Below are 47,532 nucleotides of genomic sequence, written 5' to 3' on the forward strand. Positions count from 1 at the left end.
CCCCGGCCTCGCGTCAGAAGCGCGCTACGCAACCCCACTGGAAGCCCCACACAACGCCGAAAGTCTGCTTACCAGCAAACTTGCCGAGGCCCTGCCGACCCGGTCGGGCGACCAGACCGCCCGCGCGAAGAACCGGTGCGCCTATCCACATCGTGAGTGGGGTGACATGTTCGACGGAAACGATCATGTCATCTCTCATCATGCGTGCGTCATGATGTGCGGCGAGGACCGCGCGGCACGCAATGTTTATATCAACTAACTGACACGTCGACAGCTGGCCGCGAGYAGCGGCGCGGGGCTATTCTTGCGGTCGAACAGGGGAAGGAAAGATGCCGGAGAAGCCACCTCATGGATCCCTCCGTGTCGGAGTCGTTGACCTCATGGCGGCCACCGGCCGAGGAACAGGAGGGCAGCAGTTCGACCGGCTGATAAGAAACGCGGCGAACAGCGCCAGAGTGGCAGTCCACGTCGATGTGGTGGACCTCGACCCGACGACCAGCCATCCCCATCTTCCGGGGTCACGAAGCGATTGGCAGCGAATAGCATCATTCGATGCTCTGGTGGTGACCGGCGCACAGCCACAGAATTCCCACCCAGAGAAGGACCCGGGCTATCCGGTGATCGAGCGGATTCTCGACCTCAGCCGGAGACGGAATTTCTTCACTGTGTTCTCCTGTCTGTCTGCGCATTTAGCCCTCCACCAGATGTGCGGCGTGCAGCGCCGCCGACTGGCACACAAGAGGGTCGGCGTGCTCGACCATCAGACCGTCGCACGACGCGGCCCGCTCACCGTCGGGCTGCCCGACGTCGTCACCATGCCGCATTCCCGATGGAACACTGTGGACCGTGACGAACTCGTCGCCTGCGGCGTGCGCCTGGAGCTGCTTACCGGTGGCTCTGACTGGGCGGTAGCGACCAGTCAGGACGGGGTCCGTCAGGTCTTCGTCCAAGGTCACCCGGAGTACCTGCCCGACATGCTGCTGCGGGAGTACCGCCGCGACGTCCGGGTCTTCCTCACGGACCCTGACGCGCCGTACCCGCCGATCCCGGAGGGCTACCTGGCCGATACCGCAAGCCGGCGGCTCGCCGCGTTCGCCCGGCGCGCCCGCAGCCAGCGCTCTCCCACGCTGGCCACACAGCTGCYCACTGTCGGGCCGCTGCCTGACGTCGCCCGGCGGTGGACCGCGGAGGYGACCGCCATGACCGCGAACTGGATCCGCAGGGTCGCCGACGGATCCACCGGGAGGATCAATGACCCACCTACCCGACCAGCCGCCGGACGGCACCAGGATGACCTGGTCCTGGCCAACGGATGTTCGTCCGTACAGTACGGACCTCGCCTCGATGCTGGCCGCGAGCGTGATCGATGACGGCATCCTCGGCTTCACCGAGCCGGTTACGCCGGCCCAGGGCGTGGGCTTCGCGGAGGACCTCGCCCGTCGGGTCGGCACAGGCGAAGCGCTCGTCCTGCTCGGCCAGGACGACGAGGGCGTCTGCGCGATGTGCGTCGTCGCCCTGAACTCGATGCCGAACTGCCGGCATCTCAGCGAGGTCAGCAAGGCATACCTGCGTCCCCGGATCCGTCGCACCGGTGCGGTGATCGAGCTCGTGTTCGCCGTCTGCGAGCGACTCGCCGACGTCGGGGTGGAGCGCGTTCTCATCGACGTCCGCGAAGGCTCCCCAGCCCACCGGGTCTGGAGCGGCTTCGGGTTCACCACCTACGGCGTGCTGGACGACTACAGCCGAGTGCGGGGCATCAGCCACCGCGGCCTTTACATGACTCACGCCGTGTCCGAGCTACAGGCCGTCACGGCCGACCGGCTGGCCCGTCGTGCCGATCCCACTCGCCGCCACACCACCCCACAAGCCGCCATCGCAGAGAGGACGAGCCGATGACGCTCCCGCRGGACAGGTTCAGGGCGTCCCTGGAGGAGACCCTGCACCAGCACCTCACCATCGCCCACCCGGTGTTCGGGCTTCTACTGGACGCGGACAACCCTCAGCCGCGTTTCCTCCAGCAGGTAGCGCTACAGGGCTACCAGCTCACCAAGCACTTCCTTACCTACGTCGAGCACCTGTTCTTCTACTGCCCGCTCCCCCGGCACAAGCGGCGCCTGCTGCACAACCTCTACGAGGAGGAGACCGGGCGGATCTCGAAGACGCGGAACCACGTCAAGCTGATGCAGGACTTCCTGCTAGCGATCGGGATCGACGACGAGACCCGGGATGCCGCCGTCGCGCTGCCGACGACCCAGGAGCTGATCGACTACCGGCTCGCGGCGGTGAAGGATCCGGATCGCTATCACGTCGGTGCCGCCGCGGTCACCATCGCGAGCGAGGGGCAGAACCTGGAGAAGCTAGGCAGCGAGAGCCGCGACATCCTGTTCGGTCGGGTGTACGGGCTCGAGCCGAGGGACCTGCTGTTCTTCTCGGTGCACCAGGTCGAGGACATCACCCACACTCAGCAGGGCCTCGACCTCGTCGCAGACCTGTGCACGACGGAGCAGATGCAGCAGGAGGCGCTCTACGCCGTAGCGCATACCTGCGAGCTGTTCTACGGCATGTACKAGGGCATCTACCAGGAATACCTGGCCGGACGGCTGCTGCCCGCATGACGCCTCCGTCCTCCAACCGTACGGCCTCCGGCACCCGCCGCGGACTGGCGACGGAGGCGGTGCGTGCCGGCCATCGCCAGTCCGTTGACGACCAGCACAGCGAGGCGCTGGTACTCACGTCGAGCTACCTGTTCGACGACTCGCACGACGCGGCGGAGAAGTTCGCGCAGCGGCGCCCCGGCAACGTMTACGTCCGGTTCACGAACCCGACGGTGCGCGCGTTCGAGGAGCGCGTCGCGCGGCTGGAGGGTGCCGAGTCCGCCGTAGCGACCGCGTCCGGGATGGCCGCGTTCTTGGCGGTGTCGCTCGGGCTGCTGCGCGGCGGGGACCATGTCCTGCTTGCGGAGGGTGTCTTCGGCACCACGACCCGGCTCTATGCTCACTATCTGGACCGGTTCGGCGTCATGACGACCGTCGTTCCGGTGACCGACCCGGCCGCCTGGGCGCGCGCAATGYGTGCGCAGACCAGGATGCTCGTCGTTGAGAGCCCCACGAACCCGGTAATGGCCGTGGCCGACATCARGTACCTCGCAGAGCTCGCACATGCCGCCGGCGCGCTGCTGCTGGTCGACAACACCCTGTGCACCCCGGTGTTCCAGCAACCGATCGTGTTTGGCGCAGACCTCGTTCTGCACTCCGCCGGCAAGTACATCGACGGTCAGGGCCGCTGCGGCGGCGGCGTTGTCGCCGGCCGCGCGGGCCTGATCTCCGAGCTGCACGGTGTGCTGCGCACCGCGGGCCCGAGCCTCAGCCCGTTCAACGCGTGGATCTTCCTGAAGAGCCTGGAGACGCTGCCGGTGCGGATGCGGGCGCACGACGCCAACACGGCGGTGGTGGCTGCCTGGCTAGCCGACCAACCGGACGTACGGGCGGTGCACTACACCGGCAGCGCGGATCACCCGCAGCGGGAGCTGGTAGCCGCCCAACAGTCCGGGCACGGCGGAGTGATCAGCTTCGAGCTGTACGGCGGCCAGCAGGCCAGCTGGTCGTTTGTCGACCGGCTTGAGCTCGTGTCGAACACGACAAACATCGGGGACACCAAGTCGATGATCACCCATCCGGCAAGCACCACCCACGGCCGGCTCACGCCGGCACAGCGCGACTCCGCCGGCGTCACCGACGGCCTGCTGCGCCTATCGGTCGGCCTGGAGGACGTCGAGGACATCGTCGCCGATCTGGCCCGGGCGTTCGCAGCGACCAGGCCTGCCGGGGCCCGCGCCCGATGAACCCGCAGCCGACAGCCCCGCAGGCGCCAGGCCAGCCGGTTTTTCCAGGGCTCGACAGGGTGCCACGCAGACCGCTCATTGCCGGGAAGCGCCGGCGGGGACGGCCGCCGGGCGTGGCGCGGGCAGCCGGGCGATCAGCAGGAACGACACCCCGACCAGCAGCGCCTCGCCCATCGCGACCTGCGTATAGGAGTTGTACGAGTCGGCGACCAGCGCGCCCAGCTGGCTGGAGAGAGCGGCGCCGATGCTGTGCAGCGTCCACAGCAGACCGAGGCCGGTGGCCCGGGCGCCCTCGGGCAGCACCCGGCCAATCCACAGCGTGGTCGCGACCACCGTCGCCAGATAGCTCGCCCCGAAGATGACCCCGAAGGCCAGCGAGGCGGTTACGGTCGCGTCGAAGGCGACGAGCACCATCGCCCCGCCGCGCAGCGCGTAACCGACAAGCAGGGTCTGCCGGACCCGGCCCCGGTCACACCTTCGGCCGGCGGCCAGTGAGCCAAGGATCTCGAAGACGCCCAGCATGGCGAGGGTGCCACTGACGACACCCGGGCTCATGCCATGTTCGTGCAGATCGGTGACCAGGTGAACGTCGACAAACGCCATCGTGATCCCACAGCCGGTGAACGCGACGGTCAGCGCCAGGAACACAGGGTTGGCGGCTGCCAGCCGCAACCGGTCCCCGAAGCCGAGCCGCGCGTCGTCCGCGGTCCCGGGTGTGCCCGGCGTCGCCGTAGGCGCCGGCTCGTCCTGGCCGGACAGCCGATACAGCAGCAGCGCAAGTGGGGTCAGCACGAGGAGCATCGACAGACCGGCGACGACGAAGACGGCCCGCCAGGACGCGAACGCGCCGAGCCACACCCACAGCGGCACCARCACGATGAACCCGACAGCCGGGCCGTTCGTCATGACCGCGTACGCCAGGCCCTCCCCGCGGGCGGTGAACAGCTCGCTGGCAAGCTTTCCCAATGGAACGTACGAGAGCATCGTGAAGGCGAAGGCGCCGAGCACGCCGTAGACGGACGCGAACAGCGACACCCCCGGCGCCGCCGCGCAGATCAGGAAGGCGGCACCGGCGAGCACCGTTCCGCTGACCAGCACGGCCGCGCCRCCGAACCGATCGGCCAGCACCCCGACGACCGGGCTCGCCACCGCGATGACCACAGCGAAGACCGTCGTCGACCAGGCGAACGTCCCGCGGCTGACACCAAGGTCCACTGCGATCGGCGAGAAGTCCACTTGAATCGTGTTCTTCAACGCCGACCCGGCCAGCGACAGCGTGAACGCGAGCGTCGCGGCGAAAATCAGCGCCGTGTTCCGCCGGCTACGACCAGCAGGGGACGCGACTTCAGGTGCGTCGGCGGCGTCTCGAGTCGTCATCGGGTCCGCATCCTTCGGGTCGGCCCGGCGGGGCAGCGGCTTGCTGGACACGAGGCCAGAGTGCCGGGCGCCGAGTGCGCAGCGGAATAGGCTGTTCTGCCGTGCTGCATAAGGAAACGGCCACTCGCCACGCCGTGGTGGCCCTCGCGGTCCCGGCCACCGTCGCGATGGACCTCGCGATCCCGGCCCAGGTGTTCGGCCACCTGGACCTGGCCGAGCATTACACGTTCACGCTGTGCACGGAGCAGCCTGGCTCGCTGCCCACCACCACCGGCTTCGCCTTGGAGGTGGCGCACGGGCTCGCCGCGCTGGATGCCGCTGACACCGTCGTCGTCCCCGGGTACGCCCCACTGGTCACACCCGCACCAGGGGTGCTCGACGCGCTGCGCGCGGCTGCCGACCGCGGCGTCAGACTGATGTCGGTGTGCACCGGAGCGTTCGCCCTCGCTGCCGCCGGGCTACTCGACGGTCAGCGGGCCACCACCCACTGGGAGGACGCGGGCGACCTCGCCGCCCGCCATCCGACGGTGCAGGTGGACCCGAACGTTCTCTACGTCGACGGGGAGCGGATCCTCACCAGCGCCGGAGTGTGCGCGGGGATCGACCTGTGTCTGCACATACTGCGGCGCGACCTCGGCAGTGCCGTCGCCACCCGCGTCGCCCGCCGGCTGGTGGTGGCGCCCCATCGCGCAGGCGGCCAAGCCCAGCTGTTACGCCGCCCGGTGCCCGGTCCAAAGCCCGGCTCTGGCGGTCCTGGCAGGCTGGCCGCGACCTGCGACTGGGCGCTGGAACGGCTCGCCGAGCCACTGTCCGTCGCTGATCTCGCCGGCCACGCTGGCTACGCGACGCGCACGTTCGCCCGGCGCTTCATCGCCGAGTACGGCGTCACGCCCAGGCAGTGGCTGCTCGCCCACCGGATCGCCGAGGCGCGGCTGCTGCTCGAGGTGACCGACCTGCCGGTGGATCGGATCGCCGCCCGTTGCGGACTGGGGACCGCCGCCAACCTGCGGATCCACCTCGCCCGCGACGCCGCCAACACGCCGTCCGCCTACCGCGCCTCCTACCAGGGCCGCCCGCGCCGAGCGAGTGGGCGTGCCGACGAACTCGCCCCGTAACAGCCGGGTCCAGACGAAGTACCGGCGTGGCGTGTTCGATGAGGCGATGCTCGACGCCTGCGAACGGACGATGCGCGGCGTGTGCGCCGACTTTGGCGCGACCCTTGCCGAGTTCACCGGCGAAGCGGWCAGCGACACCGTATCAACGGCGGCAGGCTCACCCCTCATTCACGGGTTGTTCACCCTGGCCCGCACCTGGCGGCAGCGCCAAGTCATATCTTGGCCGATTTCGCTGACTTCGCAATACGAAAGCGCTGGTTCCATCTACCCAACGAGCCGGGGACAGCCCATCACGAGCTGGACTTCCGCGTCGGCGGGCACGAGTATCGCCCGCGGCACGGGCCTGACCCGCACAGAACAGTACGCGTTCCTCGCCTTCACGGATGACGGGCGGTCAGGGGCCATACCCGCCTGTCAAACCACCGCGGAAGCCTCATTGACCAGCCGGCAGACAGCCGGACGCCAATGGTCAAGTTCCGGTACCGCGACGCCGGCTCGCTTGGCGYTGTCGTCCCATCGACGCAACGCGATGGCGAGGTCGGCATGTGGCAGGCAAAGGAAGGCATCGACTTCTCTGCCAGTCATCGGGCCGCCTTGGACGCGTAGGCTTCGGGTGGAGGCTACGGACAGGCTGTTGGCGTAGGCGGGGTCGGTGGCCACGAGATAGCGCTTGGCTTTGACGTGCAGCGCGACCGGAGTGCCGATATCGGGGCCGAACCATCGGGTCAGGTAGCGTGCTCCGACGATTTCGTGATGGAGGTCTTCGGCGAGGAAATTGTGGTGCGCGTCGTGTTCGTCGAGGAGGAGATGGCCGATATCGTGCAGCAGCGCGGCGACCTGCGCGGCCTGGTCATAGCCGTCGGCTTCGGCGAGGGCGGCGGTTTGCCGGGCGTGTTCGAGTTGGGTGACGGTTTCGTCGTATTGACTTTGGCCAACGGCGGTGAGGTAGGCGAACAGTTCATCGCAGAACTCGTCCGCGCCAGTGAAGGTGCCGTGGAGGAGCCGGTCGGTATTCATGCAGATTCCTCGGCGCCCCGGGCGCTGACGTGGCTGTCGCCGGTGAAGTGGCCGATGAGGCTGATTCGGTCGGTGCCGGCGGCTAGGCGGTGCTGCTTTTCCTGGTAGTAGTGGTGGYGGTGGTCACCGTCGGAGGCTGCGTTGTAGGTGAGGTAGATGGCCCGGCGACGATGTGGTGAGGTGTTGACTCCGGAGCGGTGCGGGACGTACCAGTTGAACCAGAGCAACGACCCAGCGCGGACGGGGACGGGTTTCCAGAGGAGGGTCTCGGCGAGACTGGCGGGGATGCAGCCGACATCGTCGGTGGGGAGCGGCTCGTGGTGCATGCCTTCGACGACGTCCAGGCAGCCATTGTCGGTGGTGGAATCGTCGATAGCGATCATGCAGGTGATGGTGGACCGGACAAAGGGGTAGGCGGGCGCGTCCTGGTGTGGGGCGAACCCGGCGCCGCCGGGTTCCTTATAGTTGATCTTTTCTTTGTAGAGGACGGCGGGCTCGCCGAGCAACATGCTGGCAATGTCGAGCAGCGTGCCCCGGGTGAGCAAGGCACGCATGCCGTCATGGAAGGGCACGATGTTCTCGGTGCGGCACCGCACCGAGAATCCGTCCCCGGTGGTCTCGTCGTACTGCAGCAGACCGTCCTCGCGGCCCGGCAGGGCCTCGATCTCATCGACCCAGCGTCGCACCTCCCGCAGGCGCTCCGGGCCAAGGAAGCCGTCCATGAGAAGAACGCCACTGGCCTGCCAGGTCGTGAGGTCAAGGGAATCGGTCAGCAACGTGAGCCTCCGAGGAGCCGGTCAACCAGAACGTCTGTGTAACTCTTGTATCAAGAAGAGACGCTGTGATGCAACTTTGTTACAGCGACCGAGTCAAGATACGAGAGGCTTACCGAGAGGAAGTCCACGGCCACCGGTCTCGCTCCACATAAGATCGACATACAGGTAGACGGCGACGGCAACGAAGGCGAAGACCACGTACCCGCCGAGATGGATGAAGGTGGTGTTGGCCTCCAGGGTGCCGACGAGCAGCAGGACGAGGGCGACGTCGACCAGGCCGAGGAGCAGGGTGAAGCTCCAAGGTAGCCGTATGGTGACCAGAGTGAGCATGGCAATGGTGACCAGCCAGCAGATCAGCCAGATGGCTTGCGTGTGCACGATCTGGGCATCGGGGATGCCGTACCAGTTGTGCCCGAGTCCGAGGGCGAGTGCGGCGTAGCTGGCGTAGAAGCCGAAAAAAACGGCGAACAGGCTAGCCGAGGCATTTTGCCCGAGCGCGGCGGCCCAGACGGTAGCCAGCAGCAGCCCGATCGAGGTTGCGGCGAGGATGGTCGGGATGCCGGCGGCGGCGGCCTCGGCGGGCACGTAGCCGGCGTCGACCAAGCCGAGTCCGAGCGCGCCAGCGATGGTAATCGGGATGCCGACGATGCCGGGGTTGCCTCGCAGCGGGTTCGTGACCGGTGGGTCGGGCGGGGTTTCGGCCTCGGTCAGTAGCGGTACATGCGTTGCCACCGATGCGGGCGGGGCATCAACGGTCATGGCGGATCGCCTTTCTGTTCAGGGGATGACTGGGCGCGCGTGGGAGCCGTGGGGCGCGGGGCGCGCGGGCCAGCACGAAGGCGGGTTGCGGTGTGCCGGTGGATCAGGTCAGCTCTCGGCGGCGAGCAAATCTGCGTGGTGGAGTTGCGCGACGTCGGCGTGGGCACGCAGCCGCACCTTGAGGATGTTCTCGCCGTAGGTAGCGAGGATGGGGYTGTCCGGGTCAGCGCTGTGTCCGCCCGTTGCCTGGGCGGCAAGTTCGGCGGGCAGGTCGATGGGAGTGAGGGTGGCGTCCAGGCGCGGGTTGAAGAAGTAGATAACCGAGAATCGCCGCACGCCAGCGGGTGGGCTGATGACGCGGTGGACGGTGGCCTTGAGGTAGCCGTGGGTGGCGAGCTGCAGCATTTCGCCGAGATTGACGACCAGGGCGCCGGGCAGATGCGGGACGTCGAAGAAGCATCCGTCGCGCTCCACCTGCAGTCCACCGACGGCGTCTTGCAGGACGAAGGTGAGCAGCSCGAAGTCCCGGTGGGTGCCAACGCCTTGATGATCGCAGCCAGGTCCGGACGGAGGGTAGTGGATGGCTTTGATGGTGGCCTCGCCGAGGTCGATCTCCTCGCGCCGGTCGGCCCGACCGTTCGTGAGTTCACCACCCAGTGGGGTGTAGCCACGGAAGTGTGGCGACCGGGTCATCGCGATCGCCATTCGATCGGCTTCGGGCAGAGCGAAGAACGCTCGGGTGACCTCCTCGACCTCCCGGAACAGGGTGTCACMGATGCCGTGCCCCACCAGGTAGAAGAAACCCACGTCATGGCAGGTCTCGCGCAGTCGCTCAAGGAACCGGCTGCGCACCGCGGGATCAGTGCCAGGGTCGAACTCGCGCAGGTCGAGCACCGGCAGCGCCGCGTCGTGCTCGGTCGTGCTGTGGGTCGGGGTGGTGCTGGTCATGACCACAGTCGATCGCTGGCCAGTCGAGCGCCGGCGGTGAGGGATTCGAGTTTCGCCCAGGCCAGGCTCTCGTCGACGGCGAGGAAGGTGGCGAAGGACGCGAAGCCGCAGTCGGTTCCGGGGRTGACGCGCTCGCGGCCGACGATGTCGGCGAAGCGGGTGATGCGCTGGGCGATGAGTTCGGGGTGTTCGACGTAGACGCTGGAGGTGTCGATGACACCCGGGATGAGGACCTTCTGCTCGGGAATCTTCGCGTCGGCCAGCACCTGCCATTCATGTGCGTGGCGGTGATTGGCGGCCTCGAATACCAGCCCATCGGCCTTGAGCTGAATGATCGTGTCCAGGATGACGTCCAGGCCGACGTCCTTGYGGTGCGGGCCCTGGTAGTTGCCCCAGCACAGGTGCACCCGCACCCTCGCCGGGTCGATATTGCGTAGCGCGTGGTTGATCGCCTCAACGTGCACGCGCAGCCGGTCCAGGAATCCCTGCTCGGACAGGTGCGCGTACTGGATGTGCCGACCCATCGCCAGATCCGGGGCGTCGATCTGCAGGACCAGCCCGGCTGCGGTGATCGCCTCGTACTCGGCCCTCATTCCTTCGGCCAACGCGAACAGGTACTCATCCAAACTGGCATAGAACTGGTTCGGAAGATAGAGCGCGATAACTCCAGGTGACGCGGCATTCATGAACCGCTCGGTCGGCTGACCCGATCCTGCCGAGATTGAGCTGACGCCGGCTGCGAAGTTGGCCAGATCGGTATCGAGCAAGGCGGTGCCGGTGTAGCTGATCGGACCGGTACAGGTCGGTGTCGCGGTCTCCAAGCCGGCCAGGGAACGTTCGGCCATGCCAGGGTAGTCGTCCAGATCAGCGATCGACAGGCCGCCGCCCTCGGGAACGGCAACGTCCACGTCGAAACCGGTGAGGCGTTCTTTGACGTAGGTGGCGTACCCGATCTTGCTCATTTCGCCATCGCTGATCACGTCCAGCCCGACCTGCGCCTGATGGCCGACGACCACGCCAACCGCGTCCGCGATCCGCTCGGGCAGGTACTCGGCGTCCGCGACCGAGAGGGTCTCCTGTTCCCGGGCCCGGATCAGCTCGGCCAGCCCGGCCGGTCGGGGCAGGCTGCCGGTGTGCGTGGTCAGGATGCGGTCGCTGCTGAGTTTCATGACAGTTCCTCCATCAAGTGGACTAAGCGGTACAGACGGTTCCGGACAGCACCGGCCACCCGGACAGCCTCGTCGAGGCCGCCCCCTGTGACTGCGGTGGCAGCGCGAGGCCGGGTGGGGTCATGGCGGTGACACTGACAGGCCAAGGGAAACTTTATCTAAACAACATCTTACTTCCGTAAGGAAATTACATACATAATGATGCGAAGGGTTGTAAATGATCTATTGTCGGAGACTAGACTCAGGCATGCAGATCATCGGCGCCGTGCTCACCATCCACGGCAACGCGCTCGCAGGGATCGCGGTAAGCGACGGGCGGACCTGGACATTCACTCGCGACGACGRCTCGTTCAGCCTCCGCACCGTGCCGGGGCGCCCGGTCTGGGCCCGGCGCCCCAACGGCTGGACGGGCCGCTGGTGGCAGCACCCGGCAGCGGGGGAGCCGGTGCTGTTTCAGCTGCACCCAAGCCGCACCGGCAGCGATCCACAACCACCCTCGGCTCCCTCAGGGGAGCTGCGATTCGCGCACATCACGGACACGCATGTCAGCGCGATCGACGGCGACCCGTCCCAGGCGGTCGAGCTCGCCGCCCGCTACGGCGACCAGACGGACACCACCAGCGGCCTGCACCACGCGCTGCGGACCGCAGCCGACCACGGCGCGGCATTCGCCGTGATCACCGGTGACCTCACCGACCACGGCACACCCGAAGAGTTCAGGCGCGTACTCGACTCCCTCGCCGCAGCGCCGCTGCCGGTAGAGATCGTGCCGGGTAACCACGACCATTACGGCCACCGCCACCAACCCCACCCCAGCGACACCCCCCACGGTGGCGGGTTTCTCGGCGCGGCTACCCTCACCCGCTACGAGCAGGCCATGGGCCCGCGCTGGTGGTCAGCTGACCTGGCCGGCGTGCACCTCCTCGCCCTGGACTGGTTCAGCGCCTGGTGCGCGATCGATGACACCGATCAGCAACGCTTCATRATCACCGATCTCGCCACCCGAACCCCCGGGCTGCCAGTCGTCGTGCTCACCCACGACCAGCCCGACCACGACACACTCGAACTGATCCGCTACAGTGCCGCACCCGACAGCCTCCTCGCCGTCCTGTCGGGACATTGGCATGCCGACGCGCAGCGCAACGTCGGCGGCTGTCACCTGCTCAGCACGCCCGCAGCCAGCTTCGGCGGACTGGACTGGTCACCACCGCAGCTCCGCCTCATCACCCTCACCCCCGGCTTGAGAACTATGGATCTACGGCACGACACGATCCCGGCGCTACCGAAACCGCCACGGTCACCGACCACGTCTCGCGCCGATGCCCCGGCCTCGCCCCGCACCACCAGCCACTCGATCGGCGCCCATCAACATCTGGGCACCCTCGCGACCATCGCCGGCACCGTCATCGCACCGAGCACCGACACCCACGGCGCAGGACACCTGACCCGCCTACACCCCTCCAACACCGGCAGTAACGACAGCCGAGTCGACGTGCTGTGGACGGTGCGCGCCGCAGACGACCCCATCACCGGCGTTCTCGCCGGCCATGACCAGATCCTGGCGTGCAGCCATGCGGGCACCCTCACCGCGCTCGCCCCAGCCACCGGCGCACCCCATTGGACCCGACACCTCCCACACCGGCAGCGACGCCGGCTGCTAGCCACCCCCATCCTCACCGCGGCGGGCCGGCTGATCGTCGGTGACGTCGGCGGCGTCACCTGCCTGGACCTCGACACCGGGGATATCGCCTGGCACCGCGACCAGCTCGGCCAGGTCGACACCCTGCTCACCTACGGAACCGGTCTGGCCACCGACCGCTTGGCCGTGCTGCCCCTCGGCGGCCCCACCCCGGGCCTGACCGCCCTGGACCTGCGCGACGGCACCATCACCTGGACCGATCCGCCCGGCACACCACCGCCCTCCAGCTCGCTGGTCGCCATTGACGGGACCGATGCGCTGCTGCTCCGTACCGCCGGACCCACCCTCGAGYGGCTGAACCTCTCCACCGGCCAGACTCGGTGGCRCACCACCCTGACCGGCCGCTTCTCCACAGCCGCTCCCCTGGTCACCGACGAGGCAATCGTGCTCGTCACCGGCGACGGCATCGCGCACCGGCTCGACCCGGATCACGGCGGCATCCTCGACCGCCAGCACCTGCACGGGCTGCGCCCCGCCTACGGTCCCTACCGGTCCACTGGTACCGGCGCGCCCACCACTGCCGTCCATACCCCACTCGGACCGATGATCGTGCTGCTCGATGGYAGTATCTGGCAACTGGACAGCCCCGCTGGTCCGCTGCTGGTCGGCGACGTCGCGGCGCCCGTCACCACCCAGCCTGTCCTGCTCGGATCGAACACCCTCGTCGTGCTCAGCACCGACGCGGTCGTTCACCTGCTCGACATCAACGCCACCGCAACCCGCCCCATGCTTGCCGGTCCGGCATCGCGGTCTGCCTCATGACCAGCGCCATCCGCAACCGAATTCTGGCACCTACCCGCGGGACCGCCACCCACCGTAGTCCCAGGCCTGATTTGATCCTAAGTTCCTGGGTATTAGACCAGGAGATGATCATTCCACACAGGGGGATGTGATTTAATGACGTCTGAGCCGAGGAGAACCTTGTCGGACGTTTCGTCGGACTACGCACTGGATGCCGGTTTCGATTCGCTACTGGGCACGCAACTGATCGATTTCAGTCCGACGGCGATGGTAATTATCGATCCGGATCTGCGGGTGCGACGGAGCAACCGGTCCTTTCGGGAAATATACGGCCTGTCTCCCGAGCAACTGGCGGGAACATCCATCCCCGAGCTGCTGCCGGATATGGACCCGCGGGTGTGGAAGCTTGCCCGGTGGGTCCTGGCCAGCGGTGAATCAGTTGAAGACACGGAGATCATCGGCAGGAGCGTGGCTTTCCCGCAGGAGGAACGCACCTGGCGCTTTTCGCACTTTCCGCTCCGGGACCRTGAGGGGGTGCCCGCGGCGGTTGGCGTGACGCTGGTCGATGTGACGGATCAGCGCCGTGCCGAGCGGAAGCATGCGGAAGCAGAGCGGCGACTGCGGCTGCTCACCCGGGCGAGCACACTCGTCGGGCGATCCCTGGAACTGGACGCCACACTGGCGAGTATAGCCGATTTTATGGTACCGGAATTCGCCGACACCTGCAGCGTGTACCTGCTCGACGAACCCCTTGACACAGACGCCCGACCGGAGCTGTTGGAATTGCGGCGCGCCATAAAAACACGCGTTTCCGGTCCGCCCCTGCAAAGTTGCGACATCCCGTTCTCAGCCGCCGGAGAGATCCTTTACTGCCACCGAAACTCTCCGATCTACCAAGCCTTTGCGTCGGGTCGCCCGTTTCACCACGCGGCCGACGATGAATCGTTGATCAGCGGATATCAGACTCCTGGATTCCTCGACTACTTCCGGCGGCTGCTGCTGCGTTGGGGGATCGCGGTGCCCCTGCTGGTGGGGCGCTACTTTCATGGGGTCATGGTTGTACATGTCGGCGTTTCCGGGCGTACCTACACCGACGACGACGTCGAGATGGCCGCCAACCTTGGTGGACGTATCTCAGCCGCCATCGCCAATGCCCGCGCGTACGCTCGCGAGCGGGAGGTTTCTGTCACGCTGCAGCGCAGCCTGCTTGCACCCGACATCCCGGCCGTGGCCGGAATGGACATCGCCTGGCGGTACGAGCCGGGCTCCCTTCCCGGCCGGTCGCCCTGCGCCGAGCCGGGTCCGCCGATCGACGCCGAGGTGGGCGGGGACTGGTTCGACCTCATCCCGCTCTCGGCGGGTCGGGTAGCTCTCGTCATCGGAGACGTGGCCGGCCGCGGTGTGACCGCCGCCGCCGTCATGGGTCAACTCCGCACCGCCAGCCGGGCGTTCGCCTCACTCGATCTGCCCGCCGACGACGTACTCACCCACCTGGACAACCTTGCCCAGACCATCGGGGCAGGGCCTGACGGTGCCTTGGCGAGCTGCGTCTACGCGATCTTTGAGCCCACCACCGCGACGATAGTCCTCGCCAACGCCGGCCACCCCCCTCCCGCCCTGCGTGATCCCGATGGCCGGGTCCGCCTCCTGACCGGCGGGGGCGGCGCGTTTCTCGGTATCGGCGGGCAAGTTTTCGTCCAGACCTGCTACCCGTTCCCCGTCGGGGCGACGCTCGCGCTCTACACCGACGGCCTCGTCGAGTCACGCGATATCGATATCTTCCAGGGAATCGGCCGGCTACAGCACGCTCTCGCGGACGCCGGCACCGCGGACGCCACCGCCGACCGGCTGATGCGCCTGGTCGATCAGGCCAATCGAGACGACGACGTGGCGCTCCTGCTCGTCCGGGCCGCCGCGGCCATCAACACTCGCACCCTTACCATCCCTCTCACCCTCGACCTCAGGGCCGTCGGACAGGCTCGCCACGCCGTCAACGCCGCGCTGCGTCGCTGGCAGCAGCCCGAAACCATCGAGACCGCGGAACTACTGGTGAGCGAGATCGTCACCAATGCGATCCGCTATTCCCGAGTCCCCGGCGAACTMGTGCTCCGCAGCGTCCCGACGGCCCTCTACATCGAGGTCTCCGACAGCGACAGTCACCTCCCCCGTGTCCTCCACCCCAACGAGCAGGAAGAACACGGTCGTGGCCTGATCCTCGTCGATGCACTCGCTGCCCGGTGGGGCACCCGCCCTACCCACTCCGGCAAGACGGTCTGGTGCCAACTCGACACCGGCACTGACACCGGCCCGGAAATCTTCACCTAGATCTCGTCCACGAACCCGCTGTCCCCAGGCGCGTGACGGCGCGTCGATGCATCCTCGGAAGCCCCGGGCCGAGCCCCGAGGTGGGACGCCGCATCGGCGGCGAAGCTCTCAGCCGGGCCGGTCGGACACCCTGACCTGCACTGTGTGGTCCCTGCCGTCTCGGTGGACGCCTAGCGTCACCATGTCACCCGGGGATACCTCGCGCAGCCTGGCGGAGAACTCCCCGGCGGAGGCGACCGACTTGCCGTTAAAGCTACGGATGACATCACCGGGTAGAACACCTGCCTTGCCCGCGGGCCCGCCGCGCACGACGGCCAGCACGAGCGCCCCGGCACGCACGTCCAGTCCGAGCCGCTCAGCGATCGCCGAGGTGAGGGTGGCGAGCTGGACGCCAACGAAGGCGTGCTTCACGGTCCCGGTGCGCAGCAACTGCTCAACGGCGTCAACCGCGGTCGCGGACGGTATCGCGAAGCCCAGCGACGAGGCTCCGGTCGACGGTGGGATGTAGGCCTCGTTGATGCCCACGACCCGGCCCTGGCTGTCCAGCAGCGCCCCGCCGGAGTTACCGGGCGAGATCGCCGCATCGGTCTGGATAAGGTCCACCAGCGGCCGCCCCTGCCCACCCTGCTGACCGGATACGGGCAGGTTCCGGTTCACGCCGGAGATGATCCCGGCGGTGACGCTGTTCTCGAATCCCAGCGGGCTGCCGATCGCCACCGCCAACTCGCCCACCTGGGGCAGATCCTTACGGAACGTCGCGGCGGGTAGGCCGGTCCGGTTCACCTTCACCACGGCGATGTCGCTGATCTCATCGGCGGCCTGTACCCGACCGGCCACCCGGCGGCCGTCGGCGAAGGCCACCTCGGCCTTTCCACCGGATGCCTGGGCAATCACATGCTGGTTGGTGACGATGACACCGTCGGCGCGGTAGACGATGCCGCTGCCCAGCTCGTTCCCGACCAGGATGGTGACAACGGACGGCTCGACGTCGGAGACGATGCCCGCAACGGCGCCGAGCCCGGCTCTGTCCGCGGCGGCGGCCCGGTCCGCCGTCGGCGAGCCGGGCCCGCCGCCAGTACCGCAGCCGGTGGCGCCCACCAGCATCGCGGCAGCGGCGACGATCCCACTGATCCAGCCGGTCAACCGGCTCACGCTCCTGCCATACCCGCCAGAAGCTCCTGCCATACCCATCAGAACAGCCCGAACGCACAGCGGGCGGGGCCGGCGCACACAGCCCAGCGCATCGACCCGTCCGGCCCGGTGCTGTGGTCCGCCTCGCCGTACGCCGCGGTCATCGGACCCGGAACCGTTCGGCGTCCCGCTGCCGCACCGACAGGCCCAGGCCGCACCGCGACCGATCCGGGACCAGCGTCCCGTCCGGCCGCGCATCGAGGACCCCGTCGAACAGCAGATGTTCGACCCGGACGTGGTCGTGGAAGTACTCGAGGTGCCGCAGATGCCACACCGCGGTGCAGGCGTGCACGCTGACCTGCGGCGCACAGTGGGCGGACAGGTCGATCCCCCGCGCGTCGCACAGCGCCGCCGCCCGCAGGAACCCGCTGATGCCGCCGCAGCGGGTGACGTCCACCTGCAGGCAGTCGACAGCACCCGCGGCCAGCATCCGTTCCAGACCGGACAACGTGTAGCCGTACTCGCCGGCCGCGATGTCCATCCCCGCCGGGCCGCGGTCCCGCAGCAGCCGCAACCCCTCCAGGTCGTCGGAGCTGACCGGCTCCTCGAACCAGCGCACATCCTGCTCCGCGAAGATCTCCGCCAGCATCAACGCCTGCTTGCGGCTGTACGCCCCGTTCGCGTCCACATAGAGCTCGACGTCGGATCCGACTGCCCGCCGGGCCACAGCCACCCGCTTCCGGTCCTCCGCCGGGTCCCGGCCGACCTTCATCTTCACCCGCGGGATACCCGCCGCCGCCCAACCCGACAACTGATCGCAGAGCTGGCTGTCYGGATAGGACGTGAAGCCGCCACTGCCGTAGATCGGGACCCGGTCGTGCACCGCGTCCAGCGCCACCACCAGCGGGACACCGAGCAGCCGCGCCTTGAGATCCCACAGCGCTATGTCCACCGCCGAGATCGCCTCTGCGGCCATGCCGGGACGGCCGATGTTCCGCACCGCCGCCTGCATCGCCGACCAGCAGGCACCGACCCGCAACGCGTCCCGGCCAGTCACCACCGCCGCCAACTTTCCCGCGACGACATCCGCGGCAGCGAGATGGCAGTAGGTGTAGCCCAGACCGGCCTGGCCGCCGGTCYGGACCGTCACCACCACCAGGGTGACGGAACCCCACTCCAGCGTCCCGTCCGACTCGGGCTGCTCGGTCGGCACCAGGTAGGCGGCGACCTCCACGCTCTCAACCGCTGGCATGCCTGCTGTCTCCCCGAAACCGCGGCCCGCCACGCCTACCCGGTCGCCCAGGCTGCTGCCCCGGGACGGGGTGGGCGAGGTTGGCTTCCGTGGCCACGGAAGATCCGCCAGGCTCGCGGGGCTGGGCGGCCCTCCGGCACGAAATCCTCCTCCGAACGTTCACCTTGGCTGGCGAAGCCAGGAGACAACCTCGGCCCCCGCGACCCGCCGGTCACCTCAAGGCACCGGCGGCAGCCGCACCAGCCTTCGGCGGGACCGAGTCACCAGGGCGGTGCCGGCTCTGCCGGCGAGCGCCCAGGCGGTACTGCGAGACTTGCAGGCCAGTCTGATCAGCCAGATCCGGACAGGCTGGCTATGGCTGGCGGCAGCGCCGATGCTGGGCGGCTGCGCCCTCGGTCTGGCCGGGGCCGTCGCCCGCACCCCGCGCGGCCCGTCCCCTCGCCGCGGAGACCTCCTGCAGGGTTGGCTGCTCGGCCGCGAACGCTGACGCCGCGAACGCCGACGCCACCACGGAGTCGGCCAAGGCCAGCCGGCGGTGCCCGGGAACGGCCGCGGCGAAAGCGAGCATGCTCGCGGCATGCAGGCAGTCCGCAGCGACGCCAAGCCGGCCCGGCGGTAGCAGGCTCTGGACGAGATGGCGGGCTCCCAGCACCCGCACGGCTGCCGGCCGGGCGCGGCTGGAGGAGTGGCCGCCCGCGGCCCGCAGAACCAGCCCGGGCTGCGCCACCAGCAGGATCCCCCACCCGGTCCGCATGGCCCTGAGCGCCGCCMACCCGGTCCGACCGATCCGCCACATTGTTGGTCCCGCACATTGTTGGTCCCGCGGCTGGTTCCAGGCCGCGGGACACCGCCTCGGTTGCCACGATCCGTACCGTGGTCAGGTCCCCTGTTCGGACCGCTCCCGCTGCTCGTGGCCTTCGGCTTCCCTCTCGTGGGCCTGAGCCTGAGCCCGGGCCTCTTCCGCCTCGCGCTGCTCCCGGCCCTTCTCCTCCTGCTGCTGCCCCTCCTGCCGCAGCCCTTCGCTGCCGGTCACATCGGCTGCCGCTTTCTTGATCTTGCCTTTCGCCTCTTCGAATGCGCCCATGAGTGAGTGTTCCCTCCTGACTGACTTTTTTGGCAATCTTGGTGCCACCTACGGCGGCCGATCTGCACGGGCCGCCAAGGTAAGCGTTCCCACCTGGGCGGACGTTCTCCCCTACCGCTGGGATTCGTCAGGCAACCGAAAGATCAACAGGCTGGCCCGGCGCGCCCGTCGCCGGCCCCCTACCGGTGCCGGGGCATCCGGTCGGCCCCGACTCCCATGYCGGCCCCGACTCCCATGCCGGCCGCGGTGACCACGGCGGCGAGCACCCCGCGGCGGTGCTGGCTGAGCCAGAGTTCCGGGCTGTGGGCGTGGGYGCGGTCGTCGAAATCGCCGTGCGCGCCGTGGTCGCCGGGCACCGGGTAGAAGATGTTCTCGCCGAGCATCGGGTTGTGGTCGTCGGGTGCCTGCTGGCTGGCGTAGCCGGTGCGGGCGAGGTAGCGGTCCAGCAGGGCGGGCGCGATCCGGTTGCCAAGGATGGTGGCGACGGTGGAGACGCCGACCCACATGCTGCGCCGTGGGTGCTCGGCCGCGTGGACCACCGCACGCGCGCCCACCTCGGGCTGGTAGATCGGCGGGACGGGCCGCGGGTGGTGACGCAGCCGGGAGCACACCCAGTTGAACTGGACGGTGTTGAGCGCGGGCATGTGTACCATCACAACCCGCACGTTGCTGCCGTCGTGCAGCAGTTCGGTCAGCACCGACTCGGTGAAGCCGACGATGGCGTGCTTGGCGCCGCAGTAGGCCGACTGCAACGGGATACCGCGGAAGGCGAGGGCGGAACCCACCTGGATGATCACCCCGTGGTCACGTGCCATCATGTGCCGCAGCGCCGCACGGGTTCCGTTGACATGGCCCAGGTAGGTGGTGACTGTGGCGCGTTCGAACTCCTCCGGGGTGATCTGGGGAAAGGGAGCGAAGACGCTGGCCATCGCGTTGTTGACCCAGACGTCGACCGGCCCCAGCTCCGCGCGCGCCCGCTCGGCGGCCTCCTGCACGCCCGCGGCGTCGGCGACGTCCGCGGGCAGCGCGAGGCCGCGCCGRCCCGCCGCCGCCACGTCCGCTACCGCACCGGCCAGACCATCCTCGCCACGGGCCAGGACACCCACGTCGTAGCCGCGGCGCGCGAACTGCCGGACGATCGCCCGACCGAGCCCCGCCGAACCCCCGGTGACCACCACCACTCCGCGCCGGCCGCCCGGCTGGTCAGCTGATCTCCGCATCATCCCTCCGTCCAGTGCCGCGATACGTCCAGTGCCGGGATATTCAGTGGTCACGGATCCGCTGTCCCGCGGCGCGGGCGGCCAGGCCGCCTGCGGCCGCCGCGGCAACGCCGAGACCGGGCAATACCGCCAGCGACGCGGCCCGTGGCGACGAGGGCCGCTCGACAGCCTGCTCCGGCCGGGCTGCCGGCACGTCGCCGAACCGGGCCATGGCCACCACTTCGGCGAGATGGACGGCCTGCCGCCCACCGGCCTCGCCCTGCTCGATCTGTGTGCGGCAGCTGAAGCCGTCCGCCAAGACCAAGGCGCCGTCGGGCGCGTCGCGCAGGGCGGGAAACAGCACCCGCTCCCCGCAGGCCTGTGACACGTCGTAGTGGCCCCGCTCGAAGCCGAAGTTGCCCGCGAGTCCGCAGCAGCCCGAGTCCAGCACCCGCGGGTCCATCCCCATCTCGCGCATCAGCGCGGTGTCCGCGTTGAAACCCAGCACCGCGTGCTGGTGGCAGTGGGTCTGGACCATCGCGGGCCGGCCCAGCGACGGAGGTTGCCAGCCGGGCGTTCGGTCGTACAGCAGCTCGGCGAAGGTCAGGGTCTGCTGGCGCAGCCGGGAGACGTCGGGGTCGCGCGGGAACAGTTCCTCGGCGTCTGAGCGGAAGACCGCCGTACAGCTCGGTTCGAGCCCGACGATCGGCGTCCCGGCCCGCAGGTACGGATGCAGCAGCCGGGTCGTGCGCCGCAGCACCCGCTGCGCGGTGGCCAGCTGGCCCGTGGAGATCCAGGTCAGGCCGCAGCACACCGTCCCGCCGGGCGTCACGACCCGCCAGCCGGCGTCCTCCAACACCTCGATCRCCGCCTGCCCGATGTGCGGGTGGAAGCGGTTGGTAAAGGTGTCCGGCCAGAGCACCACCTCGCCCCGCCGGCCGGATCCTCGCGGCCCGCRCCGGGCGTACCAGGCCTGCAGGGACTCGGACGCGAACGGCGGGATGGCCCGTGCCCGGGCCACCCCGCCGGCGAGCTTCACCAGGTCGGTGAGCCCGGGCGCGGTCGCGAGCGCGTTCACCGTCCGGGGCGCCAGGGAAGCGAGCCTGGCGRCCAGCGGCAGCCATCCCATCGAGTAATGAGCCAGYGGCCGGATGCGCCCCGCATAGTGGTGGGCCAGAAACTCGGCCTTGTAGGTGGCCATGTCCACGTTCACCGGGCAGTCGCTCTTGCAGCCCTTGCAGGCCAGGCACAGGTCGAGCGCGTCGCGCACCGCTGTCGAGCGCCAGCCGTCGCGGATCGGCGAGTCCGGGTGGCCCGCCAGCATCTCGAACAGCAGCCGGGCTCGGCCCCGAGTCGAATGCTCCTCCTCCCGGGTGACCATGTAGGACGGGCACATCACACCGCCGCCCTCGCGGCGGCAGCGGCCGACCCCGACGCAGCGCAGCACCGCCCGGCTGAAACTGCCCCCGTCATGTGGGTAGCGGAAGAAGGTCTCCGTCTCGGCGGGTTCCCAGTCCGCGCCCAGCCGCAGTTTGTCGTCAATCGGATAGGGAGCCACGACCTTGCCGGGGTTCATCCGGTTCCCCGGATCGAAAATCGCCTTGAACTGACCGAACGCGCGGACGATGTCCGCGCCGAACATCTTCGGCAGCAGCTCGCCGCGCTGCTGGCCGTCGCCGTGCTCCCCGGACAGCGACCCACCATAGGAGGCGACCAGGTCCGCGGCCCGTTCCAAGAACTCCCGATAGCTGCCCACCCCAGAGGCGGTGACCAGGTCGAACGGGATCCGGCTGTGCACGCAGCCCTGCCCGAAATGGCCGTAGAGCGACGCCTCGGAGAACCCGAACTCGCCGTACAGCTTGCGTAGGTCGCGCAGGTAGTCGCCGAGCCGGTCCGGGCTGACCGCGCTGTCCTCGAACCCGGGCCAGGTATCCGGCAGGCCCGGCACCCGGGTAGTCGCGCCCAGTCCCGCCTCCCGCACCTCCCACAGCTCGGCCTCCCGGGCCGGGTCGTCGAAGAACGACGCCACCGGCGGATGCGGCGAGGAGCACAGGTCGTCCAGCATCGCCCGGGCCTTGCGGTCGGCCTCCTCGGTTGTCTGGCCGCCGAACTGCACGAGCAGCCAGCCGGCCGATCCCTCGGGCAGCAGCGCCAACGCCTCCGGGTACAGGTGCTTCTCCCGCTCGAAGTGGATCAGCCTGTCGTCCAGGCCCTCCAACGCGATCGGGTCGTGCGGCAGCACCCGCCGTACCGCGTCCCCGGCCGCGGCGATGTCCGGGTAGCCGAGCACGACCAGCGACTGTGCCGGCACCACCGGCACCAGTTCCAGCTCGGCCCGCAGCACCGTGACCAACGTCGACTCGCTGCCGACCAAGGCCCGCGCGACATGGAAGTGCTTTTCTGGCAGCAGGCTGTCCAGGTTGTAGCCGGACACCCGCCGCGGCACCTCCGGATAGCACCGCCGGATCTCGGCCAGATAGTGGTCCCGCAGCTCCCGCACCTGCCGGTACACCTGCGCCCGACGGCCTCCCGCACGCACGGTCTCGACATACTCATCGTCGGATGTCTCCCCCACCCACATCCGGGTCCCGTCATACAGCAGCACCTCCAGGCGGGCGATGTTGTCCACCACCTTGCCGGCCCGCTGTGCCGTCGACCCGCACGAGTTGTTCCCGATCATCCCGCCGAGGGTGCAGTGGTTGTGCGTGGCCGGCTCCGGCCCGAACCGCAGCCCATGCGGCGACAGCAGGTCGTTGAGATGGTCCAGTACAACGCCCGGCTCCACCACGCACCGCCGGCCATCCGGATCCACCGACAACAGCCCGGTGCAGTACTTCGACCAGTCAATCATCACCGCCGCGTTCGTCGACTCCCCCGCCAGGCTCGTCCCCCCACCCCGCGACAGCACCGGCGCGTCATGCTCCCGGCACACCGCGACCGCCTCGGCAACCGCCTCCACCGACCTCGGTACCACMACCCCGATCGGCACCTGCCGGAAATTGGACGCGTCCGTCGAATACGCCCCCCGGGTGCCGGCGTCGAACCGCACCTCACCATCCACCCGCGCCGCCAGATCCCGCTCCAACGCCGCCGCGCTCACACCACCAGAACGCATCGCCCGGACCCGCCGTACCGGGTCAGGAAGCCGGACCGCGGTCATATCGGYCGCCCCGCGCCCATTCCCGCGCCAGGCCTGATCCCCAGGTCGATCGGGAAGTCGCGCATACCCACCCCTCTCCTGCGAGCGTCCCGCACCGACTCTCCGTCAGGCACTCTCCGTCAGGCACTCGACAGGCCACCGCCTCGGCCATTCCCGCACCGGCGACCGGCCAACCATCCGCCCCCACCCACGGCCGCTCCCGGCTACACGCCGTCCTTACGGGTCACCGGCATCGCCCGGGCGACGCCAGCCGCGGCCAGCCCACTCGATCGAGATTGGGCGCCCCTGGTAGCCGGCCGAGGCGGACCCCGTCCCAGGGGCGCGCGCCGGGGCGCTCACCTCGCGACGCAGCTGGTCCAGCCCGGCGGACAGYCGCCCGGCCAGGTCCGCCGTCGGCGGCACAAGGCTGGGATCCGTCGTCACCGAGAGGCAGAGTTCGTCCTGCCAGCCGAGTGCCCCCACCGCAAGCGGCACGCCTTCGGCGAGGGGGGACCAGCGGGTAGGTGTCGAGCAGTGGCAGGCCGACGAACTCCCGCGGGCCCGCCGCGCCTGGAAGGTTCGATACGATCATTCCAATATGCCGACCCTGATAGACGCTGCGAGCCGCGGGTCCGCGCAGCGGCGCCGGCAGGGCACCTATCACCCGCAGGGCCGCGCCGGCCGCGAGGATCCGCCCCGGGCGCCGCGCCCGCCGGCCACCGGCGGTAATCGCCCGCAACCGCCAGGACACTGGCATCGGGTCGAGCGGCAGGTCAAGCTGCACCGCCGTGGTCGCGTTACCCAGGTCGTCGCCGATGGCGGTGCCTGTCGTGCGCAGAGAGATCGGCGTGATGGCACGGACCGCCGCACCGCACGGCTGGCCCTGCTCGGCCAGCAGCTGGGCCAGCCTGTGCCACCATGGCGAGCAGGACGTCGGTCACGCGGGCGTTCGCGGCCCGCGCGACTGCCCGAACCTCGGGCAGTCGCAGCCGCACCATCCGCACCCGGCGAGCCGGTCCCGATCGCCCAGACCAGGGGAAGGGGGGCGCGGCTCCGTCCAGCCCGAGCCGCACCATGCCGGTGGTCACGGCCGCCCATCGCGCGGGCGCGGGCGAGGCGGACAGCGAATCCGGCCGCACGGCTCCGGGCTGCCGGGTCACCTCGCGGACATGCCAGGACAGGTCGATACTCCGGGCCAGTTCCCATCTGTAGCCGGACAACGGCCCCGGCGACACGACTCGTCGCAACATCGGGGGAATATCCGCCAGGCGCCGAGCGACATGGGCGCGGATGTCGGCGAGCGTGGGCGAGGAGCTGCCGGGGAGGAGTCTCAGAACCGCGACGCCCCCGACCTGCTGCGGGCTGCGGGGGCCTTCCACCTCGAGGAAGAAGGCATCGGTCGCGGGCATTCGGCGCCGTTCCCGCGGCTGGCTGTATCCCGGCCCCTCCGGACGAGCTCGCGCCCCCGCCCCGCCGGGGCCTGCAACTCACCTTCCTGATCATGATGGCTCCCATGGTGGCCGCCGGCCTCGTCGGTCTCCGGGCGCTACGCACCTATCCCCGAGACGTCACCACAGCCGCGCAGTACGAGGACCGCCACCACTGACCGCGGCAACCGCCAAGCATCCCCGATCGCACACCTCATCCATCAGCACACCCATCGGCGACGTTCWCCGGYGGTGAGAAGGTGACGTCTGGGCAGTCACGGGAGGGGATGCAACGGGACATCTAGCCGTCCCGGTCAGCCTTTCCTGGCGGCGAGGCGGCGCTCCAAGCGGGTGACGCGGCAAGCGATGCGCGCCCGGTGCTCAGGCCGAGCCTGCTCGTACACGTCGCGCAGCATGAGGCGCAGCCGGGAGAGCACCCGTGGGGAGTCCTGCGCCCACMGGCTAATGTCGTCCACGCCGATCCGCAGGTAGTCCTCGAGATCGGGTTCCGGCACCACGAGCCGCGGCTGGCCGTCCCGGTCAGTATGGGCCCGGGGCGTCAGGTGCCGCGTGACAAGCCGGCGTAGCAGATCATGCACCTGATCGACCGCCGCCACCGCGGTCGTATGGTCGTTCATGGCTGGTGACAGGGCGCGTTCCGCGATATCGGCCAGCTGCCGGAAGCCGAACGCAATGTCCTGCTCCATGCTCCGCTCGATCTCGATATCCACCGCGTCAATCACGGCCTGCCGGTCGAGGTCTCCGCGGAGGCCGTCGGCGGGGCCATCGTGCACGGTGAACAGCGGCATCCCGGCAGCAACGAAATCACCGATCTTTGGCACGAGCACAACCAGACAATTAGCCTGCGAGGCAGCCCGAACCACCGGTCGGTCTCGCACCACGGCGATAATACCGTTCCGCGGGGCGCTTATGATCTTATATCTTGGGCTGCGCGCGRCCGTCGGCAGAGGTACCGAGGATACGGAGCCGACGCCATCGAAGCGGCGAGCGATGCATCGGCGGGTCTGCGTGCCGATCGAGGCCAAGATCTGCGACACCCGGACCGCATTGGTCACGTGGTGGATATAAGCGATGAAGAGCACAACGCTGATGAGTACCAGCAGAACCGACAGAGTGACAGCCGTCCGCGGCACAAACGACCGGGCCGTGTCCGCGCCGCGGACCGAGCGCAGGACCGCCAGCRCATAGACGAAAGTCGCAACGAAGACACCCAGTGCCAGTTGGGTGAGGCGATCCTGAAGGAAGGTCCGCAGCACCCGAGGCGAGAACTGGCCACTGGTCAGCTGCAGCGTCACGATCGTGATCGAGAACACCAGCGCGGTAAACGAGATCATGGAGGAGGCGACCGCGGACAACACGGATCGTGCACCGTCCGGCCCGCCGCTGAACAGGAACGGCAGCGCGGCGGACAGCCCCCGCTCATCCAGCCAGGGAACCGAAACGGCAAGACCAACCGCCAAGGCGGTACACAGGGCCGGAATCGTCCAGAAGCTGGTCCACAGCCGGCGCGCGCGGGACCGCCACATGCCTTGTTGCCGCGCGGACAGCATGGCCAGGAGATGCCCGTCAGCTGCCCGGCTGACCCACAGGTGAGGCGCRCGTCGCGGCCGTCCCGAAGKACCACCCCCTCCGCGCAACGGATCTCCAGGGGGCCGACGGTCAGCGCCCGCGRCTCACCAGGCCCGGCAGGTCCCCTGAGGTACGCAGGCGACGGCACACCTCCAAACCATCCATACCCGGCAACATCAGGTCGAGCAGAACGGCGTCCACCGGATGCGCGGCAACCTCCACCAGGGCCGCCTCGCCCGTAGCCGGCTATCGTCGCCCCGCCCAAGCCGTTACCATCGACCTTCCCACCCAGCAGATGAGCCACCCTTGCGGGTGYGGGTTGGCTCGCGGGATGCCGAGACACGACACGTCGAACGACACCGGCGGCCTGTCCCGGAGGCATCCGCGCCACGGACCGCCGGCTACCCCGTCAGGGTGCCTGGGCCGGTGCCGGGCAGGTCCTGCGATGCCGCCAGCTTTTCCACGTAGGCGCGGATAGTCGGATGATCGGTGAAGACCGAGGCCCGGACGTCCTGCTCCAGCTCGGCACCCAGCCGTGCCGCGATCTCGATCAGATTCAGCGAGTCCAGCCCCAGCGTGAAGAGGTTCTGATCCGGGTCCACCTGTGCCGCATCGTCCAGTCCGAGCATTTCCGCGACCTGATGTTGGATGAAATCGATGACAAGTGCGGGTCTCTCGGCGTCCCGTGCCGTCTCCACTCGGTCGCGCAGCGTCCCCTCCGCCGGCGCGGGGCCGGCATCGGTTCCTCCGGCAGTCGCCGGAAACGCGTGCTCGTCCGCCTCGACCCAGTAGCGCCTGCGCTGGAACGGGTAGGTCGGCAGGGGCACGCGCCGATGTCCCTGGCCAGCATGCAACGCCGACCAGTCGAGGCTGACGCCGCTTGTCCACAGGCGCCCCGCGGTCGCCAGCCACACGTGTCGGGCGTCGTCGTCGGGACGGGTGCCAGCGTCGGGACGGGTGCCGCGCGGGTCCATCTCCAATGGCACAACCTTCCGCCCGGATGATGTCTCGCGCCGACCGTCGAGCAGGAGGGCGAGACGTTCCTCGGCGTCGGGAGTCTCGTCACGCGGCCCGACCCAGCCCGCCGACGGCACCGGCGCACCCACGTCCAGCCAACCGTTGACTGCCGCGGACCACACGGGGTACCGGGGGGCCGCTGGCGTGAGGTTGCCGGCCGGCTCGCCGTGCGCCTGCGCCCAGGCCAGCCCGAGCGCGGACTCGAGGGGGAAGATCCCGGCGAGGCAGGCGGCGACCAGATCGCCCGAGCCGAACCCCACCAGCGCGCTCGGACGCACACCACATGCCGTCCAGAGCTCGGCGAGAGCGTACTGCCCGACGAAGGCGGCGACGGCGTCGCCATGCCGCGCACGCAACAACGACGCCGGGTCGGGTGTCCGCGGCCTCACCCCGAGAGTCTTGAGGGCCACCGCGCACCGGTCGACCGCGTCGCGGAACACAGCGACGTCGCGGTATACGGCGGCGTCGCGGTACAGGCCGGCGAGAGGGGTGTCGTCGCCGTTCTCCATAAGACGGTGCGCGAAAACGAAGACTACGTCGGCCTCGCCGTCGGCAACCTGCCCGGTGGACACGCGGTCGGGCTCCCCGAGCRCGAGCGTCAGTGCGGCGTCGTGGACGTCCCGGCACACCAGCGCCCGTCGGTACGCACGTGCCCGGCGTCCCACCGCGAGCGTGTACGCCACGTCGGCGAGGTCGAGCGTCTCGCGGTGCACGCGCAGATGACGCGCCAGATTCTCCGTTGCCTCCTCGAGCGCCGCGACCGAGYCGGCAGAGATCATCAGCAACTGCCAGCCGTCCGAAGGCGGCACCCCGGGCTCGCGTTCGYGGGGCGGCGGCTCCTCAAGAATCACATGGGCGTTCGTGCCGCCAATGCCGAACGAGCTCACGCCGGCACGTCGCGGGGCTGTGCCCGATGCCGGCCACTCCTGGGACTCCGTGGCGACGCGGAAGGGATTGGYGTCGAAGTCGATGTCGGGATTGGGTTTTTCGAAGTGCAGGCTCGGCACGATCCGCCGGTGTCGYAGCATCAGCGAGGTTTTGATCAGTCCGGCGATCCCGGAGGCCGCGTCCAGGTGGCCGATGTTGGTCTTGACCGAACCGATGGCGCACCGGGCGCCTGCCCCTGTCTGCCGCAGGAACACGTCCTGCCGCAGGAACACGTCGGTCAGGGCGGCGAGCTCGACCGGGTCCCCGAGCGGGGTGCCGGTACCGTGGGCCTCGACATAGGTGATCGTCTCGGCGGCGCAACCGGCAAGAGCCTGAGCCTCGGCGATCACGGCGGCCTGGCCCTGCACGCTGGGAGCCGTGTAGCCGGTCTTCGCGCCGCCGTCGTTGTTGACCGCGCTTCCCTTGATGACCGCGTGAATCCAGTCGCCGTCGGCGAGCGCGTCGGCCAACCGCTTCAGGACCACGATGCCGACACCGCTGCCGAGGATCGTGCCCTGCGCTCGGGCGTCGAAAGCCCGGCACCGGCCGTCMGGCGACAGGATCATTCCCTCCTGGAAAAGGTAGCCCTCGGCCTGTGGCACCTTGATATGGGCCGCTCCGGCCAACGCAAGATCGCACTCTCCGCCCAGCAGGCTCAGGCAGGCCAGATTGACGGCCACCAGCGAAGTGGAGCAGGCGGTGTTCACGTTCACCGCCGGGCCCCGCAGGTTCAGCTTGTAGGCCACGCGCGTCGCCAGGAAGTCCTTGTCGTTGCCTATCATCAGCCGGTAACGTTCCAGCGTCGACCCGTGGCGGAAACGGCCGGAGAGGTTGCGTAGAAGGTAGGTGTTCAGCCCGGCGCCGGCATAGATACCGATCGGTCCGGGGCAGGTGTCCGGGTTGTAACCGGCGTTCTCAAGCGCCGTGAGCGCGCATTCGAGGAAGTGCCGTTGCTGTGGGTCCAGGAGCTCCGCCTCCTCGCTCGTGATCCCGAAGACCTCGGCGTCGAACATCTCGATGTCGGCCAGTATCTGCCCGGCCCGCACATAGCGCGGGTCCRCCACGAGTGCGGGGCCGACGCCGGCTGCCAGCAGTTCGGCCTCGGTGAAGAAGGTGGTGGTCTCACGCCCGTCACACAGATTCTGCCAGAATTCCTCGACGGTATYGGCCCCGGGAAAACGGCACGCCATCCCGATAATAGCGATGTCGGAATCCCGGACGTCRTCTGGTCGTTCCATCGTCTCCCCCTTCAGCGCAGACTCTCAGTCGAGTCGGATGCCCATGTCCGCGGCCACGGTACGCAGGTCGAGGAAACTACGGGCGACATACCGGGCGGCGTCCTCGCCGGCATCAAGCTGCTTGAACACCTCGACGAGGGCCTCCTCGTGCGCGCCGGGGTCCCCCTCCCCTGCCGCGATCTCGAACACGATCGCCCTGAGTCGGTCCTCGACCTCGGCCACATCGACCGATCGGGGGAACTTGACACTGTAGGTGGACCGGTCGTAGTCCTTGTTTCGGTTGACCGCCCGCACATAACTCGACGCGTTCAGCTTGTAGAACATACAGCCCCAATTCCTGAACGAGTAGTAGTTGAGTAGCGGAAAAAGCGTGCAGTGGGTCTCGAATGGCGAGGATTCGTAAATTCCTTTCGCCTTCAGCTCCGCGACGATCCGGTCGGGGTCGTATTCGTCGCGTAGGGCGACGAAGGGAAAGACAATCTTCGGCAGCTCACGCTCGTCGGCGAACAGTAGTTCCTCCAGCCCGCCCGAGAAGAACTCGCCGGTCCGGTCCCGGCCGAAGATCTGGTAGAAGTTCTTAACGATCTTCCGGACGTTCGACTCCATCGTGAGCGTCTGTTGCGGGTCCGCGCACAGGATGATGTAGGGGATGTTGTTCCGCCACGCGTGCAGGATTGCCCGGATGACAAAGAATGACCGGCACGAGACACAGGGAAGTTTCTCGTCCAGGTACTTACCCGGCCGCTCCGGGACCGGTCGGTTGAACACCTCCCTCATCATGTCCTTTATCTTGTCGGACCGGTCGGTGACGAAGGTGGCCGGGATCCTCTCCTGGGCAAGCCGCATGTTCGCTGCGGCATGGCTGCTCTCGAAGGGAATTTCGAAGGTGTAGGAGACGACTCTTTTATGGTACTCGTTCACGAACTTGTCCAGCATGTACGTGCTGTCCTTGCCACCGCTGTACATCAGCAGGCAGTCGTAGGGACCACGCTCGTTCGGCCCGCTGTTCGCGAACTCCTCGTAGGTTCTGGACACGTAGGTGAAGTTYTCGAACATCTCGACCGCGACGTCGAGGCTACACARGTTGCACACGCCATCATTGTCAAGTGATATTCCCGGATGACCAGCGTTCAGTGAACAGATCTTGCAGCGGACCATTCCTCACCTTCCCAGCCGAGTTTTCGAACGCGTCGCCGACGGGCCCGCCTCATGCGCCGGGTGCCTCATGCGCCGGGTGGCTGGCGGGAGYTGAGACCACCACGTCTGCGCCTGAGGCCCGCGAGTGCTGACCGGGAACGCCCCCCGGATTCTTCGGGTGCCCCAGCTCGTCCGGGAGGGTGTGGCGCGCCGGATCCGGCGTCACCGGACCGGCGTGGCGCAGCGGTGGACAAGTATGCCGCCAGTCCCCGGACAGTCGGATAGGCGAACATGTCGACCCGCGTAAGCGACTCGGACAGCTCCGCCTGAAGCCGGATCAGAACCTGCATGAGCAGCAACGAGTTACCGCCGGCGTCGAAGAAGTTCTCGTCGATTCCGACCTCCGGCACCCCCAGGACACCCCGCCAGATGCTGGCGACTGCCGCCTCGAGCTCGCTACGGGGCAGGACCCGCTCTCCGCCTGCGGGCGGGAGAACCTCAGGCGGCCCCGGTAGGGACCGACGATCGATCTTGCCGTTGGCTGTCARCGGCAGACGTGTCACGGTCACGAACGCAGCCGGGATCATGTAGGGAGGTAGTCGGGTACGTAGGTACCGCCGGAGTTCCTCCGGCCGCGCGCCGAGGCCGGATTCGGCCGAGACGAGGTAGGCCACCAGCTGGCGGTTACCGGGGGCGATGTCGCGTGKGCAGACCACCGCCTCAGCGATGCCGTCATGCCGGCGCAGAGCTTCTTCGATCTCACCGGGTTCGATGCGATATCCGTGCAGCTTGACCTGGTTGTCGACCCTGTGGAGGTAGTCAATCCGGCCGTCGGGCAAGTGGCGCACGATGTCCCCGGTCCGGTACATGACGGCGGACTCGTCCGGTCCGAACGGGTCTCGGACGAACCTTTCCCGGGTGAGCTCCGGCTCGCCGAGATAGCCCGCGGCCACCCCGTCCCCACCGATGTACAGCTCGCCGGGTACCCCGGGCGGCACCGGCTGAAGCCATCTGTCGAGGACGTAAAACCGGGTATTGGCGATCGGTCGCCCGATCGTAACCTGCCGACCCGGCTCCACGCGGTCGACCGAGGACCAGATCGTCGTCTCGGTCGGGCCGTAGAGGTTCCACACCTTCGCAACCCGCGCGAGAAGGCCGTCAGCGAGGTCGCGAGGCAGCTGTTCGCCTCCGCACAGGGCCGTCAGGCCACGGTCACCCTCCCAGGCCGCGGCGATCAGCATCCGCCAGGTCGCCGGGGTCGCCTGCATGACCGTCGGGCGGCTCCGCTCGATCCGTCTCCGCAGTTCGAACCCGTCACTGGCGACATCGGCGGGTACCACCTCGACCTGCCCGCCTGTCACCAGCGGCAGGAGAAGCTCGAGGTAGGCGATGTCAAAGCAGACCGTGGTCACCGCCAGCAGGCGGTCGTACTCGGTAAATCCTGGAGTCCGCGCCATCGAGCACAGAAGGTTCGTCAGGGCCCRGTGGCCGACATCCACCCCCTTGGGCCGGCCGGTCGACCCCGACGTGTAGATTACATAAGCACGACCCTCCGGTGACCCTCGGTCATATTTTTCCTCGTCAGATTCCTCGTCATGTTCCTCGCCCGGACCGCCCCCGGCTGTCGCGATCACATCCCAGTACTGATCGAGCGTGACGACGGTCGCCGGGCAGTCCCGGACATCGGGCTCCAAACTCGTCCGGGTGAGCAGCAGTGTCGACCCCGAACTGGTGAGCATCTGAGTGATGCGGTCGGGTGGATACACCGGATSCAACGGCACAAAGGCCGCTCCGGATTTCATCACGCCGAGTACAGCGACAACAATTTCTTCCGACCGCTCGAGGTAGATGCCGACAAGGCTGCCGGGACCGATGCCGTGGCGACCGAGGAACGCGGCGAGGCGCGTCGACCGTCGATCAAGTTCGCCGTACGAGAGACTGCGATCAGAGCAGACGACGGCGGGTGCCTCGGGACGGCTACGTGCCTGCCGTATGAACAACTGATGCGCGCACAGGTCGCGCGGGTAGTCGGCGTCCGTGTCGTTCCAGGTGACAAGCACACGTTGCGTGTCCTCGGGCGACAATAGCGGGAGCTGGGTCAGATCGGCCGTCGCGGAGCCCGTGAGGGCCTCGAGGAACGCGACGAACATGGAGCGCATCGTGTCGGCCGCACCAGTTTGCAGGACGTTCTCGGCGATGAGCCAGCGGCATCCCTCACCGTCTCGCGGGATCTGCGCGAACAGCACGGTCGCGGACCGCGGCTCGGCAGCGACATCGAGATTGTCAACCAGCTCGACGGCGACCGGCATGCCGCGCTCGGCCCATGGCGCGCACGCACGTAGCTCCGCGTGACGAACCCCTAGGTCGCGGGGGTGGCCGCTACGCCCGCTGAACAGGCGGAGCTGCCTGGCCACCTCACGGCGGAACTCCAGGAAACCCCGGCTCTCGTTGAGCGAGGGCACCCGGAACGGCCGATGGCGGGCAAGCGGTATGCCATCCCCGCCCGAGGCGTCGGATTCGGCTTCCCACGACAGGTCGACGTCCGGACCGTCCGCACCGCTGAATCGAACCAGGAAGGCCAGCAGCACCGTGAGCAACCATTCGGACCTATCGCGCCCCCGGCCGTCACCATCCCGTGCGGCCATCTTCTCCTCCACGCCGGCGAGATCAGCGGGGACGGGGAATCGGATATCCCGGTACCGGTGCGGCGGATCCGCGACCGGATTACGGCGCGGGAGGTCGAGCGRCTCGACGGACATCAGGCGCCGTACCCAGTCGGTCTCGTGCTCGACAACTCCAGCCGGCTCCCCCGGCTCAACCGGCTCAACCGGTCCGACCGGCCCGGCCAGTCCCTTCGTCCGCCGGCCGGCCAGCTCCTCCGGGGCAAGTTTCGGAAGCGCACCGAGGGGGACCTCCGGGGCGGCAACCATCGCCTCCAACAACCGCCGAACCTGGGATCCCATCCGTTCTACCGTCTTGTCGGTGAAACGGCGGCGGTCATAACCGATCCTGAGGATGAGGCGGTGGTCGTGGTTCGCATAGAGAGTGAGCGGGTAATTCGTCTGCTCCTCCAGACGGAATTCCCGGTGCCGCCAGGAACCCCCCAGCGACCGCAGCCGGGTAGCAGGCAGGTAGTTCTCAAAGATGAGCAGACTCTCGAACATCGGGAGCGAGGCCGGAATATCACTCCAGGTGTGGATACGGGTCGGCGAGGTGTGCTCAAACTCTCGCAGCGCCAGCTGATGCCGTCGCAGCCGCTTCAGCAGCTCGATCACGGTCATCGTGCTCGGGGCGACGACGCGGAATGGCAGCGTATTGAGAAAGAGACCAAGCATGTCCTGGGCGCCGTCCAGGAATCCGCGACATGCCCGGGTTGTACCGAATACTACGTCATGGCGGCCACTGAGCTGTTGCAGGAGGACCGTCCACGCCGCCTGCACGACGTTATTAGCGGTTACCTGTTGCTCACGGACCAGGAGTTCCAGTGCCCTGGTCATCTCTTCCGAAAGCTCGGTCTCCACGGCCGTCAGGACGTTCTCACCGGGGTCGGGGACGCGGACCACGTCGACGACGAATGGCGTGGGCTCCGTAACACCAGCCAGATCGGCACGCCAGAACGACTCCGMTGCGACAAGGTCCTGCTCGGCCAGCCAGGCGACGTAGTCCCGGTACGGGCGCGGACGGGGACGCTCGGCCCGGCGCCCGACGAGCAGGTGATCGTACCGTTCGAAGAGTTCCGCGCTCACCATGAAAAGGGAGCGCCCGTCCATCAGTGCATGATGGGTCGTCCAGACGAACTCGTATTCATGATTATCCATGCGGAAGACCRCGAACCGCATCGGGGGCCCGGCCGCGAAATCGAAGGACCGGCGCTTGTCATCGTCGAGGTATTCGCGCAGGCTCTGTTGCCGAGTTGCGCTGTCCAACTGCCTCCAGTCCCGCGCGGGCAAGGACACATCGACATCACTGCTGACCACCTGGCTCGGACCGTCCGGATGGTCCAGCAGAAGYCTGGTCCGCAGCATCGGATGCCAGTCGAACAGGTCCCGCAGTGCCTGCTCGAACACCGCCAGATTCAGCTGCTCCCGCAACGTGAACAACTTCTGCAGAACGTAGAATCCCTCGCCGGGAGCGCTGCCACTGTGCAACAGCATTGCGTGYTGCACCGCCGACAGCGGAATCCTTTCCACGTCTCCGCCCGACCGCACGGCTCCCGACCCGAGGCGGCGCGCGCTCGTCGGCGCCACCGGACCTGGCGAGGTGCCGCGCCCTTCCGGGTTGTGCATATCGAGCCTCTCGTAACGTTGGGTCGACTTTTCCGACCGGAGGTCTGGCCCCACGGCGAGGCTATGTGGAAAGCCGACCTGGCCCAGACTACTGGAATTCGAAACGGCTTCCTCTCGTCGCCACGAGCAGGTCAACCTGCCGAGCACCACTTTCAACCGGTACTGTGGCCCACGCCACGAAGGTCGTCAACACTTATTACACAGCGCTATCGATTCATTCGAGATGGCGATCGAGCAGCACCGAACAGCGGCTTTATCCACCTTCATTCCGACGCCATTCCGACGCCATTCCGACCGATTSATTGGCCGTTCACCGCCCGGCCAGGAGGTACCGCTGAAATCCCGACAAGATTTTCGATGCGGACGCGCGAGAAGCGCCACTGAAAATATCCCACAGCCTTGACTCCGCGCCGACGAACTGCCCGCGCTCAGGGGTCAATGAGGCGTTCGATGCCGTCAAGGACACGGTCGAGGCCCCAGCTGAACTGCTCGGTGGTGACGTAGGCGGCCAGCACGTCAATCTGGCTGGCGGTGCGTGGGTAATGCTCGACGGGCACGGCAGCGAACGCGTCACGGCGGGCGGCGATCCGCTCCGCCTCGGTGGTTCCCGGCTCGTGCGGCTCGGCGGCCTCCAACGCGATGGCGCCCAGCACATACACGATCAGCAGATATGCGGACCGGGCCGCGTTCGCCGCCGGCACCCCGCCGTCGGCCAGCGCCGCGAGCAGCCGCTCGTTGAGCGCGAGCGCGTTGGGGCCGTCCATCGGGCCACCGAGTCGTCCTTCCGTCCTTCCATCGAGGCGGCACCGGCCTGGTCTGGACCTGGTTCGCGACCGGCTGGACCTACGCTCTGCTACTACCGCCGACGCTGCTGCTGCCCACGGCCCTCGGTCGCCGGGACGATCCCGTCCTGCGCGCCGCGACCTGGGTCGGCTCCGCCGCGATCGTGCTCGCGCTCGCCGGATTCCTGCGCTGGGTTTTCGTCGTGCCGCCGCTGGCACGGCAGTACATGGCCGGCGACACGACGACCCGAGCAGCCGTCGACGCCGCCTGGCTCGCACAACACCAGCTCGGCGGCGCCCTGCTTGGCGAGCACCTCGGCCAGACGCTCGCCATCGCCTGGTCGACGACGATCTCCGTGATCATCCTCCGCCGCCGTCTGCTTCCCGCCGCTGTGGGCATGCTGGGCCTGGTCGCAAGCGCCATCTACCTGCTCAACCAGGGCGACATCCTGACCACCGCGATCCCCGGGGTCCCCGCATGGGAATCGGCGGGCTTCCTCGGCTCCACACTCTGGTGGAGTATGGATCGCCACCCTCGGCTTCGCGCTCCTGCGCCGACATCCACCCAGCCGACCCCGCAGAACCGGCTCTGCCCCGCGGCCAGCCGCTGCCGGGCTGCCGGGCTGCCGGGCTGCCGGGCTGCCGGTTCAGCCTTGAGTAATTCAAGATCGGCATCGGGGTCTGTCGCATCCGCGACAGACCCCGACGAGGTCGAGATGGGACCGGTCAGGCGACGATGTCGACCGGCGTGCCCAGGGGCAGCATGCCCGCCAACCAGGTGATGTCGCTGTTACTCAGGCGGATGCAGCCGTGGCTGACGTCACGCCCCAGCGTGTGGGGCTGGTCGGTGCCATGCAGACCGATAATCGGAGCATGGCCTTCGAAGGAGGCCAGTGAGGTGGAGAAGCCCGAGAGGCCGAAGGCGAAGGGCCCGTAGGGTCCGGTCGGATTCCGCGGCCGCAGCAGTTCGGTCAGGTAGTACCGCCCCCCGGGGGTCGGCGTGTCCGTGGTTCCGACCGCCACCACGAACAGGGATATGAGCGTGTTCCCGCGATACAGCCGCAACTGGTGGGCTCCGCGGACGACCTGCAGGTGATAGGCGGTGGTGCTGGCGCGGACCTGGTCGTCCCTGATCCATCCGCGGCTGCCGTTGGGCCATATCGGCAGCAGGACCTGCCACCATCCGGGCAGTCTCGCCGTGACGAGAAAGACCCGTGGCGCGCCCGCCTCATTCGGGTTACTCAGCCGCGACGCGGGCCAGGTGGACATGGGCGTTGGGTAGACGTCCACGCCGGCGACGGTCGCGGTCAGAATCGTGTTCACCGCCTCCGGCTCGGCCGCCGCGCCGCGAGAAGACCTGGCGGTTACCGAAGACCTGGGGATGGCCGAAGACATACCGGTGGCCGAAGAGCCGGCGCCGATGCCCTCACCACCGACCGCGCAGGCGGCCGGGAACAGCAGCCCGCACACGGCGACCATCAGCGCGGCCGACGCGCGCGGCGCCGACAAGCCGGCGGGTGGTCGAGGCCGCCGGGTGCCCGCGTCCGTCACCTCTGTCATCCCATAGAGCCGGTCATCCCGTGAAGGGGACGGTGTTCGTCGTGATCGGCGTCGCCGGTACCGTCGTGCCGGTACTGGTGCCGGTGCCGCCCTGCTGCCCGGGCGAGCCCTGTGGTGTCGTGCCGCTGGTTACGGGTGATGTCGAGCCCGTCTCCTGGGCCGGGGCTTCTCCCGTTCCGGGAGCCTTCGCGGTACCGGGGATCTGTCCGCCACCGGTCGACTCCCCAGTACCGGGAGTCTGTCCGCCAGCAGAGGCCTGTCCGCCACCAGAGGCCTGTCCGCCACCAGAGGCCTGCGGGTACGAGGGCGCCTCGCCCCGCGTGCCCGGCACGATACCGGCTCCCGGGGCGACGGGGCCGGTGCCGGTAGGACCGGTGCCGGTAGGACCGGTGCCGGTAAGGCCGGTAGTGGTGGCCGCGGTCGACGGGCCCTGTCCGCTGGCCGGCACCGGCCGACCGTGGGTCGACACACCGATCGTCGGCAGCTGGGGTGAGGGGTTCCACGACTGGTCGAACACGCGGGCCACGACGAGGGAGGAATGCGTGTCCAAGGTGCGCGAGGCACCCGCCGCCAGCACCCCGTTGCCGCCCCGCCCCTCCTTCGAGAACCAGCCGAAGGCGACCGGATGATCGGTGACGTTCTTCAGCGTCCACGAGACCATGCCGTGCCCGCCTGCCGATCGCAGGTCGAGCGACCGCAGGTGGCTCTGGATCCGGTTGATGTCGGCCGCCCCGATCGAGTAGGCGCGGAACAACGGGTTGATCTGCGCGAMGATATGAGGCGGGGTCGGGTTGACGACGACGTTGTCGATACTCACGTCGAGATCTGGCCGCAGGGCGAAGCCGCCCGGGAGCGTGACCTGACTGGAACCGGGCACCCCGTCGGGGAACGCGGCACCGGCTGGACCGGCCACGGCGGCGRCCAGGGCGCCGGCAGCACCGACGGCGGCAAAATACATTTTTCGCGAGCGCATGGCGGGACGCCCCTTCCCTGCGTAATTTATCGGCGTACGTGTACGTTGAATCGCCCTGGCGACAGTACTCTGCGACGTCCTCGTGCTACCCCGCACGATCTCACCAGGTACCCCGTCCGGGCTAACACGGCGGCGGGAACCGGGCGCGGACGGTCCGTCCGTGCCGTGTGTGCAGAGGATTTTTTCGTACCCACCAGGAGGCGCCGGCGAAAGTTGTTCGGCCGGTATCTTCCGACTCACCTGTCCTCACCAGGACAGGTGAGGACGGCGATACGATTATGTCGGGCTCTCCGAACGGGCCAGGTACGCGGATGTGGTGTGCAGGACGATGGCCGCCAGCGCGCCGGAATGGTGGGTGCGGTAAACGAGGTCGGCCTGGGCCGGGTCCACCCGGCACCGCCAGAACCAGGAGGGTGATAAGGAGGGCTACGCAGAACTCGGGGAATAGAAATAGAGCGCCCAGATCACGGAGAATTCCGTCCGAYGGGTCGGGAGCGGACGCCGGTGGTCGGTGTGCAGTACTCGCCAGACCCTGGAGTTGGCGACGGCCCGGGTTGTGCCCGGTCAGGTGCTGTTCTCCCGAGTACAGTTCCGGATCGGAACTGTACGACCGACACGGCAGCAGGGACCCGTCCGCCACGGTGGCCGTCCCCCGAACTCGGCCGCGATGCGGTCGATGCTCAGCGGGTGAGTCRCAGTACGCGTCGGGTGCGGGGAACGGCCCGGTTGGCGGCGGGACGCTGGTCATGATCGGGTGCCTTCGGCGGGATGGGCCTGGCCCCGGCGGTCGCGTCGAAGCCACTCAGGCGCTCAGGCACTCAGCCGCTCCTTGACGTAGGTGGCATAGACGATCTTGATCATCTCGCTATCGTTGCCGACGTCGATGCCGACCTCGGCATGGCGGCGCACCGCCTCGGCGGCCGCCTGGCGGATGGTTCCCGGCAGCCGCTGTGCCCGCTCCGGGGTCGGGTCGTGATGCTCCCGCTGGAGCACCTCTTCGGCCAGCATCCTGGGCACGGCAGGCTGCCGACGTGGGCGGTCACGATGCGGTCGGTGCTCAGCTTCATATCTCTCCTCGCTTACGGCAGACGGTCAACGGGCTCAGCGGGGGCAGGGCTGAGAGACGGAGACAGAAGGAAACATCCTCTTAACGGAATGCATTAGATGGATAGAATTTTCATACAGTATGATTTCTACCAAAGGAACAGATCTTCATCCGGCCCGTGCGGCAGATGACAGCGCACCACCGGCAAGCTGGAAGCCGAAAAGCGCGAGGATGGTGACGACGTTGGGAGAGACCATGACCGGACCGACGGCCGTCGAGACGATCGACGAGCCCGCCCAACCCACCCCCGGGCCGGGCGGCACCATCGCGCACCTACGCGCCTGCCTGCCGACTCTCACTCCCAGCGGTCGCAAGATCGGCCAGCTGATCCTCGACGACCCGAGGGAGATCGTTCACCTCACCGTCACCGATCTCGCCGACCGGACCGGCACCTCCGTCGCGACCGTGGTCCGGTTCTGTCAGGATCTCGGCCTCAAGGGCTTCGCCGACCTCAAAATTCGTCTCGCCGGCGAAGCGATTCCTCCCGAACGCGGCCTCCACGAGGCCGTCACCCACGCCGACTCCCCTGCCACCATCCTGGAAAAGATCCTCCACAGCACCGAGTCGGCTCTGTCCGAGACCACCCGCACCGTCGACCGCGCGGCATTCACCCGCGCGGTCGACGCCCTGCAATGCGCTGACCGGGTCCTGCTCATCGGCGCGGGGACGTCCGCCCCGCTCGCCCAGGACGCCGCCTACCGCTTCCGCACTCTCGGCCTGCTCGCCGAAGCCCCCGCCGACGCCCACGTCCAACACGTGGCCGCGCGCCTGCTGCCTCCCGCCTCCGCCTGCCTGGCCATCAGCCACACCGGGCAGACCCGCGAAACCCTGGCCGGCGCCGCCGCGGCGCGCGCGGCAGGGGCCACGACCATAGCCCTCACCAGCTTCTTCCGATCCCCCCTGACGAGGCTGGCCGACGTAGCCCTCGTCGCCGGCAGCAGCGAAACAAACTATCGAGTCGAGGCCATGAGCAGCCGCATCATCCACRCGACGGTCCTCGACGCCCTGTTCGTGGCCGTCCACCTCGCGCAACCCGACCGCGCCCAGAAAGCCCAGGAACTCACCGCCGAGGTACTCACCGAACACCGGATCTGACACCCGAGATCACGGAGGTGAACCCGCGGAGGGTGACGGCGAGGGTGGCCATGGCGAGGGTGGCCATGGCGAGGGTGGCCATCTCCCGGTCCGGTACGGCGGTGATCTGATCGTTCTCGTTGACCGGAAAACGGTCCAGCGGTTGGCTGGTTATACACGGTCGAGACGGCCAGCGAGACGGCCAGCGAGACGGCCACGGCAGGCCGGCGGCGGTAGCGGCGGTCCTCTCACCCCGCGCTGACCGCACGAACTACGCAGACCGTGTAAACCGTGCGCCGGCCTCCCACCGCACCCGCTCCTGCGGTGACCACGATCCTTCGACTGGCCTTCGGCCGGCGAATCTGGGACCTGACCTCGTGAACGCTCGTRAGTGTTGGCGGTCATCACGTTCGCCGGCCGTGTTGTCCTCGACCGGGCACCCAGCGTCCTCGACAGGGCACMCCGCCGGTTGGCCTTCCCCTGGTAGGACACTTACGAGGAGACCTACGCGGAGCCCTCATTCAGGACCGGCCTCGGCGGGTTGATCACGTGCTACTTCTCCGTTCGGGCCAACCCGACGGGCACCGTGTTCAGGTGGACGAAGGACGACCGGCGTGAAGGCGTTGCGGKCGTACCGGTTCGCGCTCGACCCGAACAACAACCAGCGTGCMGGCCGACGACCGGCATGTGAAGCTGCCCCGGATCGGCCGGGTGAAGGTCCGCGAGCCGATGGGCGCGCTGACCGGGCGGCTGGCGAATGGTCGGGCCCGCCTCCTAGGCGCCACGGTGTCGCGCACGGCCTGCCGCTGGTTCGTATCGTTCACCGTCGAGGTCGAGCGGGAGGTTCCCACCGGCCCGTCACGGCGGCAGCGTGCCGCCGTGACGGTCGGTGTCGACCTCGGGGTGCGCCACCTCGCCGTCCTGTCGACCGGTGAGACCGTGGCGAACCCGAAGCCGCTGGCCCGGTCGCTGCGGAAGCTGCGCCGCGACGGGCCGCACAAGCTCACCACCCGGCTCGCGACGTCCCACGAAACGATCGTGGTGGAAGACCTGCCCGTGGCCGGAATGGTCCGTAACCGCCGCCTCGCCCGTGCCGTGTCCGATACCGGCATGGCCGAGGTCCGCCGCCAGCTCGCCTACAAAACCCTCTGGTACGGATCGACCCTGGTGGTCGCGGACCGCTGGTACCCCTCGAGCAAGACCTGTTCCGGCTGTGGCGGGCGAAACCCAAACCTGACCCTGCCGGACCGCATCTTCACCTGCCCGTCCTGCGGGCTGGTGGCCGACCGCGACGCCAACGCCGCGGTCAACCTGCGTCACCTCGTCGCCGCCAGTACGTCGGAGACGATAAACGCCCGTGGAGCCGACCGTAAGACCCACCCTGGTGGGCGGGTGGCTGTGAAGCGGGAACCCGGCACGGCCATGGCCGGGAAGAGCGTCACCCGCACCACCGAGGTGGCATCCGGCGGGAAGTACGGCGGGACACGGCGGGACACGGAGGGACACGGAGGGCGTCCCGGTCGGCGTGAAATCCTTCACGCGGCACGGAAGGGCGCGACACGTGATTCCCGTCGCGATCGCCTTGCCGGGTCTGCCGTAGACCATGACGGCGAGCTTCCGAAAAAGCGCCGTGACCACGCTCGGCGTGAACGCCCCGCCCACCAACTGACACAATTGGGTAGTCAGATCACGGCCCGCTGCTGCGCCCCGGAGGGCACGAATGAGGGCACGAATGAGCCGGCCCTCCCAATCCTTCCGGTAAAGTCGGACGGGACCCGGACCCGGACGCGGAGCGTGAAAAGCGGAGCGTGAAAAGCGGCCAGAACCGTTGAGGAATGCCGCCGAACCCGGCGGGCCGTCATGGCCGGGACCGTCACGGATTCCCCGCGCAGGGGGCATCATTGCCGGCTCACAAGTGGTTGCAAGAGGTTTCAGGCGTCCGGCCGACGGCTTCCTCCGATGCCACCCGACTCCGCCTCGAGCCGTTACCCGAACAAGCCAGCCGCAGGGGCGGCGGCGGCGGCTTTCCCTCGCATCCACCAACGATTCGATAGGCATCAGCAGCACTCCATCGCCGCACCGGTCAGTCATGACGGCCCTGAAGCCGCGCCCCGGCCGGTTTCCGGAGTGCCCTGGGAAGGAGAATCCATGGCGGATCCCGTGGTGACCGACGTCGGGACGTCGGCACGCAAGATCGACCGCGAAGACCCGAACGGCGGATGCCCGGTCGTACAGGGCGCCGACGGCGTATGGCGGATCAGCGGGTACGCCGCCGGGCAGGCGGTGCTGCGCAGCTTGGAAACCAAGCAGGCCGGCCTCGGTATCGACGCATCTAAGGCGATTCCCAAGCGGATCCGCCGACCGGTGCTGCACAGCGACGGCCCCGAGCACCGGGAACGCCGCCGGCTGACCGCACGATTCTTCACTCTACGCAGGGTCGACGAGCACTACCGCGAGCTGATGCACCGCGTCGCCGACGAGCAGATCGACCGGTTGCGCCGCGAGCGGAGCGTCGACCTGTCCGAGCTCAGCTTCGCCCTCGCCGTCGAGGTCGCCGCCGCGGTGATCGGCCTCACCAACAGCCGCCCCGGCATGGCCGCCCGCCTGGAACGGTTCGCCCAGGGAGACCTCGGACCGCCGAATGTCACCAGCATCCGCGGCATCAGGCAGTTCATCCGGCAGAACCGCCACGCCCTCGCCTTCTACCTCGCCGACGTGCGCCCCGCGGTACGCGCCCGCCGTCGGCGACGCACGGATGACCTCATCTCACACATGATCGACCAAGGCTGCACCAATGCCGAAATCTTCGCCGAGTGCGTCACCTTCGCACCCGCAGGAATGATCACCACCCGGGAGTTCATCAACGTCGCCGCCTGGCACCTGTTCACCGACGACACACTGCGCGCCCGCTACCACGACGCTGACCAGACCGAACGGATCGCGATCCTGCACGAGTTCCTGCGCTTGGAACCGGTCATCTCCACTCTCAAACGGCGCACGACGGCCGACATCCAGCTACCGGGCCCGCACGGCCCGCTAACGATCCCAGCCGGCGCCCAGATCGACATCGCGGTGAGCAGCACCAACATCGACACGCAGGCCATCGGCGCCGACCCGTACACAGTCCGCCCCGCCCGCCCGATCGGCGACGGCGTGAGTCCGGCGGGGCTGAGCTTCGGCGACGGCCCCCACAAATGCCCCGGCGCACACGTCGCCATCCACGAAACCGACATCTTCCTGCACAAGCTGTTCATGCTCGACGGCCTGCACATGGCCAGCCCACCCCAGGTCACCCTCCGGGACGAGATCGCGGCCTACGAGCTGCGCGGCCTCGTCGTCACGCTCGACTGAATCGTCGCGCTCGGTTGACCCGGCCCCACACGCCCGGCGCCGGGCACCAGGCACCGGATTCGCGTCGTCGCCGACGATGAACCTGAGGCGTCACGACACTCCCGGATCCATCACTCCCGGACCCATCGGCTGGGCCTGGCCGTTACGGATCTCCGCGCGGGCGTGCGCGACGAGCTCCTGGACGTCCCGTTCCACCTCGTCGGGGTCAAGCCCGAGCGCCCGCCCGATGTGGACCGACCACACCTCGGACCGCAGGTTGGTCTCGAAGTCGAGTTCGGCACGGAGGTTCTGCCGGGCGGCCTCACGGTTCTGGCTGACCATCACGAACGTCGATAGGAAGATCGCCTCCAAGCTGACGATCATCGTCAGGAGGCCGAACGGGTAGCGGTCGAAGACGGCGTCCTCGCCGAACACGCCCTCGTTCAACAGGATCCAGCCGCCGAACCAGACCGCATGCAGGTAGACGAAGGGCAGCGATCCCGCGAAGGAGGTGATCAGATCCGCCCCGCGGTCCTGCGAGGTGYGCATCCGGGCGAAGGCGATCCGCTCGTTGGAAATACGCGGATGCGGGCGGCCACCCGCTTCGGCGTGACGGGGTCGGCCATGGGTGTCGGCGGAGGAACTCATGCCTTCATGCTGATATGCACCCGGATGCGTTCCCGCGCCGGCCCGCTCCTGGTGACGCTCCATCGCCTCCAGCCGCCTGGCGATCGGAATCCAGGAATTCCTCACCTGCATCCGCGCGGTCAGCCGGCGGCCCGCGGGACACTGGGCCGATGCCGCGTCCCTTCCAACAGATCGATGTCTTCTCAAGATCCCCGTATCAGGGCAATCCGGTAGCCGTCGTGCTCGACGGATCGGGACTCGACCCGGAGGAGATGCAGCGGTTCGCCCGGTGGACGAACCTCTCGGAGACTACCTTCATCCTGCCGCCCACCTCATCGGACGCCGACTACCGGGTCCGGATCTTCACACCCGGTGCCGAGCTGGCCTTCGCAGGGCATCCCACGCTGGGTACCTGCCACGCCTGGCTGACCACCCGGCCTCCGGCCGAACGGGGCGATGTGGTCGTTCAGGAGTGTGGTGCCGGGCTCGTTCCCGTCCGGCGGACCGCGGACGGACTCGCGTTCGCCGCACCCCCGCTGCGACGCTCGGGGCCGGTTAAGGAGGCCCTCGTCCAGCGCATCGGCACGGCGCTGGGCATCGCCCGCGATGACATCGTGGCCGCCGAGKGGGCGGATAACGGGCCGGGATGGATTGCTGTTCTACTCGACAGCGCCGAGGCGGTCCTCGCGTTGCAACCGGGCATCGTCGACCTGCATCTCGGCGTGCTCGGCCCGTATCCGCCCGAGTCGACCGAGACGTTCGAAGTTCGGGCCTTCTTCCCCGTGAACGGCACGACGAGGGAGGATCCGGTAACCGGAAGCCTCAACGCGTCCGTCGCCCAATGGCTGCTCCGGACCGGGCGAGCGAGCGCACCCTACACGGTGAGCCAGGGAACACTGCTCCACCGGACCGGACGGGTGCACATCTCCGCTGATGCGGACGGCACGGTCTGGATCGGCGGCGACACGATCACCTGCGTGTCCGGCTTCGTCGAGCTATAGGTTCCGTTTGTAAACGAACCGACCTGCGCTGGCATACCGGCGCAGGTCGGCGAGCTGGGCGTCGTTCCGGGTCAAGAGCGAACCCGATACGCCTGGAGGACCCTCACGGGCTTCCTCGACGGCGGCTGCGACCGCGCGCCGGACCCGGTCCGCGGCGGCCTCCCGACCATACAGCCGGAAGCACAGCGACGTCAGGATCTCGGTCACGTCCCCGACCAGATCGTCATCCACCCCGGCGGGGTCCTCATCCACCCCGGCGGGGTCGACGACCAGCAGCCGGCGGCCGGACGCGGCAAGGTCGGCGTCGACATACTCGACGCCGAACCGGCCGAACCGGTCGCGATACTCGACAACGATCGTGGCTACCTGCGTGCCGCGTAGCAGGGCATGGCCCACTATAGCCTGCCAAAGTACATTATTAAGCGCTGAGTCGTGCAAACTAAAGTACACCCTATGGAACGCGAACTAAGTGACGGAACGGTCGAAGGYATCGCCATCAACCCCGAAACAGGCGAAGAACACCCGTTCCTGCGTCGCCCAGGCCGACGCACACGGGCCGTGGTCTATCCGCCCTTTCGGTCCTACGGCGTCGAGKTTCGGTCAGGGACGCGGCCGATCTGGCTCTATCTGCGGCTATCGAAGTACCACCGGGATGGCGCTGATGCGATCGAGMGTCACCGCATCGACCTCACGCGGCTACTGGCCGGCCACGTGGGGCGATGGAAAATCGCTGGTGGTCGGCCGGTCGACGTCGGGCTGCCTTGGTGCCGTAGGTGGAGCCCGTCTTCTAGTGTGACGTGGGGATCTTCAGGCACGTGGGACTGCTGCTTCGAGCGCGACCTTTAGACTCTTTGATCATCTGATCCCCCCGGTCGGCCGCCTGGTCTGTCTCGATGTATGAGGGGGTCTGGTGGAGCGGCAGGTGGCGCGGTGCGCCGGTCTGGACGTGCACAAGGACGAGATCGTCGCCTGTGCGCGGATCTCCGATCCGGGTGGGCCTGGCCGGGTCGAGTTGCACACGTTCGGGACGACGACGCGTGAGCTGTTGGCGTTGCGGGACTGGCTGACGGGGCTGGGCGTGACCCGGGTCGGGATGGAGTCGACCGGGGTTTTCTGGAAGGCGCCGTTCCACATTCTGGAGGACGCGGTCGCCGAGTGCTGGCTGCTCAATGCCCGGCATCTGCGCAACGTGCCGGGCCGTAAGACGGATGCGGCGGACGCGGCGTGGATCGCGGAGCTGGTCGAGTACGGCCTGGTCCGCCCGTCGTTCGTGCCGCCCCAGCCGATCCGGGAACTACGTGACCTGACCCGGTATCGCCGCGCGCAGATCGACGAGCGGACCCGGGAGGCGCAGCGCCTCGACAAGGTCCTCCAGGACGCGGGGATCAAGCTGTCGTCGGTCGCGTCGGATGTGCTCGGGAAGTCCGGGCGGGCGATCCTCGACGCGCTGGTCGCGGGGACCACCGACCCGGTCGTGCTCGCCGAGCTCGCCAAGGGCCAGCTCCGTAAGAAGATCCCGGMGCTGCAAGAGGCGCTGACCGCGTTCTTCACCGGCCATCACGCGATCATCATCGGGGAGATCCTGTCCAAGCTGGACTACCTGGACGAGGCCATCGACCGGCTCTCGACCGAGATCGACCGGGTGATCGCCCCTTTCGCGGATGAGGTCGCCCTGCTGGACACGATCCCCGGGGTCGACCGCCGCATGGCCGAATGCCTGATCGCCGAGATCGGCGTCGACATGACCGTCTTCGGCTCCGCCGAACGGCTCGCCTCCTGGGCGGGCCGCTGCCAGGGCCTCGGCAAGTTTGCTGGTAAGCAGACTTTCGGCGTTGTGTGGGGCTTCCAGTGGGGTTGCGTAGCGCGCTTCTGACGCGAGGCCGGGG

The 47,532-nt window shown here is 68.3% G+C and carries 35 protein-coding genes and 3 pseudogenes; 14 read left to right on the forward strand and 24 right to left on the reverse strand.

The genetic code is table 11. The features are described from left to right. The 5 genes from Manayef4_RS25405 to Manayef4_RS15545 all read left to right on the forward strand — a co-directional run. A partial coding sequence (locus Manayef4_RS25405) for a hypothetical protein (protein WP_217494123.1) occupies window positions 1-259 on the forward strand: 259 nt, incomplete at its 5' end. Window positions 260-329: 70 nt separating this feature from the next. Next, window positions 330-1,370 (forward strand): homoserine O-succinyltransferase, encoded by a 1,041-nt coding sequence (locus Manayef4_RS23170; RefSeq protein WP_083282485.1) that lies wholly within the window; start codon window positions 330-332, stop codon window positions 1,368-1,370. Then, window positions 1,345-1,896 carry a hypothetical protein gene (locus tag Manayef4_RS15535; RefSeq protein ID WP_023841229.1) on the forward strand — a complete coding sequence of 184 codons (552 nt, stop codon included), beginning with the start codon at window positions 1,345-1,347 and terminating at the stop codon, window positions 1,894-1,896. The genes Manayef4_RS23170 and Manayef4_RS15535 overlap by 26 nt, the downstream gene beginning before the upstream one ends. Then, window positions 1,893-2,615: an iron-containing redox enzyme family protein gene (locus Manayef4_RS15540; RefSeq protein ID WP_070132061.1), complete on the forward strand. Its 723-nt coding sequence runs from the start codon at window positions 1,893-1,895 to the stop codon at window positions 2,613-2,615. Before Manayef4_RS15535 ends, Manayef4_RS15540 begins: the two co-directional genes overlap by 4 nt. Further along, window positions 2,612-3,841, forward strand: a complete 1,230-nt coding sequence (locus Manayef4_RS15545) for an O-succinylhomoserine sulfhydrylase (RefSeq protein WP_070132062.1) — start codon at window positions 2,612-2,614, stop codon at window positions 3,839-3,841. Before Manayef4_RS15540 ends, Manayef4_RS15545 begins: the two co-directional genes overlap by 4 nt. 75 nt (window positions 3,842-3,916) lie before the next feature. Here the strand turns inward: Manayef4_RS15545 and Manayef4_RS15550 are convergent, their stop codons facing one another. Beyond that, complete coding sequence (locus Manayef4_RS15550) at window positions 3,917-5,218, reverse strand: MFS transporter (protein ID WP_011436428.1); 1,302 nt, start codon at window positions 5,216-5,218, stop codon at window positions 3,917-3,919. A gap of 101 nt (window positions 5,219-5,319) precedes the next feature. Between Manayef4_RS15550 and Manayef4_RS15555 the strand changes: the two genes are divergently transcribed. Then, a complete protein-coding gene (locus Manayef4_RS15555; RefSeq protein ID WP_023841230.1) occupies window positions 5,320-6,333 on the forward strand; it encodes a helix-turn-helix domain-containing protein in 1,014 nt (337 codons plus the stop codon). A gap of 414 nt (window positions 6,334-6,747) precedes the next feature. Here the strand turns inward: Manayef4_RS15555 and Manayef4_RS15560 are convergent, their stop codons facing one another. The 5 genes from Manayef4_RS15560 to Manayef4_RS15580 all read right to left on the reverse strand — a co-directional run bounded on the left by Manayef4_RS15560 (window position 6,748) and on the right by Manayef4_RS15580 (window position 11,002). Then, on the reverse strand, window positions 6,748-7,350 hold the full coding sequence (locus Manayef4_RS15560) for a phosphonate degradation HD-domain oxygenase (RefSeq protein WP_070132063.1): 603 nt from the start codon (window positions 7,348-7,350) through the stop codon (window positions 6,748-6,750). Further along, entirely contained in the window at window positions 7,347-8,126 is a 780-nt protein-coding gene (locus Manayef4_RS15565; RefSeq protein WP_070132064.1) for a phytanoyl-CoA dioxygenase family protein, read from the reverse strand. Before Manayef4_RS15565 ends, Manayef4_RS15560 begins: the two co-directional genes overlap by 4 nt. Window positions 8,127-8,219: 93 nt before the next feature. Beyond that, window positions 8,220-8,885 carry a GPR1/FUN34/YaaH family transporter gene (locus tag Manayef4_RS15570; RefSeq protein WP_011436424.1) on the reverse strand — a complete coding sequence of 222 codons (666 nt, stop codon included), beginning with the start codon at window positions 8,883-8,885 and terminating at the stop codon, window positions 8,220-8,222. A 108-nt stretch (window positions 8,886-8,993) separates the two neighbouring features. Next, the gene (locus tag Manayef4_RS15575; RefSeq protein ID WP_070132077.1) at window positions 8,994-9,833 is read right to left on the reverse strand and encodes a 2-oxoglutarate and iron-dependent oxygenase domain-containing protein; all 840 of its coding nucleotides are present in this window, start codon (window positions 9,831-9,833) and stop codon (window positions 8,994-8,996) included. After that, window positions 9,830-11,002 (reverse strand): cobalamin-independent methionine synthase II family protein, encoded by a 1,173-nt coding sequence (locus Manayef4_RS15580; protein ID WP_070132065.1) that lies wholly within the window; start codon window positions 11,000-11,002, stop codon window positions 9,830-9,832. Before Manayef4_RS15580 ends, Manayef4_RS15575 begins: the two co-directional genes overlap by 4 nt. A 247-nt stretch (window positions 11,003-11,249) precedes the next feature. Here Manayef4_RS15580 and Manayef4_RS15585 point away from each other — a divergent pair, with 247 nt between their 5' ends. Both Manayef4_RS15585 and Manayef4_RS15590 read left to right on the forward strand, forming a co-directional pair. After that, entirely contained in the window at window positions 11,250-13,463 is a 2,214-nt protein-coding gene (locus Manayef4_RS15585; protein ID WP_070132066.1) for a PQQ-binding-like beta-propeller repeat protein, read from the forward strand. Window positions 13,464-13,622: 159 nt separating this feature from the next. Next, window positions 13,623-15,767, forward strand: a complete 2,145-nt coding sequence (locus Manayef4_RS15590; protein ID WP_070132067.1) for a SpoIIE family protein phosphatase — start codon at window positions 13,623-13,625, stop codon at window positions 15,765-15,767. 108 nt (window positions 15,768-15,875) lie between these two features. Here the strand turns inward: Manayef4_RS15590 and Manayef4_RS15595 are convergent, their stop codons facing one another. The 13 genes and pseudogenes from Manayef4_RS15595 to Manayef4_RS15655 form a co-directional block, all read right to left on the reverse strand. Further along, entirely contained in the window at window positions 15,876-16,919 is a 1,044-nt protein-coding gene (locus tag Manayef4_RS15595) for a trypsin-like peptidase domain-containing protein (RefSeq protein ID WP_011436419.1), read from the reverse strand. Window positions 16,920-17,058: 139 nt separating this feature from the next. Next, window positions 17,059-18,150, reverse strand: coding sequence for an enolase C-terminal domain-like protein (locus Manayef4_RS15600; protein WP_070132078.1), 1,092 nt, complete (start codon window positions 18,148-18,150; stop codon window positions 17,059-17,061). 352 nt (window positions 18,151-18,502) lie between these two features. Next, window positions 18,503-18,904: a hypothetical protein gene (locus tag Manayef4_RS25050; protein ID WP_051623852.1), complete on the reverse strand. Its 402-nt coding sequence runs from the start codon at window positions 18,902-18,904 to the stop codon at window positions 18,503-18,505. A 123-nt stretch (window positions 18,905-19,027) separates the two neighbouring features. Beyond that, entirely contained in the window at window positions 19,028-19,234 is a 207-nt protein-coding gene (locus Manayef4_RS24325; protein ID WP_023841235.1) for a hypothetical protein, read from the reverse strand. A 179-nt stretch (window positions 19,235-19,413) separates the two neighbouring features. Beyond that, entirely contained in the window at window positions 19,414-20,454 is a 1,041-nt protein-coding gene (locus Manayef4_RS15615) for an SDR family oxidoreductase (RefSeq protein WP_070132079.1), read from the reverse strand. A gap of 43 nt (window positions 20,455-20,497) precedes the next feature. Continuing rightward, entirely contained in the window at window positions 20,498-23,593 is a 3,096-nt protein-coding gene (locus tag Manayef4_RS15620) for an FAD-binding and (Fe-S)-binding domain-containing protein (RefSeq protein ID WP_139140101.1), read from the reverse strand. Window positions 23,594-24,369: 776 nt separating this feature from the next. Further along, window positions 24,370-24,981, reverse strand: coding sequence for a wax ester/triacylglycerol synthase domain-containing protein (locus tag Manayef4_RS15630; protein ID WP_035732345.1), 612 nt, complete (start codon window positions 24,979-24,981; stop codon window positions 24,370-24,372). Between the two features lie 332 nt (window positions 24,982-25,313). After that, entirely contained in the window at window positions 25,314-26,570 is a 1,257-nt protein-coding gene (locus Manayef4_RS15635; protein ID WP_254665679.1) for a DUF2254 domain-containing protein, read from the reverse strand. Between the two features lie 133 nt (window positions 26,571-26,703). Continuing rightward, window positions 26,704-26,832, reverse strand: a pseudogene (locus Manayef4_RS26385) (response regulator); the annotation flags it as partial. A gap of 158 nt (window positions 26,833-26,990) precedes the next feature. After that, complete coding sequence (locus Manayef4_RS26475; RefSeq protein WP_070132071.1) at window positions 26,991-29,771, reverse strand: type I polyketide synthase; 2,781 nt, start codon at window positions 29,769-29,771, stop codon at window positions 26,991-26,993. 24 nt (window positions 29,772-29,795) lie between these two features. Then, complete coding sequence (locus Manayef4_RS15645) at window positions 29,796-30,863, reverse strand: OzmP (protein WP_198030999.1); 1,068 nt, start codon at window positions 30,861-30,863, stop codon at window positions 29,796-29,798. 131 nt (window positions 30,864-30,994) lie between these two features. Next, window positions 30,995-35,194: a non-ribosomal peptide synthetase gene (locus Manayef4_RS15650; RefSeq protein ID WP_083282489.1), complete on the reverse strand. Its 4,200-nt coding sequence runs from the start codon at window positions 35,192-35,194 to the stop codon at window positions 30,995-30,997. A gap of 428 nt (window positions 35,195-35,622) precedes the next feature. After that, a complete protein-coding gene (locus Manayef4_RS15655) occupies window positions 35,623-35,958 on the reverse strand; it encodes a TetR/AcrR family transcriptional regulator C-terminal domain-containing protein (RefSeq protein WP_023841243.1) in 336 nt (111 codons plus the stop codon). Between the two features lie 47 nt (window positions 35,959-36,005). On the opposite strand from Manayef4_RS15655, the gene Manayef4_RS15660 reads away from it, so the two are divergent. Next, window positions 36,006-36,758, forward strand: coding sequence for a DUF4386 domain-containing protein (locus Manayef4_RS15660; protein WP_217494124.1), 753 nt, complete (start codon window positions 36,006-36,008; stop codon window positions 36,756-36,758). On the opposite strand, the gene Manayef4_RS15665 is transcribed toward Manayef4_RS15660, so the two are convergent. The 3 genes from Manayef4_RS15665 to Manayef4_RS15675 all read right to left on the reverse strand — a co-directional run bounded on the left by Manayef4_RS15665 (window position 36,703) and on the right by Manayef4_RS15675 (window position 39,517). Continuing rightward, window positions 36,703-37,536, reverse strand: a complete 834-nt coding sequence (locus tag Manayef4_RS15665; protein ID WP_011436404.1) for a L,D-transpeptidase — start codon at window positions 37,534-37,536, stop codon at window positions 36,703-36,705. The two genes, Manayef4_RS15660 and Manayef4_RS15665, sit on opposite strands and share 56 nt — an antisense overlap. A gap of 13 nt (window positions 37,537-37,549) precedes the next feature. Next, window positions 37,550-38,509 (reverse strand): hypothetical protein, encoded by a 960-nt coding sequence (locus tag Manayef4_RS15670; RefSeq protein WP_175443404.1) that lies wholly within the window; start codon window positions 38,507-38,509, stop codon window positions 37,550-37,552. An 810-nt stretch (window positions 38,510-39,319) separates the two neighbouring features. Then, window positions 39,320-39,517, reverse strand: coding sequence for a GspH/FimT family protein (locus tag Manayef4_RS15675; protein ID WP_023841247.1), 198 nt, complete (start codon window positions 39,515-39,517; stop codon window positions 39,320-39,322). A gap of 268 nt (window positions 39,518-39,785) precedes the next feature. Between Manayef4_RS15675 and Manayef4_RS15680 the strand changes: the two genes are divergently transcribed. The 3 genes and pseudogenes from Manayef4_RS15680 (at window position 39,786) to Manayef4_RS15690 (ending at window position 44,039) form a co-directional block, all read left to right on the forward strand. After that, window positions 39,786-40,709, forward strand: a complete 924-nt coding sequence (locus tag Manayef4_RS15680) for a MurR/RpiR family transcriptional regulator (protein ID WP_254665680.1) — start codon at window positions 39,786-39,788, stop codon at window positions 40,707-40,709. Window positions 40,710-41,372: 663 nt separating this feature from the next. Then, window positions 41,373-42,125, forward strand: a pseudogene (locus Manayef4_RS15685) (RNA-guided endonuclease TnpB family protein); the annotation flags it as partial. A 711-nt stretch (window positions 42,126-42,836) separates the two neighbouring features. Then, a complete protein-coding gene (locus Manayef4_RS15690; RefSeq protein ID WP_011436398.1) occupies window positions 42,837-44,039 on the forward strand; it encodes a cytochrome P450 in 1,203 nt (400 codons plus the stop codon). Window positions 44,040-44,129: 90 nt separating this feature from the next. On the opposite strand, the gene Manayef4_RS15695 is transcribed toward Manayef4_RS15690, so the two are convergent. Continuing rightward, the gene (locus Manayef4_RS15695) at window positions 44,130-44,666 is read right to left on the reverse strand and encodes a DUF1003 domain-containing protein (protein WP_070132080.1); all 537 of its coding nucleotides are present in this window, start codon (window positions 44,664-44,666) and stop codon (window positions 44,130-44,132) included. 149 nt (window positions 44,667-44,815) lie between these two features. Here Manayef4_RS15695 and Manayef4_RS15700 point away from each other — a divergent pair, with 149 nt between their 5' ends. Further along, window positions 44,816-45,646 (forward strand): PhzF family phenazine biosynthesis protein, encoded by an 831-nt coding sequence (locus Manayef4_RS15700; protein WP_070132076.1) that lies wholly within the window; start codon window positions 44,816-44,818, stop codon window positions 45,644-45,646. A 120-nt stretch (window positions 45,647-45,766) separates the two neighbouring features. Here the strand turns inward: Manayef4_RS15700 and Manayef4_RS15705 are convergent. Then, a pseudogene (locus Manayef4_RS15705) lies at window positions 45,767-46,003 on the reverse strand (IS607 family transposase); the annotation flags it as partial. A gap of 553 nt (window positions 46,004-46,556) precedes the next feature. On the opposite strand from Manayef4_RS15705, the gene Manayef4_RS15710 reads away from it, so the two are divergent. Beyond that, window positions 46,557-47,519 (forward strand): IS110 family transposase, encoded by a 963-nt coding sequence (locus tag Manayef4_RS15710; protein ID WP_254665681.1) that lies wholly within the window; start codon window positions 46,557-46,559, stop codon window positions 47,517-47,519. Window positions 47,520-47,532 lie beyond the last annotated feature (13 nt).

The organism is Frankia sp. CgMI4 (assembly GCF_001756285.1).
In the GTDB taxonomy this organism is placed as follows: domain Bacteria; phylum Actinomycetota; class Actinomycetes; order Frankiales; family Frankiaceae; genus Frankia; species Frankia casuarinae.

Excerpts from the sequence above, each read along its gene's own strand:
- Manayef4_RS15535 (WP_023841229.1), top strand. The coding sequence starts at position 1,345 with ATGCTGGCCGCGAGCGTGATCGATGACGGCATCCTCGGCTTCACCGAG.
- Manayef4_RS15570 (WP_011436424.1), bottom strand. The coding sequence starts at position 8,885 with ATGACCGTTGATGCCCCGCCCGCATCGGTGGCAACGCATGTACCGCTA.
- Manayef4_RS25050 (WP_051623852.1), bottom strand. The coding sequence starts at position 18,904 with ATGCGGACCGGGTGGGGGATCCTGCTGGTGGCGCAGCCCGGGCTGGTT.
- Manayef4_RS24325 (WP_023841235.1), bottom strand. The coding sequence starts at position 19,234 with ATGGGCGCATTCGAAGAGGCGAAAGGCAAGATCAAGAAAGCGGCAGCC.
- Manayef4_RS15630 (WP_035732345.1), bottom strand. The coding sequence starts at position 24,981 with ATGCCCGCGACCGATGCCTTCTTCCTCGAGGTGGAAGGCCCCCGCAGC.
- Manayef4_RS15655 (WP_023841243.1), bottom strand. The coding sequence starts at position 35,958 with ATGGACGGCCCCAACGCGCTCGCGCTCAACGAGCGGCTGCTCGCGGCG.
- Manayef4_RS15665 (WP_011436404.1), bottom strand. The coding sequence starts at position 37,536 with ATGACAGAGGTGACGGACGCGGGCACCCGGCGGCCTCGACCACCCGCC.
- Manayef4_RS15675 (WP_023841247.1), bottom strand. The coding sequence starts at position 39,517 with ATGCTGGCCGAAGAGGTGCTCCAGCGGGAGCATCACGACCCGACCCCG.
- Manayef4_RS15690 (WP_011436398.1), top strand. The coding sequence starts at position 42,837 with ATGGCGGATCCCGTGGTGACCGACGTCGGGACGTCGGCACGCAAGATC.